The sequence below is a fragment of the Streptomyces sp. NPDC005566 genome (assembly GCF_040605575.1).
In the GTDB taxonomy this organism is placed as follows: Bacteria; Actinomycetota; Actinomycetes; order Streptomycetales; family Streptomycetaceae; genus Streptomyces.
In genome coordinates, this window is record NZ_JBEXDB010000014.1 from 56,720 (window position 1) to 113,375 (window position 56,656).

At 70.3% G+C, this 56,656-nt stretch carries 52 protein-coding genes (1 of these 52 only partly in view); 27 read left to right on the forward strand and 25 right to left on the reverse strand.

Translation table 11 applies throughout. The annotated features are described in order from the left end of the window. Positions 1–43: 43 nt before the first annotated feature. The 3 genes from ABZS61_RS22365 to mce form a co-directional block, all read right to left on the reverse strand. Complete coding sequence (locus ABZS61_RS22365; protein ID WP_329207274.1) at positions 44–982, reverse strand: cellulose-binding protein; 939 nt, start codon at positions 980–982, stop codon at positions 44–46. Positions 983–1,166: 184 nt separating this feature from the next. Further along, positions 1,167–4,961: a polarized growth protein Scy gene (scy, locus tag ABZS61_RS22370; RefSeq protein WP_356423880.1), complete on the reverse strand. Its 3,795-nt coding sequence runs from the start codon at positions 4,959–4,961 to the stop codon at positions 1,167–1,169. Positions 4,962–5,164: 203 nt separating this feature from the next. Continuing rightward, positions 5,165–5,593 (reverse strand): methylmalonyl-CoA epimerase, encoded by a 429-nt coding sequence (mce, locus tag ABZS61_RS22375; protein ID WP_351165844.1) that lies wholly within the window; start codon positions 5,591–5,593, stop codon positions 5,165–5,167. 134 nt (positions 5,594–5,727) lie between these two features. Between mce and ABZS61_RS22380 the strand changes: the two genes are divergently transcribed. Next, on the forward strand, positions 5,728–6,930 hold the full coding sequence (locus ABZS61_RS22380; protein WP_356423884.1) for an acetyl-CoA C-acetyltransferase: 1,203 nt from the start codon (positions 5,728–5,730) through the stop codon (positions 6,928–6,930). A 38-nt stretch (positions 6,931–6,968) separates the two neighbouring features. Then, a complete protein-coding gene (gene meaB, locus ABZS61_RS22385; RefSeq protein ID WP_329215047.1) occupies positions 6,969–7,937 on the forward strand; it encodes a methylmalonyl Co-A mutase-associated GTPase MeaB in 969 nt (322 codons plus the stop codon). A gap of 74 nt (positions 7,938–8,011) precedes the next feature. On the opposite strand, the gene ABZS61_RS22390 is transcribed toward meaB, so the two are convergent. Further along, complete coding sequence (locus tag ABZS61_RS22390) at positions 8,012–8,572, reverse strand: PepSY domain-containing protein (protein WP_356423887.1); 561 nt, start codon at positions 8,570–8,572, stop codon at positions 8,012–8,014. A 116-nt stretch (positions 8,573–8,688) separates the two neighbouring features. Here ABZS61_RS22390 and ABZS61_RS22395 point away from each other — a divergent pair, with 116 nt between their 5' ends. Beyond that, on the forward strand, positions 8,689–9,351 hold the full coding sequence (locus ABZS61_RS22395) for a response regulator transcription factor (RefSeq protein WP_356423890.1): 663 nt from the start codon (positions 8,689–8,691) through the stop codon (positions 9,349–9,351). Further along, on the forward strand, positions 9,348–10,799 hold the full coding sequence (locus tag ABZS61_RS22400; protein ID WP_356423893.1) for a HAMP domain-containing sensor histidine kinase: 1,452 nt from the start codon (positions 9,348–9,350) through the stop codon (positions 10,797–10,799). Before ABZS61_RS22395 ends, ABZS61_RS22400 begins: the two co-directional genes overlap by 4 nt. Before the next feature lie 35 nt (positions 10,800–10,834). Here ABZS61_RS22400 and ABZS61_RS22405 read toward each other — a convergent pair whose 3' ends face one another. The 4 genes from ABZS61_RS22405 to ABZS61_RS22420 form a co-directional block, all read right to left on the reverse strand. Further along, complete coding sequence (locus tag ABZS61_RS22405; RefSeq protein WP_351178559.1) at positions 10,835–11,311, reverse strand: MarR family transcriptional regulator; 477 nt, start codon at positions 11,309–11,311, stop codon at positions 10,835–10,837. Between the two features lie 95 nt (positions 11,312–11,406). Then, on the reverse strand, positions 11,407–12,174 hold the full coding sequence (locus tag ABZS61_RS22410; RefSeq protein WP_356423897.1) for an AIM24 family protein: 768 nt from the start codon (positions 12,172–12,174) through the stop codon (positions 11,407–11,409). After that, complete coding sequence (locus ABZS61_RS22415; RefSeq protein ID WP_329207259.1) at positions 12,171–12,821, reverse strand: AIM24 family protein; 651 nt, start codon at positions 12,819–12,821, stop codon at positions 12,171–12,173. The genes ABZS61_RS22410 and ABZS61_RS22415 overlap by 4 nt, the downstream gene beginning before the upstream one ends. Next, positions 12,821–13,453 (reverse strand): AIM24 family protein, encoded by a 633-nt coding sequence (locus tag ABZS61_RS22420; RefSeq protein ID WP_356424318.1) that lies wholly within the window; start codon positions 13,451–13,453, stop codon positions 12,821–12,823. Before ABZS61_RS22420 ends, ABZS61_RS22415 begins: the two co-directional genes overlap by 1 nt. A gap of 169 nt (positions 13,454–13,622) precedes the next feature. Between ABZS61_RS22420 and ABZS61_RS22425 the strand changes: the two genes are divergently transcribed. Together ABZS61_RS22425 and ABZS61_RS22430 are read left to right on the forward strand one after the other, a co-directional pair. Next, positions 13,623–13,973: a DUF3817 domain-containing protein gene (locus tag ABZS61_RS22425; RefSeq protein WP_356423900.1), complete on the forward strand. Its 351-nt coding sequence runs from the start codon at positions 13,623–13,625 to the stop codon at positions 13,971–13,973. Beyond that, positions 13,970–14,263, forward strand: coding sequence for an MTH1187 family thiamine-binding protein (locus ABZS61_RS22430; RefSeq protein ID WP_327114513.1), 294 nt, complete (start codon positions 13,970–13,972; stop codon positions 14,261–14,263). The genes ABZS61_RS22425 and ABZS61_RS22430 overlap by 4 nt, the downstream gene beginning before the upstream one ends. Before the next feature lie 98 nt (positions 14,264–14,361). Here ABZS61_RS22430 and ABZS61_RS22435 read toward each other — a convergent pair whose 3' ends face one another. Further along, on the reverse strand, positions 14,362–15,348 hold the full coding sequence (locus ABZS61_RS22435; protein ID WP_356423904.1) for a DUF5937 family protein: 987 nt from the start codon (positions 15,346–15,348) through the stop codon (positions 14,362–14,364). A gap of 70 nt (positions 15,349–15,418) precedes the next feature. Here ABZS61_RS22435 and ABZS61_RS22440 point away from each other — a divergent pair, with 70 nt between their 5' ends. From ABZS61_RS22440 to ABZS61_RS22455, 4 genes are all read left to right on the forward strand, one after another. After that, entirely contained in the window at positions 15,419–16,792 is a 1,374-nt protein-coding gene (locus ABZS61_RS22440; protein ID WP_356423907.1) for an MFS transporter, read from the forward strand. Between the two features lie 31 nt (positions 16,793–16,823). Continuing rightward, entirely contained in the window at positions 16,824–17,333 is a 510-nt protein-coding gene (locus ABZS61_RS22445; RefSeq protein WP_356423911.1) for a MarR family transcriptional regulator, read from the forward strand. Positions 17,334–17,388: 55 nt separating this feature from the next. Further along, positions 17,389–17,721, forward strand: coding sequence for a DUF3817 domain-containing protein (locus tag ABZS61_RS22450; protein ID WP_356423914.1), 333 nt, complete (start codon positions 17,389–17,391; stop codon positions 17,719–17,721). A 107-nt stretch (positions 17,722–17,828) separates the two neighbouring features. Continuing rightward, positions 17,829–19,529 (forward strand): methylmalonyl-CoA mutase family protein, encoded by a 1,701-nt coding sequence (locus ABZS61_RS22455; RefSeq protein WP_356423917.1) that lies wholly within the window; start codon positions 17,829–17,831, stop codon positions 19,527–19,529. A gap of 21 nt (positions 19,530–19,550) precedes the next feature. Here the strand turns inward: ABZS61_RS22455 and ABZS61_RS22460 are convergent, their stop codons facing one another. Beyond that, positions 19,551–20,177, reverse strand: coding sequence for a TetR/AcrR family transcriptional regulator (locus ABZS61_RS22460; protein WP_356423920.1), 627 nt, complete (start codon positions 20,175–20,177; stop codon positions 19,551–19,553). Between the two features lie 331 nt (positions 20,178–20,508). Between ABZS61_RS22460 and ABZS61_RS22465 the strand changes: the two genes are divergently transcribed. From ABZS61_RS22465 to ABZS61_RS22480, 4 genes are all read left to right on the forward strand, one after another. Beyond that, a complete protein-coding gene (locus ABZS61_RS22465) occupies positions 20,509–21,474 on the forward strand; it encodes a tetratricopeptide repeat protein (protein ID WP_356423922.1) in 966 nt (321 codons plus the stop codon). 598 nt (positions 21,475–22,072) lie between these two features. After that, positions 22,073–22,711, forward strand: a complete 639-nt coding sequence (locus ABZS61_RS22470) for a DUF6230 family protein (RefSeq protein WP_356423925.1) — start codon at positions 22,073–22,075, stop codon at positions 22,709–22,711. Positions 22,712–22,809: 98 nt separating this feature from the next. Continuing rightward, positions 22,810–23,394, forward strand: a complete 585-nt coding sequence (locus ABZS61_RS22475; RefSeq protein ID WP_356423927.1) for a DUF6114 domain-containing protein — start codon at positions 22,810–22,812, stop codon at positions 23,392–23,394. Continuing rightward, positions 23,384–24,673, forward strand: coding sequence for a hypothetical protein (locus ABZS61_RS22480; protein ID WP_356423930.1), 1,290 nt, complete (start codon positions 23,384–23,386; stop codon positions 24,671–24,673). Before ABZS61_RS22475 ends, ABZS61_RS22480 begins: the two co-directional genes overlap by 11 nt. Positions 24,674–24,794: 121 nt before the next feature. On the opposite strand, the gene pyk is transcribed toward ABZS61_RS22480, so the two are convergent. The 3 genes from pyk to pta all read right to left on the reverse strand — a co-directional run bounded on the left by pyk (position 24,795) and on the right by pta (position 29,601). Further along, positions 24,795–26,225 carry a pyruvate kinase gene (gene pyk, locus ABZS61_RS22485; RefSeq protein ID WP_356423933.1) on the reverse strand — a complete coding sequence of 477 codons (1,431 nt, stop codon included), beginning with the start codon at positions 26,223–26,225 and terminating at the stop codon, positions 24,795–24,797. Positions 26,226–26,299: 74 nt separating this feature from the next. Further along, on the reverse strand, positions 26,300–27,523 hold the full coding sequence (locus tag ABZS61_RS22490) for an acetate kinase (RefSeq protein WP_356423936.1): 1,224 nt from the start codon (positions 27,521–27,523) through the stop codon (positions 26,300–26,302). Further along, the gene (gene pta, locus ABZS61_RS22495) at positions 27,520–29,601 is read right to left on the reverse strand and encodes a phosphate acetyltransferase (protein ID WP_356423939.1); all 2,082 of its coding nucleotides are present in this window, start codon (positions 29,599–29,601) and stop codon (positions 27,520–27,522) included. Before pta ends, ABZS61_RS22490 begins: the two co-directional genes overlap by 4 nt. 354 nt (positions 29,602–29,955) lie before the next feature. Between pta and ABZS61_RS22500 the strand changes: the two genes are divergently transcribed. Further along, positions 29,956–30,981 (forward strand): ATP-dependent 6-phosphofructokinase, encoded by a 1,026-nt coding sequence (locus ABZS61_RS22500; RefSeq protein ID WP_356423942.1) that lies wholly within the window; start codon positions 29,956–29,958, stop codon positions 30,979–30,981. An 87-nt stretch (positions 30,982–31,068) separates the two neighbouring features. Here the strand turns inward: ABZS61_RS22500 and ABZS61_RS22505 are convergent, their stop codons facing one another. The 3 genes from ABZS61_RS22505 to ABZS61_RS22515 all read right to left on the reverse strand — a co-directional run bounded on the left by ABZS61_RS22505 (position 31,069) and on the right by ABZS61_RS22515 (position 34,178). Next, positions 31,069–31,692 (reverse strand): helix-turn-helix transcriptional regulator, encoded by a 624-nt coding sequence (locus ABZS61_RS22505; protein WP_356424321.1) that lies wholly within the window; start codon positions 31,690–31,692, stop codon positions 31,069–31,071. A gap of 165 nt (positions 31,693–31,857) precedes the next feature. Beyond that, the gene (locus tag ABZS61_RS22510; RefSeq protein ID WP_356423945.1) at positions 31,858–32,532 is read right to left on the reverse strand and encodes a response regulator; all 675 of its coding nucleotides are present in this window, start codon (positions 32,530–32,532) and stop codon (positions 31,858–31,860) included. Beyond that, positions 32,529–34,178 carry a sensor histidine kinase gene (locus ABZS61_RS22515; RefSeq protein WP_356423948.1) on the reverse strand — a complete coding sequence of 550 codons (1,650 nt, stop codon included), beginning with the start codon at positions 34,176–34,178 and terminating at the stop codon, positions 32,529–32,531. Before ABZS61_RS22515 ends, ABZS61_RS22510 begins: the two co-directional genes overlap by 4 nt. Before the next feature lie 155 nt (positions 34,179–34,333). Between ABZS61_RS22515 and ABZS61_RS22520 the strand changes: the two genes are divergently transcribed. Continuing rightward, entirely contained in the window at positions 34,334–35,713 is a 1,380-nt protein-coding gene (locus ABZS61_RS22520; protein ID WP_356423951.1) for a cation:dicarboxylase symporter family transporter, read from the forward strand. 196 nt (positions 35,714–35,909) lie between these two features. Here the strand turns inward: ABZS61_RS22520 and ABZS61_RS22525 are convergent, their stop codons facing one another. After that, positions 35,910–37,358 (reverse strand): glycoside hydrolase family 16 protein, encoded by a 1,449-nt coding sequence (locus tag ABZS61_RS22525; RefSeq protein WP_356423954.1) that lies wholly within the window; start codon positions 37,356–37,358, stop codon positions 35,910–35,912. Between the two features lie 178 nt (positions 37,359–37,536). On the opposite strand from ABZS61_RS22525, the gene ABZS61_RS22530 reads away from it, so the two are divergent. Both ABZS61_RS22530 and trxA read left to right on the forward strand, forming a co-directional pair. Beyond that, positions 37,537–37,941 carry a MerR family transcriptional regulator gene (locus ABZS61_RS22530; protein ID WP_356423957.1) on the forward strand — a complete coding sequence of 135 codons (405 nt, stop codon included), beginning with the start codon at positions 37,537–37,539 and terminating at the stop codon, positions 37,939–37,941. 3 nt (positions 37,942–37,944) lie between these two features. Further along, a complete protein-coding gene (gene trxA / locus ABZS61_RS22535; protein ID WP_356423959.1) occupies positions 37,945–38,286 on the forward strand; it encodes a thioredoxin in 342 nt (113 codons plus the stop codon). A gap of 247 nt (positions 38,287–38,533) precedes the next feature. Here trxA and ABZS61_RS22540 read toward each other — a convergent pair whose 3' ends face one another. After that, on the reverse strand, positions 38,534–38,863 hold the full coding sequence (locus ABZS61_RS22540) for a MerR family transcriptional regulator (protein WP_356423962.1): 330 nt from the start codon (positions 38,861–38,863) through the stop codon (positions 38,534–38,536). A 1,391-nt stretch (positions 38,864–40,254) separates the two neighbouring features. Beyond that, positions 40,255–40,578, reverse strand: coding sequence for a hypothetical protein (locus tag ABZS61_RS22545; RefSeq protein WP_356423965.1), 324 nt, complete (start codon positions 40,576–40,578; stop codon positions 40,255–40,257). 226 nt (positions 40,579–40,804) lie between these two features. On the opposite strand from ABZS61_RS22545, the gene ABZS61_RS22550 reads away from it, so the two are divergent. Genes ABZS61_RS22550 through ABZS61_RS22565 form a run of 4 tightly spaced genes read left to right on the forward strand, consistent with a single transcriptional unit; the run spans position 40,805 to position 44,531 of the window. Further along, positions 40,805–41,755 (forward strand): sugar isomerase, encoded by a 951-nt coding sequence (locus ABZS61_RS22550; RefSeq protein ID WP_356423968.1) that lies wholly within the window; start codon positions 40,805–40,807, stop codon positions 41,753–41,755. Next, a complete protein-coding gene (locus tag ABZS61_RS22555) occupies positions 41,748–42,725 on the forward strand; it encodes an ROK family protein (protein ID WP_356423971.1) in 978 nt (325 codons plus the stop codon). The genes ABZS61_RS22550 and ABZS61_RS22555 overlap by 8 nt, the downstream gene beginning before the upstream one ends. Then, a complete protein-coding gene (locus tag ABZS61_RS22560; protein ID WP_356423974.1) occupies positions 42,659–43,672 on the forward strand; it encodes a 1-phosphofructokinase family hexose kinase in 1,014 nt (337 codons plus the stop codon). The genes ABZS61_RS22555 and ABZS61_RS22560 overlap by 67 nt, the downstream gene beginning before the upstream one ends. Next, positions 43,653–44,531, forward strand: coding sequence for a class II fructose-bisphosphate aldolase (locus ABZS61_RS22565; protein WP_356423977.1), 879 nt, complete (start codon positions 43,653–43,655; stop codon positions 44,529–44,531). Before ABZS61_RS22560 ends, ABZS61_RS22565 begins: the two co-directional genes overlap by 20 nt. Here the strand turns inward: ABZS61_RS22565 and ABZS61_RS22570 are convergent. From ABZS61_RS22570 to ABZS61_RS22580, 3 genes are read right to left on the reverse strand one after another with little or no spacing between them, the layout of a single operon-like run. Beyond that, complete coding sequence (locus ABZS61_RS22570) at positions 44,492–44,779, reverse strand: acyl-CoA thioester hydrolase/BAAT C-terminal domain-containing protein (RefSeq protein WP_356424324.1); 288 nt, start codon at positions 44,777–44,779, stop codon at positions 44,492–44,494. The two genes, ABZS61_RS22565 and ABZS61_RS22570, sit on opposite strands and share 40 nt — an antisense overlap. Beyond that, positions 44,700–45,239, reverse strand: coding sequence for a hypothetical protein (locus ABZS61_RS22575; protein ID WP_356424337.1), 540 nt, complete (start codon positions 45,237–45,239; stop codon positions 44,700–44,702). Before ABZS61_RS22575 ends, ABZS61_RS22570 begins: the two co-directional genes overlap by 80 nt. A gap of 7 nt (positions 45,240–45,246) precedes the next feature. Beyond that, entirely contained in the window at positions 45,247–46,131 is an 885-nt protein-coding gene (locus ABZS61_RS22580; protein ID WP_356423980.1) for an SIS domain-containing protein, read from the reverse strand. A 186-nt stretch (positions 46,132–46,317) separates the two neighbouring features. Between ABZS61_RS22580 and ABZS61_RS22585 the strand changes: the two genes are divergently transcribed. Beyond that, a complete protein-coding gene (locus ABZS61_RS22585) occupies positions 46,318–47,118 on the forward strand; it encodes a DeoR/GlpR family DNA-binding transcription regulator (protein WP_356423983.1) in 801 nt (266 codons plus the stop codon). A 45-nt stretch (positions 47,119–47,163) separates the two neighbouring features. Here the strand turns inward: ABZS61_RS22585 and ABZS61_RS22590 are convergent, their stop codons facing one another. Beyond that, the gene (locus ABZS61_RS22590; RefSeq protein ID WP_356423986.1) at positions 47,164–48,396 is read right to left on the reverse strand and encodes a ricin-type beta-trefoil lectin domain protein; all 1,233 of its coding nucleotides are present in this window, start codon (positions 48,394–48,396) and stop codon (positions 47,164–47,166) included. Between the two features lie 434 nt (positions 48,397–48,830). Here ABZS61_RS22590 and ABZS61_RS22595 point away from each other — a divergent pair, with 434 nt between their 5' ends. The 4 genes from ABZS61_RS22595 to ABZS61_RS22610 are packed head-to-tail and all read left to right on the forward strand — an operon-like array spanning position 48,831 to position 53,665. Then, positions 48,831–49,805 (forward strand): ABC transporter permease subunit, encoded by a 975-nt coding sequence (locus ABZS61_RS22595; protein ID WP_356424327.1) that lies wholly within the window; start codon positions 48,831–48,833, stop codon positions 49,803–49,805. Beyond that, positions 49,802–50,761 carry a carbohydrate ABC transporter permease gene (locus ABZS61_RS22600; RefSeq protein WP_356423990.1) on the forward strand — a complete coding sequence of 320 codons (960 nt, stop codon included), beginning with the start codon at positions 49,802–49,804 and terminating at the stop codon, positions 50,759–50,761. Before ABZS61_RS22595 ends, ABZS61_RS22600 begins: the two co-directional genes overlap by 4 nt. Before the next feature lie 48 nt (positions 50,762–50,809). Then, on the forward strand, positions 50,810–52,450 hold the full coding sequence (locus ABZS61_RS22605) for a hypothetical protein (RefSeq protein ID WP_356423993.1): 1,641 nt from the start codon (positions 50,810–50,812) through the stop codon (positions 52,448–52,450). A gap of 39 nt (positions 52,451–52,489) precedes the next feature. Further along, positions 52,490–53,665 (forward strand): Gfo/Idh/MocA family oxidoreductase, encoded by a 1,176-nt coding sequence (locus tag ABZS61_RS22610; RefSeq protein ID WP_356423996.1) that lies wholly within the window; start codon positions 52,490–52,492, stop codon positions 53,663–53,665. 90 nt (positions 53,666–53,755) lie between these two features. Here the strand turns inward: ABZS61_RS22610 and glgB are convergent, their stop codons facing one another. Both glgB and ABZS61_RS22620 read right to left on the reverse strand, forming a co-directional pair. Further along, the gene (gene glgB / locus ABZS61_RS22615) at positions 53,756–56,212 is read right to left on the reverse strand and encodes a 1,4-alpha-glucan branching enzyme (RefSeq protein ID WP_356423999.1); all 2,457 of its coding nucleotides are present in this window, start codon (positions 56,210–56,212) and stop codon (positions 53,756–53,758) included. A 49-nt stretch (positions 56,213–56,261) separates the two neighbouring features. Continuing rightward, a protein-coding gene (locus ABZS61_RS22620; RefSeq protein WP_356424001.1) for a maltokinase crosses the window boundary here: on the reverse strand, positions 56,262–56,656 show its 3' end. Its footprint extends 1,045 nt past the window's final position; only the last 395 of its 1,440 coding nucleotides appear in the window; its start codon lies beyond the right edge, outside the window; it ends in the stop codon at positions 56,262–56,264.

A 56,656-nucleotide genomic window follows, 5' to 3' on the forward strand; every position in this document is an offset into this window, starting at 1 on the left:
GCGGAACCGGGCGCGCAAGGGGTACAGCTGATGTACGGACGGGTCAGCGGGTCTGCTGGGCCGGAACTCCGCGGGAGGCGGGCTCCTCGTCCGCGGGGGAGCCGGCGGCGGCCACGGCGGCACCGGTCAGCGTCGCCAGCATCTCGCGGACGTTGGTCAGCTGCGCGTTGATCGAGTCGCGGCGGTTGGTGAGCGCCGCCAGCTCGCGCTCGGACTCGCTGCGGATCCGGTCGGCCTTGGCGTTCGCGTCGGCCACGATGTCCTCGGCCTGGCGCTGCGCGGTCTCCACCGTCTGGCGGGCCCGGCGCTCGGCGTCCGTGCGGAGCTTCTCGGCCTCCAGGCGGAGCTGCTCGGCGCGGTGCTCGATCTCGGCCAGACGCTTCTCGGCCTTCGCCTGACGGGACGCGAGGTCGCGCTCCGACTGCTCGCGGCGCTTGGCGAGGTTCGTCTCGAAGTCCGCGGCGGCCTGGGCGGCCTTGGCGCGGGTCTCCTCGAAGAGGGCGTCCGCCTCCTCGCGCTTCTGCTGGGCGTCCTTCTGGGCGTCGGTGCGCAGCGTGCTCGCTTCGCCCTTGGCCTTCTCGACGATGCGAACGCCCTCGTCCTCGGCCTTCGACTTGCGCTCGGCCGCGAACGACTCCGCGTCGTTGCGCACCTGCTGGGCGGCCGACTCGGCCAGCTCGCGGTGCTGCTCGGCCGCGCGACGGGCCTCCTCACGCAGGTCCTTCGCCTCCTCCTCGGCGAGGCGGAGGATCTTCTCGACGCGGGCGCCGAGACCGGCGTACGACGGCTCGGCCTCGTTGACCTGGGCCTGGGCGTTCTGCGTCTCGAGGTGAAGCTCCTCGATGCGCTTTTCCAGAGAGGTGATACGGGCGAGAGCACTGTCACGGTCGGCGACGAGTTTGGTGATGCGGTCGTCCACCTGACCGCGGTCGTATCCACGTCGCACGAGCTCGAAGCCGAAGGGGGAGGAAGGGTCACTCATGGGGTTCCTGTCGAATGAGACCGGTGAGGTGTTAGAGGGAATCCTAGGGGCCTGGGCGGCGTGTCAACGTGAAGATGCCGCTTTGGTATGGAGAATGACACCCCTTTTGAGTGGCTGGCCTCGGGAGCGCTTGCCACCCGAAGGTTTGAATGTTCATGCCGAAGTGCGCGATGCGGCGGACCGATCACCCGTCCGAGGCCTTGCCGCCCGCTCGCGTACCTGCGGCGGCCCCCGCCTTGACGCCCGCGGCGTTGCCGCCCGCCGCCTTGCCGGTCCCGCCCGGAGCCTCGAAAGACTCCAACGCCTCGAGCACGTCCTGGACACGGGAAATTTCCGTATTGATGTCCTCGCGTCTGCGGACGAGCAGATCCAGCTCGCGACGGCCCTCGTCCACCATCTGCTTCGCTTCCACCTCGGCGTCCGCGCGCAGCTTCTCGGCCTCGCGGGTCAGCCCGGCCTTCTTGAGCTCGGCTTCCTTCAGCAGCGACTCGGCACGCTTCACCGCGGCGATACGCACCTTGCTCGCCTCCGAATTCGCGTCCGCCAGCAACTCCTTGGCCTTCGCCTCGGCCTCGGCACGCTGTTCGGTCGCCGCCTTCATCAGCTTGTCGACGCGCTCGCCGGCCGTCTTCATCTGCTCGGAGGTCTCCCGGCGGGCGCGCTGGTGCAGCTCCTCGATCTCGCTCTCCAGCCGGGCCCTGAGCTCCTCCGCCCGCTCCCGCGTAGCGGTCGCGTCCCGGCGGGCGCCGACCAGCAGCTCGTCCGCGTCGGTACGGGCCCGCTCCACCAGGGAGTTGCCCTCGACCGTCGCCTCCGAGGTGATCCGTACGGCCTCGTTGCGCGCGGCCCCGACCATCCTGTCGGCCTGTCCCTCGGCCTCGGTGGCGGCGCGCAGCGCCTCCTCCTGGGCCTTGTTGACGAGCTGGTCGGCCTGTTCGGCGGCCTCGGTACGGCGCTTCGCCGCGGCGTCGCGCGCCTCGTCCAGCAGCCGGTCCGCCTCCTGGCGGGCCTCCGCGCGCATCTGCTCGGCGGCGGACTCCGCATCGGCGCGCACCCGCTCCGACTCCTCGCGGGTACGGGCCGCGTGCTCCTGCGCCGAACCCACCGTCCGGGCGGCCTCCGCACGCAGCCGCTCCGCCTCGTCGGTCGACTCGCCGAGGAGGCGCTCCGACTGCTCCGCCGCCTCGGTACGGACGCGCTCGCTCTCGCTCGTCGCCTCACCGATGAGCCGGTCCGCCTGGGCCGCCGCCTCGGAACGGATCCGGTTGGCGTCCTCGCGGGACTCGGCGCGGGCGCGTGAGGCGTCCTGTTCCGCCGAGGCGAGCGCGTCGGACGCCTCGGTACGGACCCGCTGGCTGTACTCCGCGCTGTCCGAGCGCAGCTTCTCCGACTCGGCGATCGCCTCGGAGACGGTCCGCTCGGCCAGCGACTTCGCGGCCTCCGACTCCCCGTGCGCGACCTGGCGGATCCGGTTGGCGTCCTCGGTGGCCCGCTCGCGCTCGGCGTAGGCGTCGGCGCGTACCCGGTCCGCCTCCTCCTGGGCCTCGGTCCTCGTACGTTCCGCGGAGTGCTCCGCGGCGGACCGCAGCCCGGCGATCTCCTGCTCGGCCTGCTCCTGGAGTCCCGTGACGGAGTCCCGCACCTGCTGGGCGGTCTGCTCGGCCGCGGAGACCATCTCGGTCGCGCGGGCGTCCGCCTCCTCGACCAGACGCTGGGCCTCGGCCTGCGCCTCCTCGACCCGCTTGCGGGCCGAGGCCAGCAGCTCCTCGCTCTGCTCGCGGGCCCGCTCGCGCTCCTGCTCCGCCTCGGCGCGCGCGGCACCGAGCGTCTCCTCGGCCTCGCGGCGGCGCCGATTCGCCTCCTCCTGGGCGGCGGCGAGGGCCTCGGCGGCCTCCGCACCCACGCGCTCGGCGGCGGCGGCGGCCTCGGAGCGCACCCGGTCGGCGCTCTCCTGTGCCTCGGTCCTGAGCCGCTCCGCCTCGGTGGCGGCCTCGGTGCGCAGCCGTACGGCCACGGACTCGCCCTCGGCGCGGGACTGGGCGGCCTCGGCGGCGGCTTCGTCCCGCAGCCGGTCGGCCTCCGTCGCGGCCTGCTCCTGGAGTGTGCGCAGCCGCTCGGCGGCCTCCGCGCGCAGCCGCTCGGACTCCTCGCTCGTCTCGCGGCGGATGCGCTCCGCCTCCGTACGGGCCTCGCTCAGCGCCTGCTCGGCCGCGGTGACCCGGGTCTCGGCCTCCGTGTGCAGACGGGCCAGCTCATCGGCGGCGTCGCCCTTGCGGGCCTCTATGGCGCGCTCGGTCTCCGCGCGGAGGCCCTCTGCGGCCTCCTCCGCCGCGGCGGTCAGCGAAGCGGCCTGCTCCTCGGCCTCGGCGCGCAGCTTGTCCGTCTCGGTACGGCTGCGCTCGAGCGCTTCCTCGGCCTGCTTGCGCAGGGTGGCGGCGCGCTCGACCGCCTCGGTCCTGACGCGCTCGCTCTCCGCCCCCGCGGAGGTACGCAGCTCGTCGGCGTCCGACCTGGCCTTGGTCAGCAGCTCCTCGGCGGTGCGGGCACCCTCCTCGATCTGCTGGACGGCCTCGCGGCGGGCCTCGCCACGGATCCGCTCGCCCTCGGCGACCGCCTCGGAGCGCAGCTGCTCGGCCTCGCCGCGCAGCCTGCGCGCCTCCTCCTGCAGCTCGACCGTCTTGGCCCGGTACTCCTTGGTGTCGTCCTTGGCCGCGCCCTTGAGCTGGTCGGCCTGCTCGGCCGCATCGCCGCGCAGCCGGTCCGCCTCGGACTCCGCCTCGCGGCGGATCCGCTCGGCTTCCTCGCCGGCCGCCCTGGTGGTGGACCTGGCGTCGTCGGAGGCCTTGGTCAGAACCTCCTCGGCGGAGCGGGCCGCCTTGGCGAGCTGGGCCGCGGCGTCCTCGGCGGCGACCGTACGGGCCTTCTCGCCGGCCTCGGCGACCAGCCTCTCGGACTGGGCGCGGGCGTCCGCGAGCGCCTGCTCGGCCTCTTCCTTGAGCGTCTCGGCGTTCTTCGTGGCCTCGCCGACCAGCCGTGCGATCTCGGACTTGGCCGTACGGGTGCGCTGCTCGTTCTGCGACTCGGCGCCGGCCAGCCGCTTGACGGCGGCCTCCTTCGCCTCGGCGAGGACCTTCTCGGCCTCCAGCCGGGCCTCGCGCAGCCGGGTCTCGGCCTCCTGCATGCGCTGGTCGGCGGCGCGGTTCAGCTCCGCGGTCTGCTGCCGGGTCTGGTCGGTCTCGACGGTGGCCGTCGAGCGCAACTGCTCGGCGTGACTGGTGGCTTCCTGGGCCTGCGTGGAGGCGGCGTTGAGCAGCCGTTCGGCGTCCCGGCGGGCCCGCAGCAGCGTGGCCTCGGCCTCGGCGCGTGCCGATTCGGCCTCGGCGCCGACGCGCTGGCGGGTCTCCTCCGCGAGCCGGGCCGCCTCGCTGCGGGCGGCGGCCAGCGACTGCTCCGCCTCGGCGCGCGACTCCTCCAGGAGCCTGCGGGCCTGGGACTCGGTGCGTGCCCGCAGCTGCTCGGCCCAGGCGACGTTCTCGTTGACGTGGGACTCGACGGTCTGGCGGCGTTCCGCCAGCTCCTGGTCGAGACGCTGGCGCCGCTGGACCGCCTCGGTGTGCAATTCGGCCTGGAGGCGGGCCTGGTGCTCCGCGTGCTCCTGCAGGATCCGCTGGGTCTGGGCCCTGGCGTCGCGCAGCTCGCGCTCGGCGTCGGTGCGCAGCTGGTCGGCCTGGATCTGGGCATTACGGAGAAGTTGTTCGGCCTGGTAGCCGATGTCCGCGCTGTCGTGCGCGGGACGGGTCGCGAGATTGCGACGGGCCTCGTGCAGCTTGGCACGCAAGACCTCGACCTGGTAACCGAGGTCCTCGGCGTGCTGGACGGCCTTCTCCCGGTCGGTCTTCAGCCGGTCCATCTCGGCTTCGAACCGCGAGAGATGGTCGTCGTCAGCTCGGTGGCTCTGCTGGCTTTCGTAGCCCCGCACTGCGCGGTCCCATCCTTCCCCGAGCTCTCAACTCTGTTCGAGCAGGGGAGACCCCAACCCTGGTCGCATTCTCCAAGCGAGCACCGCTCGCCGGCGAACGGTCCCCCGGGGAATGGTGACAGATCAACGGCGAGGACGCGGCGCGGCCCCGACCCGGCCCCGGCCCGGAACCGCCCACTCTACCGGGCCGGGTATCGGTCAGGTCAGTGCTCTGCCCGGGCAGTGACCAGTTCGGTCAGGACGCCGTGGCAGTCCTTGGGGTGGAGGAAGGTGATCCGGGACCCCATCGACCCGGTCCTGGGCTCGTCGTACAGCACCCGGACGCCCTTCTCACGGATGTCCGCGGCGTCCTCGTCCACGTTCGCGGTACCGAACGCGATGTGGTGGACACCCTCCCCATTCTTTGCCAGCCACTTGCCCACGGCCGAGTCCTCACGGGTCGGCTCCAGCAGCTGGAGGTACGAAGCCCCGCCGTCCGAGGTGTCGTTGATCTTGAGCATGGCCTCCCGGACACCCTGCTCCTCGTTGATCTCGGAGTGGTGCACCTCGAACCCGTAGGTCGCGCGGTAGAACTCCACCGTCTTGTCGAGGTCGAAACAGGCGATTCCGATGTGGTCGATTCGCGTCAGCATGGAACCAGTGCAGCGCTACGGGGATGGTTACGCAACGTGCGCGCGATCACACCCGTTGCCGGATGACGGGCGCGGTACTGCTCAGTACATTCAGGTAAACCCTCGTTCACAACCAATCCAAGGGGCTGCGCCTCATGTCAGGAACGACCGGTACCACCTCAGTGATCGTCGCGGGCGCCCGTACGCCCATGGGCCGTCTCCTCGGCTCACTGAAGACCTTCTCCGGCGCCGACCTCGGAGGCGTCGCCATCAAGGCCGCCCTCGACCGGGCCGGCATCGGCGGCGACCAGGTCGAGTATGTGATCATGGGCCAGGTGCTCCAGGCCGGGGCAGGGCAGATCCCGGCGCGTCAGGCAGCGGTCAAGGCCGGAATCCCGATGAACGTCCCCGCGCTCACCATCAACAAGGTGTGCCTGTCCGGACTCGACGCGATCGCGCTCGCCGACCAGCTGATCCGCGCCGGTGAGTTCGACGTCGTGGTGGCCGGCGGCCAGGAGTCGATGACCAACGCCCCGCACCTGCTGCCGAAGTCCCGCGAGGGCTACAAGTACGGCGCGATCGAGATGCTCGACTCGATGGCGTACGACGGTCTGACCGACGCCTACGAGAACATTCCGATGGGCGAGTCCACCGAGAAGCACAACACCCGCCTCGGACTGGACCGTGCGGCCCAGGACGAGATCGGCGCCCTGTCCCACCAGCGTGCCGCGGCCGCCCAGAAGAACGGCCTCTTCGAGGCCGAGATCACCCCGGTCGAGATCCCGCAGCGCAAGGGTGACCCGGTCCTCTTCTCCAAGGACGAGGGCATCCGCCCCGAGACGACCGCCGAGTCGCTCGGCAAGCTGCGCCCCGCGTTCGCCAAGGACGGCACGATCACCGCGGGTACCTCCTCGCAGATCTCCGACGGCGCCGCCGCGGTCGTCGTCATGAGCAAGGCCAAGGCCGAGGAGCTGGGCCTGGACTGGATCGCCGAGATCGGCGCCCACGGCAATGTGGCGGGCCCGGACAACTCGCTCCAGTCGCAGCCGTCCAACGCCATCCGGCACGCCGTGAAGAAGGAGGGCATCGGCGTCGATGACCTCGACCTCATCGAGATCAACGAGGCCTTCGCGGCCGTCGCGGTCCAGTCGATGAAGGACCTCGGCGTCACCCCCGACAAGGTCAACGTGAACGGCGGCGCCATCGCCCTCGGCCACCCGATCGGCATGTCCGGCGCCCGCGTGGTGCTGCACCTGGCGCTGGAGCTGAAGCGGCGCGGCGGCGGCACCGGAGCGGCCGCACTGTGCGGCGGCGGCGGTCAGGGTGACGCGTTGATCATCCGGGTTCCGGGCAAGTAGTCAGCCGTACGAATGAGTGAGCGAGGAGACCGAGCGTGATGGTGGACGTCCCCACCCTGGTCGAGCAGGCACGCCAGGGCAGGCCACGTGCGGTGGCCCGGCTCATCTCCCTGGTGGAGGGGGCCTCGCCCCAGCTGCGCGAGGTGATGGCGGCCCTGGCACCGCTCGCGGGTCATGCGTACGTCGTCGGGCTCACGGGCTCGCCGGGTGTCGGCAAGTCCACCTCGACCTCGGCGCTGGTCTCCGCCTACCGGAAGGCAGGGAAGCGGGTCGCGGTCCTGGCCGTCGACCCGTCGTCCCCGTTCTCCGGGGGCGCGCTCCTCGGTGACCGGGTCCGGATGTCGGAGCACGCCTCCGACCCGGGCGTCTACATCCGCTCGATGGCCACCCGCGGCCATCTGGGCGGCCTCGCCTGGTCCGCCCCGCAGGCGATCAGGGTGCTGGACGCGGCGGGCTGCGACGTGATCCTCGTGGAGACGGTGGGCGTCGGCCAGTCGGAGGTGGAGATCGCCTCCCAGGCCGACACCTCCGTCGTCCTGCTCGCCCCGGGCATGGGCGACGGCATCCAGGCGGCGAAGGCCGGAATCCTGGAGATCGGCGATGTGTACGTCGTCAACAAGGCCGACCGGGACGGTGCGGACGCCACCGCCCGCGAGCTCAACCACATGCTGGGGCTCGGGGAGTCCAGGGGGCCCGGCGACTGGCGGCCCCCGATCGTGAAGACCGTCGCCGCCCGGGGCGAGGGCATCGACGAGGTCGTCGAGGCGCTCGAGAAGCACCGGGCCTGGATGGAGGAGCACGGCGTCCTGGCCGAGCGGCGCACGGCACGTGCCGCCCGCGAGGTCGAGACGATCGCCGTCACCGCCCTGCGCGAGCGGATCGCCGATCTCCACGGAGACCGGCGGCTGGACGCGCTGGCGGCCCGGATCGTGGCCGGCCGCCTCGACCCGTACGCGGCGGCGGACGAGCTGGTGGCGGGACTCACCGGGCTCCCGGCCGACGACTGACGGCCGGCGGCCTCCGGAGGGAGTGCGGGCCGCCCGGAGGCCGCCGGACGGCACTGCACGGCGCGGGGAGACCGTCAGTTGTCGTCGTCGTCCTTGCTCCCGCTGACGTCGGCCGTCCTGGCGTCCACGTCCAGCTCGTGGTTCCTGCCGTCCTTGCCCGCGATGTCGACGTCCCAGACCAGCGTGCCGTCGTCGCCGTCCAGGTCCACGGACGTCACCGTGCCCGGCTCCGCCCCGCGTGCGGCGTCCACCGCGGCGATCACGGAGACACGATCCGAACCGGGCACCGGGCGCCGGTTGTCGGCGTCGCCCCGGTCGGACAGCACCTTCGCGTTGTCCGCGTCGACCTTCACGTCGTGCCAGACCTTGTCGGAGCCGTACACGTCGAGCTCCCAGACCGGCCCGTTGCCGTCGTCGTCATCCAGCTCCGCCTCGATCACCCTGCCCGGGACGGCCTTCAGCGCGGCGGCCACGGCGTCGTCGACGGTGACCGAGCCGCCCGCCACCGCGACCGAGTCCTTCCGGCTGCTGTCGTCGCCGCCGCTCCCGTTGTCCGCGAAAGCGGCGGCGGCTGCGGCTCCGCCGCCGATGAGCACGGCTGCGGCGACGGCGATGACGGCGATGTTGCGCTGCATGAGGTTCCTCCCCGATGGGTGTGCGGTGCGACGGGACCCACACTGGCCCAGCGATGCTGAACGCAGCCTGAAGCCACCTGAAGCCGTCTTCAGGTTCGGTTTGGGAGGCTGTCCCCATGCGCCTGTTGATCGTGGAGGACGAGAAGCGTCTTGCGGTGTCCCTGGCCAGGGGGCTCACCGCCGAGGGCTTCGCCGTGGATGTCGTGCACGACGGTCTCGAAGGGCTGTACCGGGCCCGCGAGGGCGTCCACGACCTCGTGGTCCTGGACATCATGCTGCCCGGCATGAACGGCTACCGGGTCTGTGCCGAGCTGCGCGCCGCCGGCCACGACGTGCCGATCCTGATGCTGACCGCGAAGGACGGGGAGTACGACGAGGCGGAGGGCCTCGACACCGGGGCGGACGACTACCTGACCAAGCCGTTCTCGTACGTCGTGCTCGTCGCCCGGGTCAGGGCGCTGCTGCGCCGCCGGGGCGGCGGCACCGCCTCGCCGGTGCTCACCGTCGGCACGCTGCGGATGGAGACCGCCGCGCGGCGGGTCCACCGGGGGGAGGACGAAGTCACCCTCACGACCAAGGAGTTCGCCGTGCTGGAGCAGCTCGCTCTGCGGGCCGGCGAGGTGGTCAGCAAGGCGGACATCCTGGAGCACGTCTGGGACTTCGCGTACGACGGCGACCCGAACATCGTCGAGGTCTACATCAGCACCCTGCGGCGCAAGCTCGGCGCGGCGTCCATCCGCACGGTGCGCGGGGCGGGCTACCGCCTGGAGGCGCTGTGAGGTCGGTCCGGGCCAGAGCCGCCCTGGGCGCCACCCTGGTCGTCACCGTGGCCCTGGTGGCCGCCGGGCTGGTCGTGCTCCAGGTGCTGCGCGGCAACCTGACGGACAGGGCCGGCCTGGAGGCGGAGGTCGTGGCGCGCGAGGTGGCCGGGCAGGTCGCTCTGGACGTGCCGTACGAGGATCTGGACCTGAGCGACGAGGACGTCCACCCGGTCCAGGTGACCGACGAGGAGGGGCGCGTCCTGGTCGTCTCGGAGGGCCTGGAGGCCATTTCGGGGACCACGACGTCAGAGGTCGTCCCGGCTCCCTCGGCGTCGTCCGGGAGCTCCGGGGGCGACTCCGGCCGCGGTGACGACGGCGAGGACGAGGACGACGGCAGCCGCGGCAGCGACCCGGACCGCGGCGAAGTCTCCTCCGACGACCCCGACTTCGGCAACGGCACCGCCACCGTCGAGGGCGATACGGCCGACTACCGCTTCGCCGCCGTCGAGGCCGTCACACGGACGGGTCTTCCGGTGATCGTCCACGCGGGAGCCCCGCTCGCCGCCGAACAGGAGGCCGTGGACTCCGTACGCACCACGATGCTGACCGGGCTGCCCGTCCTGCTGCTCGTCGTCGCCGGGGTCACCTGGCTGGTCACCAGGCGCGCGCTGCGGCCGGTCGAGGGCATCCGGCGGGAGCTGGCCGCGATCACCGCGTCCCAGGACCTCGGCCGGCGGGTGCCGGAGCCGGGCTCGCGCGACGAGATCGCCCGGCTGGCCCGCACCACCAACGAGACCCTCACGGTCCTCGAAGCCTCGGTGGACCGGCAGCGGCGCTTCGTCGCGGACGCCTCGCACGAGCTGCGCAGTCCCATCGCCTCGCTGCGCACCCAGCTGGAGGTGGGCGCCGCGCATCCGGAGCTCCTGGATGTGCCGGGCGCGGTCGCCGACACCGTACGACTGCAGGTACTGGCCGCGGATCTGTTGCTGCTGGCCCGGCTGGACGCGGGGGAGCGGCCGGGGCGGGCGGTGGTGGATCTGGGGGCGCTGGTACGCGAGGAGGTCCCGCAGCGCATGGGGGACCGGATCGCGGTGGCGGTGTCCGTCACGGGGTCCGGGCCGCTGGAGGTCCGTGGTTCGCGCGGACAGCTGACCCGGGTGGTCGGCAACCTGCTGGACAACGCCGAGCGCCACGCGGAGCGTTCGGTGGCGGTCTCCGTGTCGGCGGACCGGGGCGATGTGCTCGTCGCGGTCACGGACGACGGCCCGGGCGTCCCCGAGGGGGAGCGCGACCGGATCTTCGAGCGCTTCGTGCGTCTCGACGACGCACGCAGCCGGGACGACGGAGGGGCGGGGCTGGGCCTCGCCATCGCCCGCGACGTGGCGACCCGCCACCGCGGCACACTCACGGTGGGCACGGCGCCGCAGGGCGGGGCGCTGTTCACGCTCCGGCTGCCGCGTTCGTAGCGGGTCCCGCGGGCGTCCTGATCCGGACGTGGGTCCTACGGCTTGCCGCGTCGTCCGCGCAGGTGGTCCGCGATCGGTGTCAGTGCCGCGTGCAGATCCGCGAGCGCCTCCGGGGACAGCAGGTCCATGAAGTGCCTGCGCACCGATTCGACGTGGTGCGGCGCGACCTTGCGCATCGTCTCCGCGCCGAGGTCGGTGAGTACCGCGTACAGCCCTCGCCGGTCCGACTCGCAGTGCTCACGCCGCACGAGACCCGCGGTCTCCATGCGGGTGATCTGGTGCGAGAGCCTGCTCTTGGACTGCAGGGTGGCTGCGGCGAGGTCGCTCATCCGCATGCGCTGGTCGTCCGACTCCGAGAGGTTGACCAGGATTTCGTAGTCGTTCATGGTCAGCCCGAACGGCTGGAGGTCCTTCTCCAGCTGGTGGGTCAGCAGCCTGCTGACGTCCAGGTGGGTGCGCCAGGCGCACTGCTCCGCATCGGTCAGCCAGCGGGTGGCCGTCTCGGTCTCCATGTATGGATTCTACCTAAGAAGTTGAAAGACGGACGAAATTGGGGGGTGTGACTCCGCGCACGCGAGGCCCCGCGTCACACTCCGCAGAGTACCGTTCACAATCCGAAGCGACGCTGGAGGTCCCCCAGCTGACCGGGTATGCGGGGCATGGACCCGGGTTGACCCCCGCCGCCGCCCGGGACTCCCGGCTGGTTCGGGGTCGCGCCCGTCGCCTGCTCGGGCATCAGCACCTCGGTCGACTGCAGCAGGACCGTGCCTGCCCCGACGAACTCGAATTGGTGCTCCTCGCCCGACGTACCGCCGATCCCGGTCAACGACCGGAGTCCGCCCATCACGCCCGTCATGTAGCCGTGGTCGTAGTGGTGGCACGGTGAGGGGCAGTCCGCCCAGCCCACCAGGGCTTGCGGGTCGACCCGCACCGGCGGCTCCATGAAGACGACCGGGCCGTTGGACGCGGCCACGAACTTCCCCGTGCCGATCAGGGTCAGGAAGCCCGGCACGATCGACTGCTTCAGCGCCAGCGTCGGCTGGTACGCCAGCAGATTCCCGGACCGGATCGTCAGATTGCCGTTCTCCAGGTCGAAGGAGTTCACGTCGAACGCCCGGTCCGCCAGCAGCATCTTCCCGCTGCCCTCGGCCACCACCCAGTCGCTCGCGTGCAGCGGGGAGTGGAAGCTCGTGCGGATCAGCCGGTCGAAACGGCCGTGCCCTATGCCGTTGAAGTCGATCCGCCCGTAATAGGCGATCATCTTGCCCTTCTGCAGGAACCACTGGCTCCCCTTGAGCTCCACGCAGAAGGTGTAGGCGTTGACGTTGTCGTCCGACGGCAGTGTCATCGGATCGTGGATCACGGGCGTGCTCACAGCTTCTCCTCCGACGCCTGGACGTACACCGCGCCATTGCCGCTCAACTCCAGCTGGAACGCCTCACCGGAGCCGCGCCCCACCATGTCGCGCCAGCCCAGCGCGGTGGAGAGCTTGTTCGTCACGTCGCCGTGGTGGGCGACGTACGCCTGCGGGTCCACGTGTACCGGGCGCCCCGGGGTGATCGGCAGTTCGATCACTCCGCCGTGTGCCATCACGGCGACCGCCCCGTGCCCCTTGAGCGTCGTGGTGAACAGGCCCTGACCGGTCACCTGACCGCGCACCATGCCCATCACGCCGCCCTGCGAGCCCATGAACATCGTGCCCTGCTGGAGCGTCCCGTCGAAGGCGAGCAGCCGGTCGGCCTCCACGTAGAGGGTGTCCCCCGACAGTCCGATCACCTGGACGTGGTGGCCGCCGTGGCCGAACATCACCGTGCCGCTGCCCTCGACCGTCATCAGCGGGGTCGCCTCGTTGGCGACCCGCCGGCCGATCATCGATGCCAGGCCGCCCTGTCCGCCCTGGATGTTCGGGGTGAACGACACGTCGCCGCGGTAGGCGAGCATCGCGCCCCGCTGGCTGTACATCTTCTGGCCGGGCACCACCGTGGCCTCGACCATCTTCGAATTGATCTCACGGAACGGCATCAGACATCGCCTCCGACGGTGTTCCGCTCACTCGGCTGCACGTAGACGAGGCCGTCGCCCTCGAAGCGGATCTGGAACGACTCCCCGGAGCCCTCCCCGATGAACGTCCGGAAACCGACCCCGGACTGGAAGTGCTGCTGAAGATTTCCCTGGTGCGCTATGTAGGCGCCCGGGTCGACGTTCAGCGGGTACTGGGGCGTCACCCGCAGCACGACGGCCGAGCCGTCCGACATGATCGCCGCCTGGCCGGTGCCCTCGACGGTGGTGGTGAACAGCCCGTTGCCGCTCGCTCCGCCGCGCAGGCCGGTGAAGGTGGTGCCGGTGCGCAGCCCGGCGTCGGTGGCCAGCAGGTTACTCGCCTCGACGTACAGCTTGTCGCCGCGCAGTGAGACCAGGTTGATCTGGCTCGCCCGGTCGGCGAAATAGCAGGTCCCCTGCCCCTTCACCTCCATCATCGTCATCTGTTCGCCGGTCAGCCGGCGGGTCACCATGCCTCGGACACCCTCACCGCCGCCGGACATCTTCTTGAAGGCCATCCGGCCGTCGTACGCGACCATCGAGCCGTTCTTCGCTCTGACCGCATCGCCCGTCAGATCGACGGCGAGCGTCTTGCTGCCCTGGAGCCGGAACATTGCCACGAAGTGACGGTAGCCCGGCCGCACCCGACGGAACAGGGCCCCTGGGGACGATGTGTCCCGGAGTGGACCCTCGGGGACAACCCGGCCGGGGTCGATGCCACAATGGCTGTGCTTGTGCCTGCGTTCACAAGCCGAAACGCCCCCTCCCACCGAAGGTGCCCACGTGGACATCAAGACCGCCAGCGCCCTGCACCGGCTGCGCCTCATCTCGGTTCCCGAGGCGCTCTCCTTCCCGGCGCTGCTCATTTTCGGCTCGCTTCTGATGCGCGTCTCGGACATCGACTTCCTGATGCCGCCCCTCGGCGCCCTGCACGGCCTGCTCTTCACGATCTACGTGGTGTTCCTGCTGGACGTGTGGGTCAAGGCCAAGTGGCCGCTCAAGCGCGTCGCGCTGTTCTTCCTCCTCGCGGTCGTTCCCTTCGGCGGGTTCTACGGCGACAAGCTCCTCAAGCAGTACGAGGCCGACGGCGTCATCGCCGCCCGCGCCCGCGCCGAAGGCAAGGTCAGCGCATGATCGTCGCCTTCTCCGTGAGCCCCCTGGGTGTGGGCGAGGACGTCGGCGAGTACGTCGCCGACGCCGTGCGGGTCGTCCGCGAGTCCGGACTGCCCAACCGCACCGACGCGATGTTCACCAGCATCGAAGGTGACTGGGACGAAGTGATGGACGTCGTCAAGCGGGCCGTCGCCGCCGTCGAGGCCCGCGCGGGCCGCGTCTCCCTCGTGCTGAAGGCCGACATCCGGCCGGGTGTCACCGACGGACTGACCTCCAAGGTCGAGACGGTCGAGCGGCACCTCGCGGGCTGACGCCGCCGCCCGGTCCAGCGAGCCCTCGGCGGCATGCCGGGGGCTCGTCCCGTCCGGGGACGAACACCCCGTAGTCGGTCAGGGCAGGCTGGGCGCGCTCACGGGTCCTGCGCCGTCAGGGCGATGCCGAGCGGCGTGCGCTCGTACAGCACCTGGTGCCCGTACCGCCGCGAGGTGAGCAGTCCCGCCGTGCGCAGCACCGACAGATGGGCCGACACGGAGGAGGGTGCGAGCGAGAGCCGGTGCGCCAGGGCGCTGGTCCCGGCGGGTTCGTCCAGCGCGCACAGCACATCGGCGCGGGCCCTCCCGAGCAGCCGGGCGAGCGCTTCGGGAGTCCGCTCGGCGGACTCCGTCCACAGCCCGCCGATGCCGCGCGCCGGGTAGATCACCGCGGGCAGCCACGGCGGCTCGTAGCCGCCGACGACATCGGGCCACACGAAGACGCTGGGCATGAGGACGAGCCCCTGGCCGCCCAGGACCCGGGTGTGGTCCCCCCGGGTGCCGACCACGGTGAGGGTCGACCCGGACCAGCGCAGCTGCGGGCTGATCTCGCCGAGCAACCGCTCGAAGCCGACCTCGGCCAGGCGGCGGGAGTGGTAGGCGATGTCCGCCTCGAGCAGGGCCCGCAGCCGTGGCCAGTGCGGCTCGATCAGGACCTGCCAGGCACGCTCCAGCAGATCCGCGAGCTCCTGGACCGCCCGTGCGGGATCGGCCAGCATCCGCCGCCCCACGGGCGAATCCAGGCTCCCGGGCTTGTCGGCGAGTGCCCGCGCCATGTCGTCCCGGGCGACCAGCGGATCGACCGCGCGTACGGCGGCGATCTCCTCCTCGAAGGTGGTGAACGGGCCGACGGGCGGCGGGCACACGAAGTCCGGGTTGTGACCGCCCTCGGGCATCAGCCGCCAGAGCGGTTCGAGATCCAGGGCGGCGGCCTCCTCGCGGATCCGGCGCAGCCAGGGCAGGTGGTAGCCGTGGCGTCCGGGACGCGACAGGGTGCGCACTGCCTCCTGGGTCTCCCAGAGCGGCGACAGCGCGAAGCGGCAGCGGAGCAGGTCGCTCTCGTCGAAGTACAGGTGGAACGGCATGGGCCCCGTCAAGTTTCGGCGTCAGCCGAAAGTCTACGGGCGGGGGTATCCGGCCGGGCACGCTGCGCCCATGCCGAGCGACGACCGCGACCGGGCGGGTACACCCCGCACCCTTCCCGCCCCCGATGTGCCGCCCCCGGCTGTGCCCCCGGAGCGCGCCGCCCACCCCGGCCCGGGCCCGGCGCCCGCGCTCCGGGAGCAGCCTCCGCGGCCGGCCGAAAAGCCCGCGGAGGGCTACGGTGCCGTGTTCGCCGTGCGGGAGTTCCGTGCCGTGTTCGCCGCGCACCTGCTGTCCCTCCTCGGCGTCGTCGTCAGCGAGCTCGCACTCACCGTCCTCGTCTACGACCTGACCGGTTCGCCCCTGCTCTCCGCGCTCACCTTCGCGCTCGGCTTCCTCCCGTACCTCGTCGGCGGCACGCTCTTCGCCGGGATCGCCGACCGGTACCCCGCCCGCCGGGTCCTCGTCACCTGCGACCTGATCTGTGCCGGCTGCGTCGCCGTGATGGTGCTGCCGGGCACCCCTGTCGGCGGGCTCCTCGCGCTGCGCTGCCTGGTGGCCGCCGTGGCGCCGGTCTTCACCGGGACGCGGATGGCGGCCCTCACCGACATCCTCGGCGAGGGCGACCTCTACGTACTGGGGCGTTCGCTGCTGCGCCTTGTCTCGCAGAGCGCCCTGCTCGTCGGCTTCGGTGCCGGCGGGGTGCTGCTCGCGGCGTTGTCCCCCCGCGGGGCCATCACGATCACCGCGGGCACGTTCCTCTGCTCGGCCGCGCTGCTCCGCCTGGGCACCCGCGCCAGGCCCGCCCGCACCGGCGGCGAGGAGGGCGGTGCGCTCATGAGGGACTCGCTCGCCGGCGCGCGGGTCCTGCTCGCCGACCGCAGGATCCGGGCGCTGATGCTCCTGTTCTGGGTGCCCGCACTCTTCGTGGTCGCTCCGGAGGCGCTCGCCGCACCGTACGCGGACGCGATCGGTGTCGGACCGGCCGCGCTCGGGCTGCTGATGTGCTCCATGGCCGCCGGCCACATCGGCGCCGAGCTGTACACGGGGACCGTCCTCGGTCCCCGGGCCCGCTCGCGGATCGTCCTGCCGGTGGCGGCGCTCGGACTGCTGCCCCTGGTGGTGTACGCGTTCCGGCCGGGCATGGCCCTGACCGTGGCGGCCCTCGTCCTGACGGGGGCGGGGGCGGCGTACGTCATCGGGCTCGACCAGTGGTTCGTCGACGCGGTTCCCGAGCACCTGCGGGGCCGGGCGATGACCCTGCTCACCGCCGGTCTGATGACGGTCCAGGGCGTCGGCATGGCCCTGGCCGGTCTGGCCGCCGAGTTCTTCCCGGTGCACCAGGTGGTCGCGGCCTCCGGGGTCATCGGTACCGTGTGCACCCTCTTCCTGGTCGCCGAAGTGCGTAGAACAGGCGTCCGGTACCGAAGTGCGAGACAGGGCTGACCGGCATGTGACCAGTGGGTAAGGTCGTGCCGTGCCGAAGCCGCTCAGCCTTCCCTTCGATCCCATCGCCCGCGCCGAGGAACTCTGGCACCGGCGCTGGGGGCCGGTGCCCTCCATGGGAGCGATCACCTCGATCATGCGGGCCCAGCAGATCCTGCTCGCCGAGGTCGACGCGGTGGTCAAGCCGTACGGGCTGACCTTCGCCCGCTACGAGGCACTGGTCCTGCTCACCTTCTCCAAAGCCGGTGAGCTGCCGATGTCCAAGATCGGCGAGCGGCTCATGGTGCACCCCACCTCCGTGACCAACACCGTCGACCGTCTGGTGCGCTCCGGGCTGGTCGACAAGCGGCCCAACCCCAACGACGGCCGCGGAACCCTCGCCTCCATCACCGAGAAGGGCCGTGAGGTCGTCGAGGCGGCCACGCAGGACCTGATGGCCATGGACTTCGGGCTAGGGGCGTACGACGCCGAGGAGTGCGCCGAGATCTTCGCGATGCTGCGCCCGCTGCGGGTGGCCGCCCAGGACTTCGAGGACCGGTGACCGCGGGGGCAGGGCGCTGCAAGATCGCCCAGGTCGTCCGGCTAGTCTCGATGCCATGAAACGCAGTGTGCTGACCCGCTACCGGGTGATGGCCTATGTCACCGCCGTCATGTTGCTGGTGCTGTGCACCTGCATGGTCTTCAAGTACGGATTCGACACCGGCGAGGGCCTCACCCTCGTGGTCTCGCAGGCCCACGGTCTCCTCTACATCATCTACCTGGTCTTCGCCTTCGACCTCGGCTCCAAGGCGAAGTGGCCGCTCGGCAAACTGCTCTGGGTGCTGGTCTCCGGCACCATCCCGACGGCTGCGTTCTTCGTCGAGCGCAAGATCGTCCAGGAGGTCGAGCCGCTGATCGCGGACGGCTCCGCGCAGACCGTCAAGGCCTGACCGGGCCGCCCGGCCCGTACCCCTCCACGCTCCGCCGAACCGCCCCGTGCAAAGCACCGGGCGGTTTGCCATCGACATTTACTAGGACGTCCTAGTAAATTTGAACCATGGACGCTCACGCGATCGAGGAAGGCCGCCTTCGCTGGCAGGCCCGCTACGACAAGGCCCGCAAGCGCGACGCCGACTTCACCACGCTCTCCGGGGATCCGGTGGAGCCCGCGTACGGGCCCCGCCCCGGCGACACCTACGAGGGATTCGAGCGGATCGGCTGGCCCGGCGAGTACCCGTTCACCCGAGGGCTCCACGCGACCGGGTACCGGGGCCGCACCTGGACCATCCGCCAGTTCGCCGGCTTCGGTAACGCCGAGCAGACCAACGAGCGCTACAAGATGATCCTGGACGCGGGCGGCGGCGGCCTCAGCGTCGCCTTCGACATGCCGACCCTGATGGGCCGCGACTCCGACGACCCCCGCGCCCTCGGCGAGGTCGGCCACTGCGGTGTGGCCATCGACTCCGCCGCCGACATGGAGGTCCTCTTCAAGGACATCCCGCTCGGCGACGTCACCACCTCGATGACGATCAGCGGCCCCGCCGTCCCGGTCTTCTGCATGTACCTGGTCGCCGCCGAGCGCCAGGGCGTCGACCCGGGAGTCCTCAACGGGACGCTCCAGACCGACATCTTCAAGGAGTACATCGCGCAGAAGGAGTGGCTCTTCCAGCCCGAGCCCCACCTGCGCCTCATCGGCGACCTGATGGAGCACTGCGCCCGCGACATCCCCGCCTACAAGCCCCTCTCCGTCTCCGGCTACCACATCCGCGAGGCCGGAGCGACGGCCGCGCAGGAGCTCGCGTACACGCTGGCCGACGGCTTCGGCTACGTGGAGCTCGGCCTCTCCCGCGGGCTCGACGTGGACACCTTCGCCCCGGGCCTCTCCTTCTTCTTCGACGCGCACCTCGACTTCTTCGAAGAGATCGCCAAGTTCCGTGCCGCCCGCCGCATCTGGGCCCGCTGGATGAAGGAGACGTACGGAGCGCAGACCGACAAGGCGCAGTGGCTCCGCTTCCACACCCAGACCGCCGGCGTCTCGCTCACGGCCCAGCAGCCGTACAACAACGTCGTACGCACCGCGGTCGAGGCGCTCTCCGCCGTCCTCGGCGGCACCAACTCGCTGCACACCAACGCCCTGGACGAGACCCTCGCGCTGCCCTCCGCGCAGGCCGCCGAGATCGCCCTGCGTACCCAGCAGGTGCTGATGGAGGAGACCGGCGTCGCCAACGTGGCCGACCCGCTGGGCGGTTCCTGGTACGTCGAGCAGCTCACCGACCGCATCGAGGCCGAGGCCGAGAAGATCTTCGACCAGATCAGGGAGCGCGGCACCCGGGCCCACCCGGACGGCAAGCACCCGATCGGGCCGATGACTTCGGGCATCCTGCGCGGGATCGAGGACGGCTGGTTCACCGGCGAGATCGCCGAATCGGCCTTCCAGTACCAGCAGTCGCTGGAGAAGGGCGAGAAGCGGGTCGTCGGCGTCAACGTCGCGCTCGGCTCGGTCACCGGCGACCTGGAGATCCTCCGGGTCAGCCACGAGGTCGAGCGGGATCAGGTGCGCGACCTCGCCGGACGCAAGGAGAGCCGGGACGCCGCCCGGGTCGGCGCCGCGCTGGACGCGATGCTGGCCGCAGCCCGCGACGGCTCGAACATGATCGAGCCGATGCTGGAAGCGGTGCGGGCCGAGGCGACCCTGGGCGAGATCTGCGGCGTGCTGCGCGACGAGTGGGGCACCTACACGGAGCCGCCCGGCTTCTGACGAGCAGCCCCTGCGCGCCTTCTAGGCGGAGGCTGCTCCCAGCCCCGAGAGCAGCAGCAGCGTGAAGCGCCGGGCCCAGTCGGCATCGACGGGCTCGGCGCTCACCAGCGCCCGGTGCACGACCGCACCGGCGATCACATCGAAGATCAGATCCGCGGTGCGGGCCGCCGTCTCCGCATCCGGCTCGGCGGGCAGTTCGCCGCGCTCCTGCGCGCGCGCCCGGCCCTCGAGGACCAGGCGTTTCTGCCGGTCCACGATGGAGTTCCTGATCCGGTCACGCAGTGCCGCGTCGCGGGTCGACTCCGCGACCACCGCCATCAGTGCCGTCTTCGTCTCCGGCCGCTCCAGCAGCGCCGCGAACTGCAGCACCACGGCCTCCACATCGGCCGACAGGCTGCCCAGGTCGGGCAGCTCCAGTTCGTCGAAGAGAACCGCGACCGCGTCCACGACCAGCTCGTTCTTCCCGGCCCAGCGGCGGTAGAGGGTCGTCTTGGCGACCCCCGCGCGGGTCGCCACATCACCCATCGTCAGTTTCGACCAGCCGAGGTCGACGAGCGACTCACGGGTCGCCTCCAGGATCGCCTCGTCGGCGGCGGCACTGCGCGGACGTCCCGATCGGGTGGGTTTGGGGTGGCTGCGGCTCAGCATGCGGTGACCATACCGGCCGGTAAGTACCACTGACCGGTCCCGGTGCCCGTGAGACAGATCACCGGCCGCTCTTGCCCGGGAGGGGGTCCGGCCAGTTACGCTACGGGTCGTAGCGTAAGGACGACGGCTCATGCGTCCCGCGCCACGACCGATCGACAGCCACAGGTGCCGGGTGGGGATCCGGCACCGACAACGGGGCTTTTCAGGGCCCCGGAACCGTTTCCGTCCATGCGCCGCGCACACCGGCACGGCTGTGGACGGAGGCGGTTCACGGATCGCTTTCCGAATCCGTGCGCACAGGGGGGAGGATGTACGTATGCAGCCTAGGAACATGTCCATGAGCGGCGTCGTCGACCTCGCCGCTGTGAAGGCGGCCGGCGAGGCCAAGGCGAAGGCGGAGCAGGCCCGAGCGGAGTCCGCCAGGCAGGGTGGTGGCGGCGGGGTCGCCCCCGCCTCCCTGGTGATCGACGTCGATGAGGCGGGTTTCGAGAACGACGTCCTCCAGCGCTCCGCCGAAGTCCCGGTAGTCATCGACTTCTGGGCCGAGTGGTGCGAGCCGTGCAAGCAGCTCGGCCCGCTCCTGGAGCGCCTCGCCATCGAGTACAACGGCCGCTTCGTGCTCGCCAAGGTCGACGTCGACGCCAATCAGATGCTGATGCAGCAGTTCGGGATCCAGGGGATTCCCGCGGTCTTCGCCGTGGTGGCCGGGCAGGCGCTCCCGCTCTTCCAGGGCGCGGCCCCCGAGAGTCAGATCCGCCAGACGCTGGACCAGCTGATCCAGGTGGGCGAGGAGCGGTTCGGCCTCACCGGGATCGTGGTCGACCCGGACGCGGCCGTGGAAGCGGAGGAGGACGGTGTCCGGGCCGAGGTGCCCGCGGGGCCGTACGACGCGCTTCTGGAAGCCGCCGCACAGGCGTTGGACGCCAATGACTTCAGCGGTGCCGTCCAGGCGTACAAGAACGTGCTCGCCGACGACCCGGCCAACACCGAGGCCAAACTCGGCCTCGCCCAGGCCGAACTGCTCGCCAGGGTCGCCGACCTGGATCCGCAGCGGGTCCGCAAGGACGCCGCGGACAACCCGGCCGACCCGGGGGCCCAGCTGGCCGCCGCGGACCTGGATCTCGTCGGTGGCCATGTCGAGGACGCCTTCGGGCGCCTCGTCGAGACCGTCCGCCGCAATTTCGGCGATGACCGGGACATGGTGCGGGTGCGTCTTCTGGAGCTCTTCGAGGTGATCGGCCCGGACGATCCCAGGGTCATCGCCGCGCGAACGGCCCTGGCGCGCGTCTTGTTCTGATGTGACAACACGGCCGTGGTGCCCCAGGGGCGCCACGGCCGTTTTCGCGGGCGAACGACAATGAGCGCCTTCGCTTTACCAAATCTTGATAAAAGTACGCGCTGTTACTCGTAGTAAATCGCACCCTGGGATCTGTCCGCTTTAGGACCCCAATCACACCGTTCGCACGCCCCTTTGATGCCACCCTGTGTGGCCGGACGGTACCCCCCTGTCGCACCCTGGTTATCGGGTCGTTACTAGCGAGTAACGACCCCCCTTGTGTCGCGGCCGCGAATGCACCACGATCGGCCACGCTCGGTCCAATACCCGCCAGCCCGACCACCAGTCGGCGTCAGCGGCCAGTTGGGTCCCCACCGGGTGGTCGGCGGCAGTGGTGCCGATCGCGGACAGGGGGGTTCCTGCCTTCGGCAGGGCCTGTCCGAACCGGTTGCGCAGACGCGTGACCAGTGGTTGTCGCTCGGGGGTGATCGCCGGTGATTCGGATGCGGTACGCGCCTCCGGTCCGGGCGCTCTCCTTCCCGAGGACGTAGCACTTCTCCCATCCCAGGACGGGCACGATGCCCGTACCGGAGATGTACGTCCGAGAAGGAGGAAATTTATGAGTTCCCAAGTTCGCGGTGGAACCAGATGGAAGCGTTTCGCTCTGGTCATGGTGCCGAGCGTTCTCGCGACCGCTGCGGTGGGCGTCGGGCTTGCGCAGGGTGCGCTCGCCGCGTCGTTCAGCGTGTCGGGCCAGTCGTTCAAGGTGTCGGCCGACTACCTCGACGGTCACGGCTTCTCGCAGTACGGCGGCATAGACGCCGGCTACGCGGAGATGAAGGGTGACAAGAAGACTCTGCACCCGGTCGCGATCTCGTCGTTCAAGACGGCTGAGATCACGAACATGTGCCAGTCCGTCGTCACGCCGGACATCCCGCTCCTGGGTTCGGTCAGCCTTCAGCTGAAGGCCGGTGGCGGCAAGACGCCGGTTTCTGCCGAGAACCTGTACATCGACGTCGCGGACCTGCAGGCCGATGCCGAGTTCACCAACATCGACATCGGTGTTGCGGCGAAGGACGCCACCAAGGGTCCGGCCATCAAGTCCGGCGAGAACGTCAACGAGAACGGCTTCGCCCAGCAGGCGGACCGTGCTCAGCTGCGGAACGTGAAGCAGACGGCGTGGGCGACCACGGCCGGAACCTTCAAGCTCAGCGGCCTGAGCATGAAGCTCTACAACGGCGTCAAGGAGTGCTACTAAGCACTCCGCCCGGACGGGCGGGGCGGCGGCCACGCCGGCCCGCCCGTCCGACTCCCTCTTCTTCTCACAGCACGACCGGTTCCAGGGAGCTGTTTTCCATGAGCGCCGAGACCACAGGCACCCGCGACTTCGCCTACTGGCGGCTGCGGTTCCGTGACTGGCGGCACACCCGGCCTTTCTGGGCGGGCCTCCTGACCGCGCTCGGTGGCGGTCCGATCGCGTACTTCCCGTACGCGAATCTCAAGATCGGCCATCTGACGCTGGCCATGGCGACCACGGCGGGCGCGGGCTCACTGATCATCGGTGTCCTGCTGATCACGCTGGGTCTGACCATGTGGTACCACCACATCGTCCGGGTGTTCGCCGGTGTGGCCTCGATCCTGCTGGCGCTGGTCTCCATTCCGGTGTCCAACCTCGGCGGCTTCCTGATCGGGTTCCTGCTGTCCATGATCGGCGGCTGCCTCGCCCTTTCCTGGGCTCCGGGCATGACCGAAGCCGAGCGGACGACGGCCAAGCACGCCGCCGGGTACGCACCGCAGGAGCCGCAGATCAAGTCGCAGTACGGCGCCGATCCGGCGCAGGCGGCCGAGCCGTCGCACGGTGCCGACGCATCCGAATCGTGGAGCGACGGCAGCACGAACGGACACGTTGACGCCAACGGCGGGAGGAACAGTGCGGGGTGACGAGACGCAGCCGGACTCGACCGGGGAGGACGCCCGGGTGAGAAGCGGGCCGCGCCACGCGGCCCCCAGGAAGTCGCTGCTGACGAAGCTGCACATGCCCGCAGGGAAGAAGGCGTTCGCGCTCGCCGCGATGCCCACTGCGGTCTTCGTGGGCATGGGGCTCACCCCCAAGCTCGCCCTGGCCGACGACAACGGGGACATACCCTTCGCCCCCGGCCCCTGTGTGACGCGCTCCGACGAACCGAGCGAGTCCCAGGAGCCCGAGGCCGAGCCGACCCCGAGCGCCACGTCCACCGGCGAAGCAGCCGGCAAGGACGAGGAGCAGGGCAAGGACGAGGAGCAGGGCAAGGAGGAGACCACCGCGCCCGAGCCCGCTGCGAGCGCGAGTGCTCCCGCGGCGGACGGCACGGCGGAGAACAAGGCTCGGGTGACGCCCACTCCCACTCCCACGCCCACCGAGTCGAAGAACCCTCTCGACCCGCTGGGTGTCGGTGACGCGCTCAAGGACCTCCTCGACGGACCGGACAAGGAGACGGCCAGTCCGTCCCCCAGCGCCACCACAGAGGCTCCGAAGCCCGCGGAGAGCGCCACCACCAAGCCCGTCGAAGAGGCCACCAAGCCCGTCGAGGAGGCCACGGAGGCAGCGGAGGACAAGGTCGACGAGACCGCCGACGCCATCCGTGACGCCGCCGACAAGGCGGGCAAGGACGTCGAGGAGCTCGAGGACGGCGCCAAGGGCCTCGACCCGGTCAAGGACGAGGACATCCCGGACGGCGCCAAGGAGCGCTTCCCGTGCCCGACCGCCGACCCCGAGGCGCTCGCAGCGGCCGACCTGGAGCAGGGCATCCCGCTGCTCCCGAACGACCCGTGGATCCTCGAGTCGTCCAGGCTCACGCTCAACGGGCTGGACTACAAGGGCATCGTCGAGGTGAGGAAGGGTGACGGCAGCACGAAGAAGGTGCTGAAGTTCACCGCGAGCTCCATCGACATCAAGGACCTTCACCAGCTCACGACGGGCCCTGGCGGTACCACCGGCCACGTCGAGGCGCGGAGCGGCTCCACGTCCACGATCCGCAACGGCACGGTGACGATGTACACGGAGGAGCTGAAGGGCAACCTCTTCGGCCTCATCCCGATCACCTTCAGCCCGGAGACCCCGCCGCCGCTGAACGTACCGTTCGCGTTCTTCACGAACGTGAAGGTGACCCAGGCAGGACAGTTCGGCGGCACCCTCTCGGTCCCCGGACTGCACAACTACTTCACCGGCGGCGCGAGCTAGCGGGTGATCCGGACCCGTCCGGGAGCCGCAACGACTGCGGGCCGTGCCTCTTCAGGAGGCACGGCCCGCAGTCGTTGCGAGAGGAGGGACGGTCCGCGATAAGGCGCGGACCGTCGGCTCGTCAGTCGCGCTTCTCGCCACCCAGGTGGTGGACCCGGACCATGTTCGTGGTGCCGGCGACACCGGGAGGCGAGCCGGCGGTCATGACCATGATGTCGCCCGTGTTGTAGCGGTTGAGCTTCAGGAGCTCCTCGTCGACCAGGTCGACCATCGCGTCCGTGTTGTTCACGTGCGGCACCACATGGGACTCGACGCCCCAGCTCAGTGCGAGCTGGTTGCGGGTGGACTCGTCCGTGGTGAAGGCCAGGATCGGCTGGGCGGTGCGGTAACGGGAGAGACGGCGGGCGGTGTCACCGGAGGAGGTGAAGGCGACCAGTGCCTTGCCGTCCAGGAAGTCCGCGATCTCGCAGGCCGCGCGCGCGACCGAACCACCCTGGGTGCGGGGCTTCTTGCCCGGCACCAGCGGCTGGAGGCCCTTGGACAGGAGCTCCTCCTCGGCGGCGACGACGATCTTCGACATCGTCCTGACCGTCTCGATCGGGTACGCGCCGACGGAGGACTCCGCCGAGAGCATGACCGCGTCCGCACCGTCCAGGATCGCGTTGGCGACGTCGGACGCCTCGGCGCGGGTCGGCCGGGAGTTGGTGATCATCGACTCCATCATCTGGGTCGCCACGATCACCGGCTTGGCGTTGCGGCGGCACAGCTCGATGAGGCGCTTCTGCACCATCGGGACCTTCTCGAGCGGATACTCGACGGCGAGGTCGCCGCGGGCGACCATCACGGCGTCGAAGGCGGCGACGACGCCCTCCATGTGCTCGACGGCCTGCGGCTTCTCGACCTTGGCGATGACGGGGACCCGGCGGCCCTCCTCGTCCATCACCTTGTGCACGTCCTTGACGTCCTCGGCGTCCCGGACGAAGGACAGCGCGACCATGTCGCAGCCCATCCGCAGGGCGAACCGCAGGTCCTCGACGTCCTTCTCGGACAGGGCGGGCACGTTGACCGCCGCACCGGGGAGGTTGATCCCCTTGTGGTCGGAGATGACACCGCCCTCGATGACGATGGTGGTGACGCGCGGGCCGTCGACGGAGACGACCTTGAGCTCGACGTTGCCGTCGTTGATCAGGATCGGGTCACCCTTGGCGACGTCGCCGGGCAGACCCTTGTAGGTCGTACCGCAGATCGACTTGTCGCCGGCCACGTCCTCGGACGTGATGACGAACTCGTCCCCGCGGACCAGCTCGACGGGGCCCTCGGCGAACTTCGCCAGGCGGATTTTGGGGCCCTGCAGGTCGGCGAGCACGCCGACCGCGCGGCCGGTCTCGGCGGCGGCCTTGCGGACCCGGTCGTAACGGCCTTGGTGCTCCTCGTGGGTACCGTGACTGAAGTTGAAACGGGCCACACTCATGCCGGCCTCGATCAGAGCGACGAGCTGCTCATGCGAGTCGACGGCGGGACCGAGGGTGCAGACGATTTTGGAACGGCGCATGAGGCGGATCCTATCGGTTTGTTTCGCTGCGGAATATTCCGTCTGGTGGAAGATACAAAGGGGCGCGGGCCCGCTCAGTTGTGGACCAGTGCGAAGGTCTGGCCGGCGATCTCCAGCTCCTCGTCCGTCGGCACCACGGCGACCGCCACCCGTGCGTCGACGGGGGAGATCAGCCGCGGTTCACCGGACCGCACGGCGTTGAGATCCGCGTCCACCGCCAGGCCGAACCCCTCCAGTCCCGCGATCGCAGCCTCCCGTACGGGAGCCGCGTTCTCCCCGACCCCCGCCGTGAACACCACGGCATCCACCCGGCCGAGGACCGCCGAATAGGCGCCGATGTACTTCTTCAGCCGGTGGATGTAGATGTCGAACGCGAGCGTGGCACGCTCGTCGCCCTCGTCCACCCGGCGCCGGATCTCCCGCATGTCGTTGTCGCCGCAGAGGCCGACCAGGCCGCTCTTCTTGTTCAGCAGGACATCGATCTCGTCCACCGACATGCCCGCGACCCTCTTGAGGTGGAAGGTGACGGCCGGATCGATGTCTCCCGAACGCGTACCCATCACCAGCCCTTCCAAGGGGGTCAGTCCCATGGACGTCTCCACGCACCGGCCGCCGGCGACCGCCGAGGCCGAGGCGCCGTTGCCCAGATGCAGCACGATCACGTTCACGTCGGCCACCGGCCTGCCCAGCAGCTCGGCCGTCCTGCGCGAGACGTACGCGTGGGAGGTGCCGTGGAAGCCGTAGCGGCGGATGCGGTGCGCGTCGGCCGTCTCCACGTCGATCGCGTACCGCGCGGCGTGCTCCGGCATCGTCGTGTGGAACGCCGTGTCGAAGACGGCGACCTGCGGCAGGTCCGGGCGCAGTGCCTGTGCCGTACGGATCCCGGTGATGTTCGCGGGGTTGTGCAGCGGGGCCACCGGGACGAGCCGTTCGATCTCGGCCAGTACCTCGTCGGTGATCACGGTGGGCTCGCTGAACCTCAGCCCGCCGTGCACCACCCGGTGGCCGATGGCCACGAGTTCGGGGGAGTCCAGGCCGAGCCCGTCGGCCGCCAGCTCCTCGGCCGCGGCCTTCAGCGCCTGCTCGTGGTCGGCGATCCTTCCGGTGCGCTCACGGGGTCCGCCGCCGGCCGAGGGGGTGTGCACCAGCCGGGAGGTCTCCTCCCCGATCCGCTCGACCAGACCGGTCGCGAGCCGCACCCGTTCACGCATGTCCAGGAGCTGGTACTTGACCGACGAGGAGCCCGAGTTGAGGACGAGCACGCGGCCCGCCCCGCCGGTGGTGCGGTCGGTGGTCATCGGGTTCGCTCCTCGTCCTGCGCCTGGATGGCCGTGATGGCCACGGTGTTGACGATGTCCTGGACGAGGGCGCCGCGCGACAGGTCGTTGACCGGCTTGCGCAGCCCTTGCAGGACCGGGCCGACCGCGACGGCCCCGGCCGAGCGCTGCACGGCCTTGTAGGTGTTGTTGCCGGTGTTGAGGTCCGGGAAGATCAGTACGGTCGCCCGCCCCGCCACCTCGGACGCCGGCAGCTTGGTCGCCGCGACGGACGGCTCGACCGCCGCGTCGTACTGGATGGGGCCCTCGATCCTCAGGTCGGGATGCGAGGCGCGTACCCGCTCGGTCGCCTCCCGCACCTTGTCGACGTCGGCGCCCGTGCCCGAGGTGCCCGTCGAGTACGACAGCATCGCGATCCGCGGGTCCACGCCGAAGCGCGCCGCGGTGACCGCCGACTGCACGGCGATGTCCGCGAGCTGCTCCGCGTCCGGGTCCGGATTGACCGCGCAGTCGCCGTACACCAGGACCCTGTCGGCGAGGCACATGAAGAAGACCGAGGAGACGATCGAGGCATCCTGCTTCGTCTTGATGATCTCGAAGGCGGGGCGGATGGTCGCCGCGGTGGAGTGCACCGAGCCGGAGACCATGCCGTCGGCCAGCCCTTCCTGGACCATCAGGGTGCCGAAGTAGTTGACGTCCGCGACGACGTCGTGGGCGAGTTCCACGGTCACACCGCGGTGCGCGCGCAGCAGGGCGTACTGCTCGGCGAAGCTCTGGCGCAGCTCGGAGGTCTGCGGGTCGATCAGCTGGGTCCCGGCGAGATCGATGCCGAGGTCGGCGGCCTTCTTGCGGATGACGTCCACGTCGCCGAGGAGCGTCAGATCGCAGACGTCCCGGCGCAGCAGCACATCGGCGGCACGCAGGACGCGCTCCTCCGCGCCCTCGGGCAGGACGACCCGGCGCCGGTCCGAGCGGGCCTGTTCCAGCAGCTCGTGCTCGAACATCATCGGGGTGACCCGGCCGCTGCGGGCCACGGAGATCCCCTCCAGCAGGGCGCCGGTGTCCACGTGGCGTTCGAAGAGGCCGAGCGCGGTCTCCGCCTTGCGGGGCGTAGTCGCATTCAACTTGCCTTCCAGGGCGAAGAGTTCGGCCGCCGTGGGGAAGGATCCGCCGGTCACCGCGATGACCGGGGTGCCCGGTGCGAGGCGGGTGGCCAGCCTGAGTATCTCCTCGCCGGGACGCTCGTCCAGTGTCAGCAGGAGGCCCGCGATGGGCGGGGTGCCCGCACTGTGCGCGGCGAGGGCACCGATGACCAGGTCCGCGCGGTCGCCGGGGGTGACGACCATGCAGCCCGGGGTCAGTGCCTTGAGGAGGTTCGGCAGCATCGCGCCGCCGAAGACGAAGTTCAGCGCGTCCCTGGCGAGGCCCGAGTCGTCGCCGAGCAGAACCGTTCCGTCCAGCGCCGCGGTGATCTGGGCGACGGTCGGAGCGGAGAGCGCCGGATCGTCAGGCAGTACCGAGCAGGGGACCGGCAGCGTGGCCGCGAGCCGCTCGGCCATGGCGGCCCGGTCCTCGGAGGCCACCCGGTTCACGATCATCGCCAGGACATCGCAGCCCAGACCGGCGTACGCACGGTAGGCGTTGCGTGTCTCGGCCCGTACCGACTCGGCGTCCTGGCCCCCGCCGCCGACCACAGCGATCACCGAGGCACCGAACTCGTTGGCGAGCCGGGCGTTGAGCGCGAGCTCGTCCGGGAGCTGGGTGGCGGCGAAATCGGTGCCGAGGACCAGCACCACCTCGTAGTCGCGTGACACCCGGTGGAAGCGCTCGACGAGCCGGGAGACCAGCTCGTCGGTACCCTGCTCCGCCTGGATGGCGGAGGCCTCGTGGTAGTCCAGCCCGTAGACGGTCTCCGGGCTCTGCGAGAGCCGGTAGCGGGCCCGCAGCAGCTCGAACAGCCGGTCGGGTCCGTCATGGACCAGCGGACGGAACACTCCGACCCGGTCCACCTGACGCGTCAGTAGCTCCATGACTCCCAAGTCGACGACCTGTCGGCCGTCTCCCCGGTCGATCCCGGTCACGTACACGCTGCGCGCCACGCGTGCTCTCCCGTCCTGGCTGGCTGGCATTGCCCTCTTGACGATACCTACCGAGACGGGTAAATCGCCCACCGGGCGGTACCCGCGCACGGCCCGTCCAGGGCCCCTGCCCGGACCCGCCCACGACCCGTGCCGCCCCCGCACCGGAGCGGTCGCGGGCGTGAACCCGGACGGTCGCAGGCAGGAGACCGGAGCGGCCGGAAGGTGAGACCGGAGCGGCCGGAAGGTGAGACCGGAGCGCTCGGAAGCGCGAGTGCCGGACCGGGCGTGGGACAATCGTCTTGGCTCACGGTACGGGGGTTTGTCGAGCGGCCCCCGACATGCATGGCCCCAGCGAGCAGGAGACAGAGCACGATGCGCATCGGAATTCTCACCGCAGGCGGCGACTGCCCAGGCCTCAACGCCGTGATCCGGTCGGTCGTGCACCGTGCCGTCGTGGGTCACGGCGATGAGGTCATCGGGTTCGAGGACGGGTTCAAGGGCCTGCTCGACGGGCATTACCGGCCCCTCGACCTCAACGCGGTGAGCGGCATCCTGGCACGTGGCGGCACGATCCTCGGTTCGGCGCGGCTGGAGCGCGACCGGCTGCGCGAGGCCGCCGAGAACTGTGAGGAGCTGTCCCGCCGTTACGGCATCGACGCCCTCATCCCGATCGGCGGCGAGGGCACACTCACGGCCGCCCGGATGCTCTCGGACGCCGGAATGCCCGTCGTGGGCGTCCCGAAGACGATCGACAACGACATCTCCGCCACCGACCGGACCTTCGGCTTCGACACGGCCGTGGGGGTCGCCACCGAGGCCATAGACCGCCTGAAGACGACCGCCGAGTCGCACCAGCGGGTCATGGTCGTCGAGGTGATGGGCCGCCACGCGGGCTGGATCGCGCTGGAGTCCGGAATGGCCGGCGGTGCCCACGGCATCTGCCTCCCGGAGCGGCCCTTCCAGGTCGAGGACCTCGTCAAGATGGTCGAGGAGCGCTTCGCACGCGGCAAGAAGTTCGCCGTCATCTGCGTCGCCGAGGGCGCGCACCCGGCCGAGGGCTCGATGGCGTACGCCAAGGGTGAGATCGACCAGTTCGGCCACGAGCGCTTCCAGGGCATCGGCAACCGCCTCGCCGTCGAGCTGGAGAGGCGGCTCGGCAAGGAGGCCCGGCCGGTCATTCTCGGCCATGTGCAGCGCGGTGGCACGCCGACCGCGTACGACCGGGTGCTCGCGACCCGCTTCGGGTGGAACGCGGTGGAGGCCGTCCACCGCGGCGATTTCGGCCGGATGACGGCCCTGCGCGGCTCCGACATCGCCATGGTGCCGCTCGCCGACGCCGTCACCCGCCTGAAGACCGTGCCCAGCGACCGCATGTACGAGGCCGAGTCGGTCTTCTGACCGGAACGGGCCGGCCGGTCCTGCGGCCGGAGCCGTGTTCCGGTCACCCGGTCCGGAACGCGGCGCGCGCCGGCCGGACGGGCCGGCTCAGATGCCCGCCGTGCGCCAGAACTGCTCGACCACCCGGTCCAGGAACGCCCGCCCGGCGTCGCCCGACGCCCCGGACCGCTCCCGGCCCGTGCTGTCCCAGCTCAACGTCGTCACCATCAGGGCCTGGTAGTCGCTCTGCAGCTGCTCCAGCACGTCCTGCACCAGGACCCGGTCCAGCGGTACGAGCTTGGCCACCGGCCGGACGTACGCCTGCCAGCGCGTCGTCACCGCCCGGTTCAGCAGCTCCGCCATCTCCTCGTTGCGGCCGGTCGCCGTGACGAACTGCGCGGCCGACATGTCCAGGGCCTCGCAGAGCGTCGTGGCCTGGCGTTCGTTGCCGCGCCAGCGGCCCGAATCCTCCATCCGCTGATACGCGGCACCGGTCATCCCGAGCTCCCGCGCGAGGTCGTCCAGGGTGACGTCCCGGGCCAGCCGGTGCTCGCGCAACGTGATCGCGGCGGCCAGCAGTTCACCGGGCGCGCACCACAGCACACCGGCGAGCGCCATGAGTTCGCGTTCGCCGGGCAGGGCGACACCGCGCTCCCAGGCCATCACGGTCTCGGCGGTGATCTGGAGTCCGTACTGGGCGCCGAGCCCGTACGCAACATGTCCGGGAGCCATTCCCAGCGCCTCGCGCAGGCGGCGCGCGGCGGGGGCATTGAAGGGTGGAGTGGGTTGCACGGCCCCACCGTAGGAGCACGGGAACGGCCTGGCTACAGGCTGTTCCTCACAGTTCACCCTTCGTATGATCCTCCTAGGAGGGGGCGCTCCCCGATCTTCATGCGGTCAGCGAGTTTCGGCCACCCACCGGTAACGCAGCTCCGGCCGCCCCACGTGGCCGTAGCTCGGCCTGCGCTCGGCGCGGCCGGCCGTCACCAGATGCTCCAGATACCGGCGCGCGGTGATCCGGGAAATCCCCAGTTCCTCCCCGGCGGCCGCCGCAGTCACCCCGTCCGGGGACTCCCGCAGGGCCCGGGTCACCGTCTCCAGCGTCGGACCGCTCAGTCCCTTGGGCAGGGCTGCCGGGTCCGAGATCCGCAGCGCGCCCAGCGCCCGGTCCACCTCCTCCTGGCCGCTCGCCTCACCGGCCGCCGCCCGGAACTCGGCGTAGCGCACCAGCCTGTCGCGGAGGGTGGGATAGGTGAACGGTTTCAGCACGTACTGCACGACCCCGAGCGACACGCCTTCCCGCACCACCGCCAGATCGCGGGCGGACGTCACCGCGATGACATCCGCACCGTGTCCGGCCGCCCGCAGGGCCCGCAGGAGCTGGAGTCCGTGTCCGTCGGGCAGGTACAGGTCGAGCAGCAGCAGATCCACCGGCATCCGGTCCAGCGCCCGCACGGCCTCCGCCCGGGTGTGGGCGACGGCGGCGACTTCGAAGCCGGGTACCCGGCCCACGTACAGCTGATGGGCGTCGGCGGCCACCGGGTCGTCCTCCACGACCAGCACCCGGATCATGCCCGGACCGCCTGCACCGGCCGGCCGGTCAGGGGCAGCCGCACCGTGAACTCCGCGCCGCCGTCCTCGCCCCGGCCGAGGACGACCGTCCCGCCGTTGCGCAGGACTGCCTGCCGCACCAGCGCCAGCCCGAGCCCCCGGTCCGCACCGTGCGTCGTCCAGCCGCGCCGGAACACCTCGTCCACGTCGTCCGGGCCGACTCCCGGCCCGGTGTCGGCGACCCTCAGCAGCAGCTCACCCCCGTCGGTGAGCGCGGTGACGGTGACCCGTGGCCGCGTCGCGCCGCGCTGGGCGGGTACGGGCACGCCGCCTCCCGCTCCCGTCTCCGACGCGGCGTCCACCGCGTTGTCGATCAGATTGCCCAGGACCGTCACCAGGTCGCGCGGCGCGAGAGCCGGCGGCAGAGCCCCGTCGTCGATCAGGCTGTCCTCCGCGAGCACGAGCTCCACACCGCGCTCGTTGGCCTGCGCCGCCTTGCCGAGCAGCAGTGCGGCCAGCACCGGCTCGGCGACCGCCCCGACGACCCGGTCGGTGAGGACCTGCGCCAGCTCCAGCTCCGACGTCGCGAAGTCCACCGCCTCCTCGACCCGGCCCAGCTCGATCAGCGACACCACGGTGTGCAGCCGGTTGGCCGCCTCGTGTGCCTGGGAGCGGAGCGCCTGCGTGAAGCCGCGTTCCGAGTCGAGCTCGCCGGACAGGGCCTGCAGCTCCGTGTGGTCCCGCAGCGTCACCACCGTGCCGCGCTTCTCCCCACCCACGACGGGGCTGGTGTTGAGGAGGATGACCCGGTCCGCGGTCAGATGGACCTCGTCGACCCGCGGCTCGGACGCCAGGAGGGCCCCGGTCAGCGGCGCGGGGAGGGCGAGCTCGTCGACCTTCCGCCCGACCGACCCCGGCGCCAGCCCCAGCAGCTCCCGTGCCGCGTCGTTGATCAGCGCGATCCTGCGCTGCCCGTCCAGCATCAGCAGCCCCTCGCGCACCGCGTGCAGGGTGGCTTCGTGGTAGTCGTGCATCCGGCCGAGCTCGCGGGCGTTCATCCCGTGCGTGTGCCGGCGCAGCCTGGCGTTGATCACGTACGTGCCGACCCCGCCGAGCGCCAGGGCCGCCCCCGCCGCCATGCCCAGGGCGCCGAGCTGTTCGCGGACCTGGTTGGAGACCCGGTCGACGGTGATGCCGGCGCTGACCAGACCGACGATCCTGCCCCCGTCCCGGATCGGCGTGACGACCCGTATCGACGGCCCCAGGGTGCCGGTGTACGTCTCCGTGAAGGTCTCACCGCGCAGGGCCGGGGCGGTGTTCCCGATGAAGGTCCTGCCGATCTCCGACGGGTGCGGATGGGTCCAGCGCACCCGGTTCGGATCCATGATCGTGACGAAGGTGATGCCGGTGTCCTCGCGGACCCGCTCCGCGTACGGCTGGAGCACGGCGGACGGGTTCGGGGTGCGGATCGCTTCCCGCACGGACGGGGATCCGGCCATGGCGAGGGCGGCGGCCCGTACCTGCCGGTCCGCGGTCTCCTCCGCCTGCGCCCGGCCGGAGGCGTACGCGAAGAAGGCGCACCCGGCCACGACAGCCGCCACGAGCAGGGCCTGCATCGCGAAGAGCTGGCCGGCCAGGCTGCGGGGGAGCGTACGGGACAGGCGCATGGCCCCCAGTCTGCACGGCGGGACCCGCCTGCCCAAGGTGGCTCGAAAGCGTCCGTGAACGATATGAACGCAACGGTGACCGCGGTCACAGGGGAGTGAATAGTCACCGGGGCCCCCTGGGACGGGGGAGCGACCGCAACCCCGAGGAGACCACCGTGGCAGAGAAAGTCGCACGACGGGACCGAACGCACTATCTCTACCTGGCCGTGATCGCCGCCGTGGTGCTGGGCATCACGGTCGGCTTCGTCGCTCCGGGCGTGGCCGTGGAGCTCAAGCCCATCGGCGCCGGGTTCGTCAACCTCATCAAGATGATGATCTCGCCGATCATCTTCTGCACGATCGTGCTGGGCGTCGGCTCCGTTCGCAAGGCCGCCAAGGTCGGCGCCGTCGGCGGTCTCGCCCTCGGGTACTTCCTGGTGATGTCGACCGTCGCCCTGGCCATCGGCCTGGTCGTCGGCAACATCCTGGAGCCCGGTTCCAGCCTCCACCTCACCGACGCGGCACGCGCCGCCGGTGAGGAGCAGGCGGCGGGGGCGAGCGAGTCCACGGTGGACTTCCTGCTCGGCGTCATCCCGACCACCATGGTCTCGGCGTTCACCGAGGGCGAGGTGCTGCAGACCCTGCTCATCGCCCTGCTCGCGGGCTTCGCCCTGCAGGCCATGGGTTCGGCAGGCGAACCCGTCCTGCGCGGCATCGGCCACATCCAGCGCCTCGTGTTCCGCATCCTCGCCATGATCATGTGGGCGGCCCCGGTCGGTGCGTTCGGAGCGATCGCCGCGGTGGTCGGCGAGACCGGCGTGGACGCGCTGAAGTCCCTCGCGATCATCATGGTCGGCTTCTACGTCACCTGTGCGCTCTTCGTGTTCGTGATCCTGGGCGCGATCCTGCGGGTGGTGGCGGGGGTCAACATCTTCTCCCTGCTGAAGTACCTGGGCCGCGAGTTCCTGCTGATCCTCTCCACCTCCTCCTCCGAGTCGGCCCTGCCGCGGCTGATCGCGAAGATGGAGCACATGGGCATCAGCAAGCCCGTCGTCGGCATCACCGTGCCGACCGGCTACTCCTTCAACCTCGACGGCACCGCGATCTACCTGACGATGGCCTCGCTGTTCATCGCCAACGCGACGGGCGACCCGCTGAGCATCAGCGAGCAGATCTCGCTCCTGATCTTCATGGTGATCGCCTCGAAGGGCGCCGCGGGCGTCACCGGTGCCGGACTGGCCACCCTCGCGGGCGGCCTGCAGTCCCACCGCCCCGAACTGGTCGACGGCGTCGGGCTGATCGTCGGCATCGACCGCTTCATGAGTGAGGCACGCGCCCTGACCAACTTCGCGGGCAACGCGGTCGCCACGGTGCTGGTCGGCACCTGGACCAAGGAGATCGACCGGGCCCGGGTGGACGAGGTCCTCTCCGGCTACCTGCCGTTCGACGAGAAGATGATCGTGGACGAGGGTCCCGCGGACCCGCACGTCCCGGACCCGCATGTCCCCGACGCCAGGGACGGCGGCGAGGAGCGGCCCTCGCTGGTGAAGGCGTAGGGCGCAGGTTCGTGAGGGCGGCCGGTGCGGTGTCCGCACCGGCCGCCCCCGCGTTCTCCGGGTGCCCCTCGGCTTTCGTGCCGGCGACGGCGTACGTGGGTCTGCCCAGCGGCAGCCATCGAGGGACGATGCCCCCGATGGGGACACCGTCCCTCGTGAGGGGTGACCGTCTCGCGGCCCGGGCGGGCCCGGGCCCTCAGCCGAACGGGATGTGGACGACCGACTGGTTGCCGACGCCCACGGTGCCCGCACCGTTGCCGATCGCGTTCCAGATCTCGACCTTCACCGTGCCGTTGGCCAGGTTGCCGTGGCTGCCGGTGGAGGACTTGAGGCCCTTGGCCTGGGTGTAGTGCTCGTACCCGTTGACGGGATCGGTGGCGAAGTAGTTGAACGTCTCCGTACGGTCCCAGGTCCCGTCACCCGTGCGGTCGTAACTCACCCGCACCTGTTGGCCGTTGGCGACGGTGGTGCCCGAGTCCGCGAACACGTCGAACTGGGTGGCCCCTCCGTCGTACGTCCGGGTGATGCCCGTCGCGGTGAAGGTCTGCGGGCTGTGCGGGGTGCCGTCGTAGTTGCCGCCGCCCGCCGAAGCGACCGTCACGGACGAGGCGGCGGACTGGACGGCGCCGAGGCCTCCGCCGCTGCGCAGGGCGAGGGTGGAGGAGCCGGACGGCGGCTCGGTGGTTCCGCCGCCGCCCTTGGTCCAGACGCCCACGTAGTCCACCAGCATGGGGCGGCCCGGCACCGTTGCCGCGGTCGGGGTGGGGCCGCCGAGTGCGTTCGGGAAGGCGCCGCCGATCGCGAGGTTCAGCAGGAGGAAGTACCCGGCGTGGTCGGTCATGTTCGCCCACGTCCCGGCGTCCAGCTGGCTCTGGGTGACGCTGTGGAAGAGCTGGCCGTCCACGTACCAGCGCAGTGCGTTGGGGGTGACGGCGCGGTCCCACTCGAAGCGGTACGTGTGGAAGGCGGACTGGCAGCTCGCGCCGGGGCAGGTGCGGCTGTTGCCGAGGCCGGTGGTCTCGTTGCAGGGGCCGCCCGGGTTGACCCCGCAGTGGAGCACGCCCCAGACGGAGTTGATCCCGTTGACGTTCTCCATGATGTCGAACTCGCCGATGCCCGGCCAGTTCCAGTAGTTGCCGCGGTACGGGGAACCGAGCGCCCAGAAGGCGGGCCAGTAGCCCAGGGCCGCGTTGCCGGTGACGTTCGGCATCTGGACGCGGCCCTCGATGCGCAGGGTTCCGCCCGCCGGGGCCTTGAAGTCCGCCCTCCTGGTCTCGATGCGCCCGGAGGTCCAGTTGCCCGCGCCGTCGCGGAGCGGGGTGATGCGGAGGTTGCCGCTGCCGTCGAGGCTGACGTTGTCGGGGCTCGCGGTGTAGTTCTGGACCTCCCCGGTGCCCCAGTTGCCGGGGCCGCCGGGGTAGCCGTGACCTGTGTCGATCTGCCAGTTCGCGGAGGACGGCAGGCTGCGGTTCGCGCCGTTGAAGTCGTCGCTCCACTGCAGGTTCCACCCGGGGGTGGTCGGCACATCACCGCGGGCGGGCCCGGATCCGGCGACGGTGATCACCCCGGCGAGGGTGAGGGCCAGGGCGGTGAGGGCGGAGAGGACGGTCGTACGTCTGTGGGGGATCGTGCGGCTCGTACGCAAGGGAACCTCCGGTGGGGGCGTGCTGGGAAGGTTGCTTTTGAGAGCGCTCTCACAGGTATTTAGATGCACCCGGGGCCGCCGTCAATGGCCCTGGCCGCTCCACTTCGCGACGAGCACGCTGCCCCGTCCCGTCCGGCGCCCTTGCCTTGACGCCGACGTCAAGGACTACCGTCGTCGTATGCGAATCGGGGAACTGGCCGAACGCGCCGGGACGACGACACGGACGCTGCGGTACTACGAGTCGCGCGGCCTGCTGCACGCACGCCGCGCGGAGAACGGCTACCGCACGTACGACGAGGGCGACCTGCGTCTGATCCAGCAGATCCGGACCCTCCAGGACTTCGGGTTCGACCTGGAGGAGACCCGCCCCTTCGTCGACTGCCTGCGCGCAGGCCACCCTGCGGGCGACGCCTGCCCCGCGTCCCTGGCCGTCTACCGCCGCAAGCTCGACGAGCTCGACTCGCTCATCGGGCAGCTGCAGACGGTGCGGACCGAGGTGGGCGCACAGCTTGCACGCGCCGAACTGGAGGCGGCCGCCGAGCAGCCCGGCGGCCCCGAACCACGATGTGAACTGGGAGGATGACAGATGATCCACGCAGAAGGTGTCGCCGAGATCACCGATACGACATTCGACGAGGAGGTCCTGGGAGCGGCCCTCCCGGTCCTGGTCGAATTCACCGCGGACTGGTGCGGTCCCTGCCGCCAGCTCGCCCCGGTGCTCAGCGCGATCGCGGCGGAGGAGGCCGGCCGAATCAAGGTCGTCCAGCTGGACGTGGACGCCAACCCCGGCATCACGAGCCGCTACGCGGTGCTGTCGATGCCGACGCTGATGGTGTTCCGGGACGGCGAACCGGTGAAGTCGATGGTCGGCGCCCGCCCGAAGCGCCGCCTGCTCCAGGAGTTGGATGACGTCCTGGCGGCGGTCTGACACCCGCGCCCGCGTTCACGCAACCGCCGACGGCCCTCCTGCAGAGACGGGCCGACATGCTCTTCGTGCCCGCCTCCGAAAGGGTTCAGCGCGGGAGGTGGGCCATAACGAACACCCGGGAAGAGTGGTACGGGTACTGATCACCGTCAAATCGTCAGGTGCCGAACGAGGGGAATACCCCTGAAGGATCCCCCCCCACCGCCCCGCTCGAACTCCGGGCAGGACAGTGGTGTGGGGCGCAGCCGTCTCAGGCCGCAGTGGACGGTCCGGTGGTGCGGCGGAATTCGGCGTCGATGCGCTGTGCTTCCTCGAGCTGGTCCTCGAGGATGACAATGCGACAGGCCGCCTCGATCGGGGTGCCTTGGTCAACGAGTTCCCGGGCGCGGGCCGCGATACGCAACTGGTAACGCGAGTAGCGGCGGTGGCCGCCCGCGGAGCGCAGTGGAGTGATGAGTCGGGCCTCGCCGATGGCGCGCAGGAAGCCCTGGGTGGTGCCGAGCATCTCAGCGGCTCGGCCCATGGTGTAGGCGGGGTAGTCGTCGTCGTCGAGACGTCCGAAGGAGTCGTCTGCTGTCACTGGCACCTCTTCTGCTGGAACGCGTGGAGGGGCCCCGGTGCCATGCTGCACCGGGGCCCCGAAGGAACTGCTACACCATCCGCCGGCCCTGAAACTGCGCCGGCCTGTTGTTTCCGCCGACCCGACCCAAATGCTGTGGTCGGGGGTGCGGGGATCGCGGTTGCTTGACCGGAGACCACCTCACTATCGATGTCCTGCGGTACCCGGGCTCAAGGCTTCCGCCCGGGCGATCCTGATGGCGCCTGATTCCTCCGTTCATCCCTCTGGGATCAATCACTTACTGCTGGTACTGCGATCCTGCGTACTGCCGGTACTGCGAACTGTGATGCGTACAACTCGGTGACCTTGTGCAAGCGCCACACTTTCGGCAGCCAGCCCCGTCGCCCGTCCTGCGTCTGCTCTGGCTTGGAACCCCACTGCCGAACCTCCCGATGCGCGCGCCGCAGCCATGCGCCTTCACCGAGGAACCACTCACTGACATCACTGCTGGATTTCGCGAACTGCACTTGCGGGTACTGCTACTGCGGTCCTGCTCATGGCGGCCCCTGATCACTGCGGGCCACCCGGTCCGGTCGCCAGCCCCGTCGCCGCACTACAAAACCCTGGCTTCGAAACTCCACCACCAAACCGTCCTGCGAACTGCAACTACCTCTACTGCTGCCAGGCAGTTCGTCCCTGCCCGGCCCTGCTGTCCTTCTGGCTACGGGAGAAACCATAACCACACCACCATCTGATGTCTAGCTCGGCCGACACAGATTTTTCAGTGTTCAGGCCAGAGGTAACCTGCGACTGAGAGCCGCATGGGCACTCGCCTCTCCGACCAGCGGCAGGCCCGGGAGTTCCTGCGGCAGCACGAGCGTTCTGCTGCTGCAGAGCGAGGACGTGGCACGGTTTCGCGACGACCTCACCATCACCCGGGTGGCAGCCTCCCGGGCTGGCCGGACCGTTCGTGCTGAGTCGCCAGCGGACGGGGCAAGTCGCCTTGGCCAGGTCCGAAGCCGTCTTCAACCCGCGGACTTCGACGACGAGGCACGCCGCCCATCGCGCCGTAGACGCTGCAGCGGACGGAGTGCCCGGCTCTGCGGCGTAGCCCGAAGCTCACGATGACCAGCGTGGGCGAGCTCACAGGTGCTCGCAGTGCCCTCGGCGAAGCGGGTTCCGCGGGTGCTGACGCACCGGACGGGGCCTCACACCACGATCGGGGGACTCTCGATCTCGTGGCTTCCAGTACCCCGGATCCACCCTGTGTGCGCCCGTACCGCAACGCCCGTACCGGCTACGGCAAGACGCCTCCGTGGCCTGATGAAGGCAGTTCGGGGGCGGTGGCCCTGCTGCCCGTGGCGGCAGTTCCGTCGGGTACGGGCCGAGGTCTGCCGGCCCCACGCCTCACGTCACTTCTTGCGGACGGCCATCGTCACTGCGAGAGCCAGGGACGCGAACAGTACCGCCACCACGAACGAGGCGAAGAAGAGCACCTGGACCCACCCCGCGTTCGCGCCGGTGACCGCGCCGCTCACGGACACGCACGTCACCTCCGGAGGGAAGACCTGTCTGCGCACGTCGCCGCAGGAGTTGGGCAGGTCGTCGTTGATCGCATACGCCTTGATCCAGCTCAGGCCCCAGGCGATGAGGAAGACGACGGACGCGGCTGCGGCGATGCCCCACAGCTGACTCGGGCCGGCCGGCGATGCTTCGGGCTGCCCCGTGTGTGTCATGGGCAGAGGGTATCCGCAGGCGTGCGGCGCGCGTCCGTGGTCGCGTGCGACAGACCGCTCCGGGCATCCGGCGCGGCAAACCCTGGACCGCAGGAGGCTCGTCGACCATACTTCCAGCATTGCTATGCTCGCTAATGTTCACAGTCGGCTTCTGGCGTGCAATTTCACGCACCGCGTTCGAGTGCCGTCGTCACTGGCCCGCTTGCCCTCCGAGGAGTCGTCCCCCATGTCCATCACAGCGTCGTCCCGCACCGGTGTCGAGATCGCCTCGCAACCGGACACCTGGCTCCAGGCCGTGGAGTCCCTCGGCCTCTTCTCCGACGTCCTGCCGCGGCGAGGCGAACGTGTCGCCGTCGTCGGATGCGGAACGTCCTGGTTCATGGCCCTCGCCTATGCGGAGCTGCGTGAGAGCGGTGGCCACGGCGAGACCGACGCCTTCGCCGCCTCGGAGTTCCCGCACGGACGCACCTACGACCGGGTCCTCGCGATCAGCCGGTCGGGAACCACGACCGAGGTACTGGACCTCCTGACGCGTCTGAAGGGCACCACACGGACCGGAGCGATCACCGCGGATCCGGGGTCTCCGGTCATGCGGACGGCCGACGGTGTCGCCGTGCTCGAATTCGCCGACGAGGAGTCGGTGGTGCAGACGCGTTTCGCCACCACCACTCTGGCGCTGTTGCGCGCGCATCTGGAGGCGGAGGGTGCACTTCCGACCGGTACGCATCCGATCGACCGGGCGATCGCGGATGCCCGGCGGGCGATCGCGGTCAGCCTCGACGCAGAAGTGTGCGCCGCCGAGCAGTTCACCTTCCTCGGTACCGGCTGGACCTACGGTCTCGCGCTGGAGGCCGGGCTGAAGATGCGCGAGGCCGCCGGAGCGTGGACGGAGGCGTACCCGGCGATGGAATACCGGCACGGACCGATCAGCATCACCGGTCCGGGCAGGGTCGCCTGGGTGTTCGGCCCGACTCCGCAAGGGCTGGACGACGACGTCGCCCGGGTCGGCGGAACGATCGTCGCCGGTTCGGGGAACGCCACCGGTGATCTGGACCCGTTGGCGGACCTGATCCTGACTCAGCGCCTGGCCGTCCGCCTCGCCGAGGCCCGCGGCTACGATCCCGATCGTCCCCGCAACCTGAGCCGCTCCGTGATCCTCGGCAACCGTCGTGCGTAACACCGGCGACGAACGCGCCTGCGTCATCGCTCTCGACGTGGGCGGCACCAGCATGAAGGGGGCACTGCTCGACCGTGACCTGAAGTTCCTGCGGACCGTGCGACGAGCCACGCCCCGCCGGTCGGGTCCGGACGCGGTGATCACCGAGATAGCCGCAACCCTGCGCAGCCTCGACCGAGACGCGGCGGAACGGGGACTGGCCGTGCGGAGTGCGGGGCTGGCAGTGCCGGGCATCGTCGACGAGGAACGAGCAACAGCCGTCCACTCCGTCAACCTCGGCTGGCGTGACGTGCCGTTGGCCGCTGTCCTCGAAGGAACCTCCGGTCTTCCTGTTGCCCTGGAGCACGACGTGCGTGCCGGGGGAGCCGCCGAATGCCGCCTCGGGGCAGGCCGCGGAGCGCAGAACGTCCTGTTCGTACCGGTCGGGACAGGGATCTCGGCAGCCGTGTTCTGTGACGGGCGGCCGGTTCGCGCCGGCGGCTACGCGGGCGAGCTCGGCCATGTCGTCGTCGAGCCGGACGGAGAAGCCTGCGCCTGCGGCGCCCGGGGATGCCTGGAGACCGTCGCGTCGGCGGCAGCGATCGCCGCGGCGTACGGCGCACGCTCCGGTCGCCAGGTCGACGGCGCGGCCGCGGTCGCCGCACAGCTCTCCCACGGCGACCCCGATGCCCAGGCGGTCTGGGACCGTGCGGTGGAGGCGCTCGCCACAGCCCTGGCGAGCGCCGTGACGCTGCTCGCGCCCGAGGTCGTCGTCCTCGGCGGCGGCCTCGCCGAAGCCGGCAGCCGGCTCCTGGACCCGCTGCGCGCATCCCTCGCCCGGCGGCTCACCTTCCAGCGAAAGCCCGAGCTGGTCCGTGCGGCGCTCGGCGACCTGGCCGGATGCCTGGGCGCGGGGCTTTCCGCATGGCACGCGGCGGACGACACGAGAACGCCTCGCCGCCGGCCGATACCGGCGGTGCCGACGTCGTGATCCTCACCGTCACCCTCAACGCGGCCCTCGACGTCACCTACGACGTCGACGCTCTCGTGCCGCACGGCTCACACCGGGTCAGCAGATCCTTTCAGCGGGCCGGCGGCAAGGGCATCAACGTTGCCCGCGTGCTGTCGGCCCTGGGCCTGCCGACGGCAGTGACCGGGCTCGCGGGCGGCCCGACAGGCCGCGCACTGCGGAGCGACCTGATCGCGGCCGGTCTGCGGGACGAACTGGTAGCCATGCGAGGCGAGTCGCGACGAACGGTCACGGTGGTGTCCCGCGAGGACGGCGATGCCACCGTATTCAACGAGCCCGGACCGCACGTCGACATGCCGGACTGGACGGACTTCACGGGGCGGTTCGCCCAGTTGGTACGCGATGCCCAGGTGGTCGTCCTGTCCGGCAGCCTGCCTCCCGGCCTGCCGTCCGATGCGTACGCGCAACTCATCCGCCGGTCCGCCGAGGCGGGGGCAGCGACGATCCTGGACACCAGCGGACCCGCTCTGCTCGCGGCCCTGGGGGCCCGTCCGACCGTCGTCAAACCCAATGCGGCCGAAATCGCCGAGGCCACCGGCTGCTACGACGCCACCGGCCGCGACGATCCCACGGTCGCCGCCGAAGCCCTGCGGGACCTGGGCGCCCGGTCCGTCGTCGTGTCGAGCGGACCGGAGGGCCTGCACGCCGTCACACCGGGGGGAACCTGGCGCGCCGCACCCCCGCGCCGGCTGACCGGGAACCCGACCGGTGCCGGGGACGCGTGCGTCGCCGCGATCGCCGCCGGGCTCCTCGCGAAGAACCCGTGGCCGAGCATCCTGCGCGAGGCCGTGGCCCTCTCGGCGGCCGCTGTTCCCTGTCCCCTGGCCGGCGACTTCGACGCCGGCGTCCACGACCAGTTCCGCAGCACCGTCTCAGTGGAGAGAACCCATGCCCCTGTCGCCCATTGACGACATCATCAATCCCGCGTACGCCGGTGTTTCGGGCGTCGGGGCATTCAATGTCGTACAGATCGAGCACGCCGAGGCCATCGTGGCCGGAGCGGAGAGCGCCGGACTGCCGGTCATTCTCCAGATCAGCGAGAACACCGCCGGGTATCACGGCTCGCTCGCTCCGATCGGGCTCGCTTCCCTCGCCCTGGCCCGGACGGCCCAGGTCCCGGTCGCGGTCCACCTCGACCATGCGGAATCGGCCGACCTGGTCCGCCAGGCCGTCGAACTCGGCTTCAGCTCGGTGATGTTCGACGCCTCCAAGCTCCCCTACGGCGAGAACGTGGCCGCCACGCGGGACATCACGGACTACTGCCACCGCGCGCATGTCCTGGTCGAAGCGGAACTCGGCGAGGTGGGGGGCAAGGACGGCGCGCACGCCCCCGGTGTGCGCACCGACCCCGACGAGGCCGCGGCATTCGTCGCGGCGACCTCTGTGGACAGCCTCGCCGTCGCTGTCGGCAGTTCGCACGCCATGCTCACCCGCGACGCCGTCCTCGACTTCGAGCTCATCGCGCGTCTGCGGGCCGCTGTCGGCGTTCCCCTCGTCCTGCACGGCTCGTCCGGAGTCGGTGACGCGGCCCTCGCCGAGGCGGTCGCCGCGGGTATGACCAAGGTGAACGTGTCCACGCACCTCAACAAGACCTTCACCCGGACCGTGCGTGAGTACCTCGGCGCGCACCCGGACACCGTCGACCCCCGTAAGTACCTCGGACCCGCACGTGCCGCGGTCGCGGAAGAAGTGGCCAGGCTCCTGCGAGTCCTCGCGTCCGCGCCGGTTCAGATGCTGCCCGGTCCCCGCAGTACATCGAGTACGTAGGGCCGGGAGGCAGCGCCGAGTGCCGCGTCGGCGGCCGGCGAACCCCCGTACAGGAACTGCTCGGAGACCGGCGCCGGACCCTCACCGGGGAAGCGCGGCCGGTGTCCGGCGTCGGTACGGGTGAGAACGCGTACCGGCCGCCCGGCCGCGCGCCGCCGGGCCGCCAGATCATCCGCGCAGCGCAGCGACGGCCACATCGCATCGTCCCCGCCCGCGACGATCAGCAGGTCCGCTGCGGACCGCTCCACCGGGATCGCAGCCGCGCCGAGACGGACGGCGAAGGTGCGCATGCTCGGGGCCGACATCGGCCCAGGTCAGCGAGGTGGGGGAGAGGGCCACCACGGCATCGGTACCGGGATCCAGCACCGAGAGGTGCAGGGCGGCCTCAGCGCCCTTGGAGAGGCCCAGTACGCCGACGCGCCGGGCACCGCGCGACCGGAGCAGTCCGGTCGCGGACACGAAGGTCTCCAGCGGGACTTCGCAGATGCCCGGCGGCTGCCCCGGGCCGCCGAACCAGCGGACCGACAGGGCGGTCAGACCCTCCCGGGCCCGGATCCTGCATCGCTCGGCGTCGATCCGGCCGCTCGACCCGGCCAGGACGAGGACGCCGGGCCCACCTTCCTGTGCCGGAGCGGCGAGGAAGCCCTCGCATGTGCCGCCACGCTCACCGTTGTGCCCAACGGTGAGCGTGCGCTCGACGAGGTTCACCCGCCGGTCAGGCGTCCGCGAGGATCACTGCACGGCTCAGGTGGCGGGGGCTGTCGGGGTCGATGCCGGCGGCCTCGGCGCGGGCGATCGCCAGGCGCTGTACGCGGACCAGCTCGGCCAGCGGGTCCAGGCCGCTCCGGACCCAGCGGGCCCCGGTCGACAGCACCTGGCTGTCGAGCCCTTCCGGCGCGGCGCCGAACATCCAGGTGGCGGTGCCGGTGGTGGAGATGCTGATCGGGCCGTGGCGATACTCCATCGCGGGGTACGACTCCGTCCAGGACAGCGACGCCTCCTTCATCTTGAGCGCGGCCTCGTTGGCGAGACCGGCCGTCCAGCCCCGGCCGAGGAAGGTGAACTGGGTGCAGTCCAGGAGCCCTTCGGGCAGCGGCTCGGCGAGTGCCGTCTCCGCGTCGCGCACCACGTCGTCGGTGTGCAGGCCGAGGTGGGCGCGGAGCAGCGTGAACGCGGTGGTGGCGAACCGGGTCTGCACCACGGACTGTTCGTCGGCGAAGTCGAGCACGATGACCTCGTCGGCCGAGGTCATCACCGGAGTGGTCGGGTCGGCCGTGATCGCGACGGTACGGGTGACGCCGCGGAGCCGGCCCAGCAGGTTCAGCACCTCGGTCGTGGTGCCCGAGCGGGTGAGCGCGACGACGCGGGCGTAGGTGCGGCCGAAGGGGAACTCCGAGGCGGCGAACGCGTCGGACTCGCCCTGCCCGGATTCCTCGCGGAGTGCGGCGTAGGCCTGCGCCATGTAGTACGACGTCCCGCAGCCGACGACGGCGATGCGTTCCCCGGTGGCGGGCAGGGCTGCCGACTGGCTCGGTGCCAGGCCGGCGGCGCGACGCCAGCAGTCCGGCTGGCTGGCTGTCTCGATCTCGACAAATGACACTTATGCACTCCAAACTGGTTTTTAGATGCTCGCTTACGTGTGTTAATTACAGTCTGCAAGCATTATAGAGCATGCTTGTTGCAGATGGCTTGACTCGTCAGAGTCTTGTGCGACGCTTGCGCGTGTCCGGTGACCGCGCTCGAGAGGATGAGTGCTCCGCATCCCGGACCCGTAAGGAGAATTCTCTTGTCCAGGGATGCCCGGTGGAACGAACTGCTGGAACTCGTCGGTAAGAACGGCCGGGTGGATGTCGAGGACGCCGCCAGGACACTGGATGTCTCGGCCGCGACCATCCGCCGCGATCTGGACCAGCTCGCCGAGCAGCACCTGCTCACCCGCACCCGGGGCGGCGCGGTCGCGCACGGCGTCAGTTACGAGCTGGCACTGCGCTACAAGACGGGGCGCCACGCTCCGGAGAAGCAGGCCATCGGCCGTGCCGTCGCCGAACTGGTCGCGGTGGGTGAGGTGGTGGGGCTGACCGGCGGTACCACCATCACGGAGGTGGCCCGTTCGCTCGCGGTGCGCTCCGACCTCGTGGGTGACGGCGCGGCAGGGGTGGCCGGCCAGCCGACCCTGACGATCGTCACCAACGCCCTCAACATCGCCAACGAGCTGGTGATCCGGCCGCAGATAAAGATCGTGGTGACCGGAGGCGTGGCCCGGCCGCAGTCGTTCGAGCTGACGGGCCCGCTGGCCAGTGGCGTGCTGGGTGAGATCACCCTCGACGTCGCCGTGCTGGGCGTCAACGCGATCGACACCGAACGAGGCACGTACGTCCACCACGAGGGCGAGGCCAGCATCAACCGGCTGCTCGCCCAGCAGGCCCAGCGGGTGGTGGTGGCGGCCGACTCCTCGAAGATCGGCAAGCGGGCCTTCGCCAGGGTCTGCGATCTCGGGCAGGTGGACTTCCTGGTCACCGACACCGGTATCACCCCCGAGGCGAGGGCCCGCTTCGCCGAGGTCGGTGTCACCGTCATCGCTGTGTGACGGTGACACCGGCCCGTCCGGCGGGGAGGTCGTTCTCCGAAAGGATCAGCTGCGGGGCGCGGTCCACTCCTGGTCCGCCTGCCCGGTGCAGGCGCGCAGCTCCACGCGGTGCCCGGTCCCGGTCGGCACGTACAGGCACGTGCCGGTCGCATCGTTCACGATCGAGCCGTGTGCGCCGTACGTCCAGGTCGTCAGCGGTCCGGGCGTGCCCGCGCAGGTCGTGATCGTCACCGGGACGACGGTGCCGGGCTGAGCGGGCACGGCGGTCAGGCAGAAGTTGTTCACCAGGCGCAGCGTGCGGTCGGCGCCGTGCACCCAGCCCTGGTCGGTACGCCGGTGGCAGGTCTCGACGACGGCGGCCCGGTTCTCCGCGGCGGCCAGGTCGGCGTCCGAAGCCCATTCGAGCTGGGCGAAGTCCACGCCCTCCACATCGAGGCAGTTGCCCGCACGGTTGGTCACGGCGCCCCGGGCGGAGTTGCCGATGCCCAGCACCTGAGTGCCACCGTCGGGACCGACCGTGCTGGTGACGTTCGCGCAGTTCCCGTTGTTCTCGGGTCGGGTGGCCGTGGCGGTGACCTGGGCGTTGTTCAGGGTGGTGGCCTTGGGCAGGCCGAACGTGGCCGCACTGTAGGGCTGCTGCACGCAGGTGGAGCGGGGCATGCTCCACTCGTAGTACTCGACCCAGTCGACCATGCCGGCCGTACTGATCCCGGTCGCCGGAGTCAGGATGCTGCCCAGCTCGAACGAGGTGTGGGCGGTGGTGTCCTTCACGGTGGCGCCGAACCACCCGCCGCCCTCCGAGGTCACGTCGAACGTGTAGGTGTGGCCGGCCGTCCACGGGACGTTCATCCGGCAGCTGTAGCCGGTTCCCTCACCGCCGAAGTCCTGGCACCAGCTGCCGCTGCTGCCCGGCCTGGCCTGGTTCACGTCCCAGACGGAGAAGAGGAACATCTGTTCCTCGCCCCCGTTGTCCTGCATGCCGATGTAACCGCCGTTTCCCTGGTTGAAGCCGAACTGGTGCGACCAGAAGGTGTGCGAGGTGAAGCCCGGGTCGGCGGTGACCGTGGTTCTCCATGTCACGGAGGACAGGTCCGGAGTCCCGGCGGGGAAGTCGTAGTGGGTGTACGTGCCGGGAGTGGCCCCGACGCCGTCCTCATCGGCGTGTGCCGTGCTCGCCGTGGACATTCCGACACCGGCTGCGAGTGCCAGTGCCGTGAGGGCGCTTCCTGCGATGCGGACTATTCGACCGACGCTGAACGTGGGCGTACGGGAGCTCATGCGGGCTCACCCATCTCTGCTTGATGATGTTGGAAAACATGCCTACTGGTGCAAGTTCGAGCATCGGGTGGCATCCTGGGCCCGCGATGAGCGGCGTGGCAAGACAGTCGACGCCTTCTTCGAGGCGATTCCGTGTCCCATTCGCGGCCTGTCCATGCATCTGACCCGCCTGGCTCCGGTCCTACGGGTGGACGAATGGGACCATCTGCCAAACTTTTGAATGTCTGTAGGTGTTCGTTATCTCTGTGAAATGAACAACTCTTGCCATGGAGGTGCGCTGTCGTGAACTATGTCGATGTCGCCGCGAGGGAGCCGCAGCCGCACCGTCACCGGTGGGCACCGCATCCGCGATCGCGGGACAATCCCTCGCTCCATCAGCCCTGGAGGTGCCTGTGACGATGGCAGATGCGCCGGTCACAGCCGTGCGGTCGCCCGTGCCGCAGCCCCGCGACCCGGACGACGCGGACCGGCCCGCCGGGAAGAAGCGCAAGGAAACCCGACTGCGGAAGCCGCTCAGATACCGGCTGAAACGGGACAGGGCGCTTCTGATGCTCTGCCTGCCGGCTGTTCTGTACTTTGTGCTGTTCTTCTACCTGCCGCTCGCGGGTAACGTCATCGCCTTCCAGGACTACCAGCCGTTTCTCGGCTTCAAGCAGAGCCCGTTCGTCGGCCTCGCGAACTTCACCGCGCTGCTGGCCGAACCGGAGTTCTGGAGCGCGGTGTCCAACACGCTGCAGATCACCGCCATCCAGCTGCTGCTGTACTTCCCCGCACCGATCGCCCTGGCGCTGCTGCTCAACTCGCTGATCAGCGAGAAGATCAAGCGGTTCATCCAGACCGTCGTGTACCTCCCGCACTTCCTGTCCTGGGTCGTCGTCGTCGCCATGTTCAAGCAGGTGCTCGGTGGCGCGGGTTCCGTCACCACGCTCCTGATGGAGCACGGGGTCAGCATCGGCAACGTGATGACGGACCCGGGCACCTTCAAACTGCTGATCACCGCCCAGGCCATCTGGAAGGACTGCGGCTGGGGCACGATCATCTTCCTGGCGGCCATCGCCTCCATCGACATGGGCCAGTACGAGTCCGCCGCGATGGACGGCGCCGGCTGGCTCCGCAGGATCTGGCACATCACCCTGCCGGGCATCCGGCCGGTGATCCTGATGCTGCTGATCCTGCGGCTCGGCGACATCCTCTCGGTCGGCTTCGAGCAGATCATCCTGCAGCGTGACGCCGTCGGCGCGGACGCCTCCGAGGTCATGGACACCTACGTCTACTTCCACGGCGTCATCGACGGCAGCTGGGGCATGAGCACCGCCGCCGGTCTGATGAAGGGCGTCATCGGGTTCGCCCTCATCCTCTCCGCCAACAAGCTGGCCCATCGCTTCGGCGAGCAGGGAGTGTACCGATGAGTCAGCAGTCCGTCGTGACCCGACTGCGCGCCGCGCGGTCCGGTTCCCGTGGCCGTCCGCGCGGCCGCGCCTCCCAGGGCAGGCCGCCATGGATGGAACGCCCCCACTGGTACGGGCAGGGCGCGAAGGCGGCGGCCCTGGCCGTCCTCACCGTGATCGTGCTCTACCCGTTCGTCCTCGCCATCGGCACCAGCCTGGCAGGCCGCGAGGAGCTGAACGCCAACGGCGGATACGTACTGCTGCCGCACAACCCGACGCTGGAGGCGTACCGGGTCGTCCTCTCCGGCGGCGTCGTCACCCAGGCCGCCGTGGTCTCCATCTTCGTCACGCTGGTCGGTACCGCGCTGAGCCTCGCGTGCACGGTGATGATCGCGTACGGCACCTCGCGCCCCGGAACGGTCCTCAGCAAGCCGATCCTCCTGCTGGTGCTCGGCACGTTCCTCTTCGCGCCCGGCATCATCCCGACGTACCTGGCGGTCCAGCAGTTCAGGCTGCTGGACACCTACGCCGCGCTGATCCTCCCCGTACTGCTCAACGCGTTCAACATCGTGGTCGTCCGCTCCTTCTTCCAGAGCATTCCCGAGGAGCTGTACGACGCGGCGCGGATCGACGGCGCCGGTGAGGTCACCGTCCTCTTCCGGATCGTCCTCCCGTTGTCCAAGGCGGTCCTCGCGGTGGTCGGCCTGTTCTACGCGGTCGGGTACTGGAACAGCTTCTTCAACGCGGTGCTCTACCTCAACGACGCGAGCAAGTTCCCCATCCAGGTGATCCTGCGCAGCTACGTGCTCAACGGGCAGAGCATCAACGCCCAGGCCATGGGCGTCCATGCGGTGCCGCCCGCGACGTCCCTGCAGATGGCCGTGCTGATCATCGCCATCGTGCCCATCTTCTGCGTCTACCCCTTCCTCCAGAAGTTCTTCGTCAAGGGCGTCCTCACCGGGGCGATCAAGGGCTGATCAGCCCACCCGGCAGCCCCCGCACCTCTCTTGCTTCAAGGAGCCTCCATGTCCACCAACTTGTCCCGGCGCGGTTTCATGGGCGCCGCGGGGATCGCCGGCCTGACCGTGGCCGGCCTGTCGACCCTGAGCGCATGCGGCAGCGGCACCACGGTCAACAAGGGCGGTGCCAAGGCGTCGTCCAAGCTCAAGCTGCCGACGTACGTGGCCGCGCAGACCGCCCCCGCGGACCTGGCGGGCAACGCCGCGGGACTGGACGCCACCTATCTGCGGTACCCCAAGGCCCTCACCAGGTCGGTGGCCGAGGCACCCGGTGACGGCGGCCGCATCACGGCCCTCACCGAGACCTTCACCACCCCCGCCCCGCCGCAGGCCAAGAACGCCTACTGGCAGGAACTGAACAAGCGCCTCGGCGCGCAGTTCGACATGACGATCGTCGTGGACCAGGGCGTCGACGCGTACCTCACCAAGTTCAACGCCATGATGGCCGGCGGTGACATACCCGATCTGGTCTGGTTCCCCCCGAACCAGGGCATCCAGCGCGTGCCGGAGCTGCTGGACGCCAAGTTCCACGACCTCACCCCGTACCTTTCGGGCGACGCCGTCAAGGACTACCCGAACCTGGCGAACCTGCCGACCACCGCGTGGAAGACCGCCGTGGTCAACGGCAAGATCCGCGGCGTCACCGTGGCCTACGGTTCCATGGGCCAGGTCTACGTCGTCAACGAGGGCTTCTGGAAGCCGGTCGGCGGTGCCGAGTTCAGCAGCGCCGAGGACTTCCTCGCCAAGGGCAAGGAGCTCCTGGACGCCAAGCGCAACAAGTACGTCCTGGAGCCGGCGTACGTGAACCACATCGGCATGTTCGGCCAGTGGTTCGGCGCACCCGCCGCCTGGCGGCTCGAAGGCGGCAAGCTGACGCACCAGTACGAGACGGAGGAGTACCAGGAGGCCCTGGCATTCGGCGTCAAGGTGGCCAAGGCCGGTCTCTTCTGGCCGGACCCCAACCTCAGCACCACCATGGAGAAGATGGCGCAGGGCACCCTCGGCGCCTACGTGCAGTCCTTCCCCAGCTTCCTGGTGGACGCCAAGACGTACGACTTCCCGCTCGGCGTCATCGTGCCGTTCGCCGCCAAGGCCGGCGCGGAGCCGCGGTACACCATGGGCTACGGCTCGGTGGGCTACACCGCCATCAACAAGAAGGCCGACGCGAAGCGCGTGAGGATGCTGCTGGGCGTCATGGACTACCTGGCCGCCCCCTTCGGTACCGAGGAGCGGCTCTTCCTCGACAACGGCATCGAGGGCAAGCACTTCAACCGTACGGCGAAGGGCGACGTCGAGCTCACGGCCAGGGGGAACTCCGAGGCGGTGACCACGGCCATGCCGCTGGCCTTCCTCGCCGCGGGCCCGGAGTACATCTACCTGCCGGGCAAGTCGGAGCTGGCCGGGAGGATCTACGGCTGGCAGCAGGAGCTCCTCAAGATCAGCCAGTCGAATCCGACGAGCGGCCACTTCTCCGACACGTCCACCAGCAAGGGCGCCTCGCTCTCCACCGCCATGAGTGACTGCCAGAAGGACATCATCGCGGGCCGCAAGCCGCTCTCCGCCTTCAAGGAGGAGCTGCGGAAGTGGCGCTCGGGCGGCGGCGACACGATGCGCGCCGAGTTCGAGGCCTCGCTCGCCGGTAAGTAGTCACTGCCCGCACGACCCGTACATACAGAAGGGACTCCCGTGTCAGACCTGCGACTCGGCGTCATCGGGCTCGGCCTGCGCCGTTCCATCGCGATGTCCGCCCACCACCCCGGCCAGGGTTCCGCGATCACCGCCGTCTGCGACCTCGACCCCGAGGTGCGCCGACGCGAGGCCGAGCGCTTCGACGCCGATGTCGCACTCGAGGACTACAAGCTGCTCCTCGGCCGGGACGACCTCGACGCGATCATCATCGCCACCCCGGACGACACCCATGAGGTCATCGCCATCGATGCCCTCCGGGCCGGCAAGGCGGTCTTCGTCGAGAAGCCGCTCGGGATCACCGTCGAGAGCTGCGACAACGTCCTGCGCGCCGCGTACGAGACGGGGTCGCGGCTGTACGTCGGCCACAACATGCGGCACATGGGCGTCGTGCGGCTGATGCGCGACATCATCGCCCGCGGTGACATCGGTGAGCCGAAGGCCGTCTGGGTGCGGCACTTCGTCGGCTACGGCGGTGACTACTACTTCAAGGACTGGCACGCCGACCGGACCCGCACCACCGGTCTGCTCCTGCAGAAGGCCGCGCACGACATCGACGTCCTGCACTGGCTGGCGGGCGGCTACACCCGGCGCGTCAACGCGCTGGGCGACCTCCTCGTCTACGGCGGCCTGCCGCGCCGGGAGGCGGACACCCCGCGGCCGGACAACTGGCTACGGGAGTTCGACTGGCCGCCGACGGCCCGCAAGGACCTGCACCACATCGTGGACGTCGAGGACGTCTCGGTGATGAACATGCAGCTCGACAACGGCGTCGTGGCCGCCTACCAGCAGTGCCACTTCACCCCGGACTACTGGCGCAACTACACCGTCATCGGCACCGAGGGGCGGCTGGAGAACTTCGGCGACAGCCCGGGTGACGAGGTCAAGGTCTGGAACACCGGCCCCAGCGGCTACCGCGCCGAGGCCGACATCACCTACCGGGTGCCGGAGGCCGACGGCTCGCACGGCGGCGGGGACAGCCGGATCATGGAGGAGTTCTGCCGGTTCGTCCGCGACGGCGGCGTCACCGACACCTCGCCGGTCGCCGCCCGGATGAGCGTCGCCGCCGGCGTGCTCGCGACCCGCTCGCTGCGCGAGGGCGGCACCCCGTTCGACGTGCCGGCTCTCGACCCCGAGCTGATCGCCTACTTCGAGCGTGGTCAGGTTCGCCGGTAGGAGCCCGGCCGGAATCCGACGAAGGGGCGGGAACGGGGAGTGAGGGGGTGGGGCCGTCGTTGCGGCCCCACCCCCTCACGGTTCCGGCGCTCAGGCGGGCCGGAACCACACCGTCGCAAGCGGTGGCAGCGTCAGCGTCACGCTCGTCTCCCTGCCGTGGGCCGGCACCGCCTCCGGCTTCAGCGGGTCCTCGTTGCGCACGTCGCTGCCGCCGTACCGGGCCGCGTCCGTGTTCAGGATCTCCACCCAGGCCTCCGGGCCTCCCGGTACGCCCAGCCGGTAGTCGTGCCGCACCACCGGGGAGAAGTGGGAGACCGCGAGCAGGGGCGAGCCGTCCGCGTCGTAGCGCAGGAACGCGAACGCGTTGTCCTCCGCCGCGCCGCCGTCGATCCAGGAGAAGCCCTCCGGGTCCGTGTCACGCTGCCACAGCGCCGGCAGCGCCCCGTACACCGCGTTCAGGTCCGTGACCAGGGTGCGTACGCCGCGGTGATCGCCGGAGGCCTCGTACGTCTCGTCGAGCAGCCACCAGTCCGGGCCGTGGCCTTCGGACCATTCCGCACCCTGCGCGAACTCCTGCCCCATGAACAGGAGTTGCTTGCCGGGGTGGGCCCACATGTAGCCGAGGTAGGCGCGGTGGTTGGCGCGCCGCTGCCACCAGTCGCCGGGCATCTTGCTGACCAGGGCCTGCTTGCCGTGCACCACCTCGTCGTGCGAGATCGGCAGCACGTAGTTCTCGCTGTACGCGTACACCATCGAGAAGGTCATCTCGTTGTGGTGATACTTGCGGTGGATGGGCTCCTTGGACATGTACACGAGGGAGTCGTGCATCCAGCCCATGTTCCACTTGAGGCCGAAGCCCAGGCCGCCGTGTTCCGTGGCGCGGGTGACGCCGTCCCAGGCCGTGGACTCCTCCGCCATCGTGACGACACCGGGGTTGCGCCGGTAGACGGTCGCGTTCATCTCCTTGAGGAAGGCGACCGCATCCAGGTTCTCCCGGCCCCCGTGCTCGTTCGGCGACCACTGGCCGTCCTCGCGGGAGTAGTCGAGGTACAGCATGGAGGCGACGGCATCGACCCGCAGGCCGTCGATGTGGAACTCCTCGCACCAGTACGTGGCGTTGGCGACCAGGAAGTTGCGGACCTCCTTGCGGCCGTAGTCGAACTCCAGGGTGCCCCAGTCGGGGTGCGCCGCCCTGTTCGGGTCGGAGTGCTCGTACAGCGGGCGGCCGTCAAATTCGGCGAGAGCCCAGTCGTCGCGCGGGAAGTGCGCGGGAACCCAGTCCATGAGGACGCCGATGCCCGCCGCGTGCAATGCGTCGACCAGGAAGCGGAAGTCGTCCGGAGTTCCCATCCGGGACGTCGGCGCGTAGAAGCCGGTGACCTGGTAGCCCCAGGAGCCGCCGAAGGGGTGCTCCGAGACCGGCATCAGCTCGACGTGGGTGAAGCCGAGGTCCTTCACGTACGCGGGCAGCTGTGACGCGAGCTGACGGTAACTCAGGCCGGGCCGCCAGGACGGCAGATGGATCTCGTAGACGGAGAACGGGGCCTCGTGCACCGGGCGGTCGCCGCGGTGCGCCATCCAGTCGCCGTCCTGCCACTCGTGGTGCGAGGCGGTGACCACCGAGGCGTTCGCCGGCGGCACCTCCGCGTACCGGGCCATCGGGTCGGAGCGCTGGGTGTGCGAACCGTCCGGTCGGCAGATGTCGAACTTGTACTGGGTTCCCTCGCCGACCGCAGGGACGAACAGCTCCCATACGCCGGTCGAGCCCAGCGAACGCATCGGGAAGCCGGTGCCGTCCCAGAAGTTGAAGTCACCCGTGACGCGGACCCCGCGCGCGTTCGGCGCCCAGACGGTGAAGCGCGTGCCCGCGACGCCCTGGTGCTCCATCGGCTGCGCACCGAGCGCCCGCCACAGCTCCTCGTGACGGCCCTCGCCGATCAGATGCAGATCGAGCTCGCCGAGCGAGGGCAGGAAACGGTACGGGTCCTCCACCTCGATCTCGTTGTCCTCGTACGCGACCAGCAGCCGGTACTCCGGGGCGGCCGGTGCAGGGAGCACGCCCGAGAAGAAGCCGTCGCCGTCACTCTGCAGTTCCGCCCGCAGATCCCCTGCCAGGACGGACACGGAGCGTGCGAACGGACGCAGTGCACGGAACACCACCCCGCCGCGGGTCCGGTGCGCGCCGAGCAGGTCGTGCGGGGCGTGGTGCTCACCGGCGAGCAGCCGGGCCCGGTCCCCGTCGTCCAGGGCCGTCGCCGGAAGGGCGCCCTTGCTGCCGCCGCCGCGCCGGGGGCGGGGCGGGGCGGCCGTGGCGGCGTCGGCCTTGGGCGCTTTGGCGGCTGACGCCGGCCGCTTGGCCCGGGTGCGCTTGGCGGGGGCTGCGGGCTCGGAGGGGGCTGCGGAGGCGGGCTCGACCGGTGCGGTGGCCGGGGCCTTGATGTCGGCCGTGACCGGCTGAGGGGTGGTGATCTCGGTGGTGACCGGCTGGGGAGCGGCCGGGACCTCGATGGGCTCGGACGACTTGCGGGACGGCTTGCGGGCGGTCACAGGGACTGCCTCCTAGGAGGTGAGGAGGGGAGGGATGCGGGTGCCGGGCTCACGCGGTCGTCGTGGCCAGGCGCTGGATGGCGGCCATCGGGACCGGCAGCCAGTCGGGGCGGTGCCGGGCCTCGTACAGCACCTCGTACACCGCCTTGTCGGTCTCATGGGCGCGCAGCAGTTCGGGCTCGCTGCGCGGATCGGTTCCCGCTCCCCGTGCGTAGCCCTCGCAGTACGCGGCGCGGCAGCGGGCCGCCCACTCCGGATTCCACGGCCGGTGCGAGCGGGCCGCGTAGTCGAAGGAGCGGAGCATGCCCGCGACGTCACGCACCGGGGGCTGCGGGCTGCGGCGCTCCGGCAGTGGCTTGGCGGGCTCCCCCTCGAAGTCGATCAGTGACCAGAAACCGTCGGGTCCGCGCAGCGTCTGGCCCAGATGCAGATCACCGTGGACCC

Bases quoted from the DNA above. Each gene is read 5' to 3' on its own strand.
- ABZS61_RS22365 (WP_329207274.1), bottom strand. From the start codon at position 982: ATGAGTGACCCTTCCTCCCCCTTCGGCTTCGAGCTCGTGCGACGTGGA.
- mce (WP_351165844.1), bottom strand. From the start codon at position 5,593: ATGCTGACGCGAATCGACCACATCGGAATCGCCTGTTTCGACCTCGAC.
- ABZS61_RS22380 (WP_356423884.1), top strand. From the start codon at position 5,728: ATGTCAGGAACGACCGGTACCACCTCAGTGATCGTCGCGGGCGCCCGT.
- meaB (WP_329215047.1), top strand. From the start codon at position 6,969: ATGGTGGACGTCCCCACCCTGGTCGAGCAGGCACGCCAGGGCAGGCCA.
- ABZS61_RS22390 (WP_356423887.1), bottom strand. From the start codon at position 8,572: ATGCAGCGCAACATCGCCGTCATCGCCGTCGCCGCAGCCGTGCTCATC.
- ABZS61_RS22395 (WP_356423890.1), top strand. From the start codon at position 8,689: ATGCGCCTGTTGATCGTGGAGGACGAGAAGCGTCTTGCGGTGTCCCTG.
- ABZS61_RS22405 (WP_351178559.1), bottom strand. From the start codon at position 11,311: ATGGAGACCGAGACGGCCACCCGCTGGCTGACCGATGCGGAGCAGTGC.
- ABZS61_RS22415 (WP_329207259.1), bottom strand. From the start codon at position 12,821: ATGCCGTTCCGTGAGATCAATTCGAAGATGGTCGAGGCCACGGTGGTG.
- ABZS61_RS22420 (WP_356424318.1), bottom strand. From the start codon at position 13,453: ATGTTCCGGCTCCAGGGCAGCAAGACGCTCGCCGTCGATCTGACGGGC.
- ABZS61_RS22430 (WP_327114513.1), top strand. From the start codon at position 13,970: ATGATCGTCGCCTTCTCCGTGAGCCCCCTGGGTGTGGGCGAGGACGTC.
- ABZS61_RS22435 (WP_356423904.1), bottom strand. From the start codon at position 15,348: ATGCCGTTCCACCTGTACTTCGACGAGAGCGACCTGCTCCGCTGCCGC.
- ABZS61_RS22440 (WP_356423907.1), top strand. From the start codon at position 15,419: ATGCCGAGCGACGACCGCGACCGGGCGGGTACACCCCGCACCCTTCCC.
- ABZS61_RS22450 (WP_356423914.1), top strand. From the start codon at position 17,389: ATGAAACGCAGTGTGCTGACCCGCTACCGGGTGATGGCCTATGTCACC.
- ABZS61_RS22455 (WP_356423917.1), top strand. From the start codon at position 17,829: ATGGACGCTCACGCGATCGAGGAAGGCCGCCTTCGCTGGCAGGCCCGC.
- ABZS61_RS22460 (WP_356423920.1), bottom strand. From the start codon at position 20,177: ATGCTGAGCCGCAGCCACCCCAAACCCACCCGATCGGGACGTCCGCGC.
- ABZS61_RS22465 (WP_356423922.1), top strand. From the start codon at position 20,509: ATGTCCATGAGCGGCGTCGTCGACCTCGCCGCTGTGAAGGCGGCCGGC.
- ABZS61_RS22470 (WP_356423925.1), top strand. From the start codon at position 22,073: ATGAGTTCCCAAGTTCGCGGTGGAACCAGATGGAAGCGTTTCGCTCTG.
- ABZS61_RS22475 (WP_356423927.1), top strand. From the start codon at position 22,810: ATGAGCGCCGAGACCACAGGCACCCGCGACTTCGCCTACTGGCGGCTG.
- pyk (WP_356423933.1), bottom strand. From the start codon at position 26,225: ATGCGCCGTTCCAAAATCGTCTGCACCCTCGGTCCCGCCGTCGACTCG.
- ABZS61_RS22490 (WP_356423936.1), bottom strand. From the start codon at position 27,523: ATGACCACCGACCGCACCACCGGCGGGGCGGGCCGCGTGCTCGTCCTC.
- ABZS61_RS22500 (WP_356423942.1), top strand. From the start codon at position 29,956: ATGCGCATCGGAATTCTCACCGCAGGCGGCGACTGCCCAGGCCTCAAC.
- ABZS61_RS22505 (WP_356424321.1), bottom strand. From the start codon at position 31,692: ATGGCTCCCGGACATGTTGCGTACGGGCTCGGCGCCCAGTACGGACTC.
- ABZS61_RS22510 (WP_356423945.1), bottom strand. From the start codon at position 32,532: ATGATCCGGGTGCTGGTCGTGGAGGACGACCCGGTGGCCGCCGACGCC.
- ABZS61_RS22515 (WP_356423948.1), bottom strand. From the start codon at position 34,178: ATGCGCCTGTCCCGTACGCTCCCCCGCAGCCTGGCCGGCCAGCTCTTC.
- ABZS61_RS22530 (WP_356423957.1), top strand. From the start codon at position 37,537: ATGCGAATCGGGGAACTGGCCGAACGCGCCGGGACGACGACACGGACG.
- trxA (WP_356423959.1), top strand. From the start codon at position 37,945: ATGATCCACGCAGAAGGTGTCGCCGAGATCACCGATACGACATTCGAC.
- ABZS61_RS22545 (WP_356423965.1), bottom strand. From the start codon at position 40,578: ATGACACACACGGGGCAGCCCGAAGCATCGCCGGCCGGCCCGAGTCAG.
- ABZS61_RS22550 (WP_356423968.1), top strand. From the start codon at position 40,805: ATGTCCATCACAGCGTCGTCCCGCACCGGTGTCGAGATCGCCTCGCAA.
- ABZS61_RS22560 (WP_356423974.1), top strand. From the start codon at position 42,659: ATGGCACGCGGCGGACGACACGAGAACGCCTCGCCGCCGGCCGATACC.
- ABZS61_RS22565 (WP_356423977.1), top strand. From the start codon at position 43,653: ATGCCCCTGTCGCCCATTGACGACATCATCAATCCCGCGTACGCCGGT.
- ABZS61_RS22590 (WP_356423986.1), bottom strand. From the start codon at position 48,396: ATGAGCTCCCGTACGCCCACGTTCAGCGTCGGTCGAATAGTCCGCATC.
- ABZS61_RS22600 (WP_356423990.1), top strand. From the start codon at position 49,802: ATGAGTCAGCAGTCCGTCGTGACCCGACTGCGCGCCGCGCGGTCCGGT.
- ABZS61_RS22605 (WP_356423993.1), top strand. From the start codon at position 50,810: ATGTCCACCAACTTGTCCCGGCGCGGTTTCATGGGCGCCGCGGGGATC.